A 57,671-nucleotide genomic window follows, 5' to 3' on the forward strand; every position below is an offset into this window, starting at 1 on the left:
CGTTGCCTTTATTATCGCTGTTGTCGCTCTCGTTATTTTTATCGTTGCCTTTATTATCGCTGTTGTCGCTCTCGTTATTTTTATCGTTGCCTTTATTATCGCTGTTGTCGCTCTCGTTATTTTTATCGTTGCCTTTATTATCGCTGTTGTCGCTCTCGTTATTCTCATTGTTGCCATTGTCATCGTTGTTGTCACTCTCGTTATCATCATTATGACCTTTGCCGTTGTCGCCCTCATTGTCCTTGCCTTCGTGTATGCACTCGTGTTTGCCATCGTGATTTTCTTCTTCCTTTTCACCGTGTATATCATCATGTTTCCCATCGTGTTTGTCATCTTCACAACCGTCATTTTCTTGTATTTCATCCACTTCTTCCATTTTTTCTGGTTTATCAATGGTTAAAATTACATCTGATATAATAGTAGCTTTACCATCAGACCATTCAGCCTTAAAAGGGAGCTCTATCGAAAGTTCTTGACCATGTTGAACAAGGTCTTTAAATGTAACAGAAATTACTATATTTTCATTATCTCCCTCAACTATTTCTATTTCGTCCAATTCTACTTCTAAATCACTATCACTATAATCAACGTTTAAAAAAATACTCTTCTCTGTATTATTTTTGATTTCAACATCGAATTCATAGTTGGTATTTTCTTCATCATCTGGATCAATCTTTATCTTTTTATTTATTGAGCTGGGTACTGCAATTAAACTATCACTTGATTTAGTAATTGTGAAAGAAGATTGATTATCGAGTGTTACTTTTGTATAACTAGAAACTATTGAAATGATTGGAATAGTCACGAAAACTATTAGTATAAAGATAAATGCTTTTTTTAACATTAAAAATAAACTCTCCTTTACATCAAATCTAAAATTGAAAACCTATGAAGTGGTTTGTCTAAGTTAGTATAAAAGATCGTAGGAATAAAAGTCTGTCGTTTTATAATATACAAATAAAAAAAATTAATTGTTTTTTTATATTGTTTTGACGAACAGTGCTATCATTTCGATTTTTATAATACAAATTTTATATTTTACAAAATTTGTAAGATATTTTTTACCAGAAAATACATAATAAATCATAGATACAGAATTTTCGGTTCTATTTGAGTAGATTGTTAATTATTATGGTCAATTTCAGCTGATGTCATACCTAAACTTGACATAATAAGCATGTAAAAGAAGCTGGAAATAGTATCAAAGAAATGATAATCATATAACGAGGAATAAATACAAATAAACTGAAGTTATGTTTGTACATAAACTTCAGTTTATTTTAATAATATAGATATTATTGAGAATTTTCAGGTTTTAATATACAGCATAATTCTTCTGACAAAATATGATTTACTTCTTTCATGTTGATTTTATAGTAACTCCAAGTTCCTTTTGTTTCTTTTATAATAATGTCTGCATCTAATAGAATTTTTAAATGATAAGATAATTTTGATTGCGGCATCCCAATGATTGGAACCAAATCGCACACGCAAGTTGAACCTTGTTTCGTAAGAATATTCATAATTTGAAGTCTTTTTTTGTCTGCTAAGGCTTTAAATTTTTTCTCATAATTTTCAAAAGACTTGTCTAGTTCATTTTCTAATAAAGGAATTTCTTTTAACATGTTGATTCACCTCTTAAATCAATTATACTTGATGAAGTGAAAAATAGAAAGGGAACTTAGGTATGGCTATAGATGCATATGGAAATGCTGTGTTTTAATGAGGTGATCCATAAATGAGTTTATTATTCAAGAGGAGTATTTTTGTATTAACTGGGATATTAATTATCATAATTTTTACCATTTGGTATATTTATGAATATAAAATTTTAAGTGTGAATAATTTAAATGAAACTGAAACTCTAACTATTGAATTTTTCAATAAGGAGGGAGAGGACATAGGTAATGCACATTTAATAGAGGATAGGGGCGGAGTTCGATTACAATTAAACTTTCATGATTTAGCACCCGGGCAGCATGGATTTCATGTACATGAAATTGGTGAATGTAAAAAACCTGATTTTAAATCTGCTGGAGGGCATTTTAATCCAACGGAAAAGCAACATGGGTTTGAAAACCCTTTAGGTTATCATTTGGGAGATTTGGAAAATATAATAGCTGACCAAGATGGTAAGGTGAATACTGAGGTTGAATTGAGAAATGTTACCCTTAAAGGAGAGGGAGCACATTCTCTACTTGATCATGATGGTTCTTCCATTGTTATTCACCAGCACATGGATGATTACATATCTGATCCTTCAGGGAATTCTGGCTCTAGAATTGGTTGTGGAGTTATAAATGATTAGGTGATATCCCTAGTATCAGCTTTGTTTTAGAGATTTAGAAAAAATGAAGCAGTACACTGCTTCATAGTAAGTATAATAGAAAAATTCCACTACATATTTGAAAGGAGAAATGTCATCGCCTTCTTAGGGCTCCAATCGGTGAGTTCCCTTTATTGTATAACCAAAGTGCGTATTCCAGCGGTCTAACAATTGCTTTAGTGTAAGTTTTTTCCTCACCAATTTTTAAAAATACCTTTCTCGCAGGTTTAGGGTTTACTTCCAGAAGCCATATTTTACCTGAACGATCAACGGCAATATCTAAAGCAAGTTCACATAGTTCATAGTTTTGGGATTCTAACTCTGTTACAACTGCATAACTCAATTGTTCCATATTTTGTTTGATGGATTTAATTTGATGTTCCTTAAACCAATATTTTAATAAGCGATCAGCAGGAACAGCGGAACCTCCGCCATGAAGATTGGAAGTAACACTTCTTTTAGCTCCTATTCTTCCAGCGCAACCAGTAACAACCCATTCACCTATATGGTTTTTTTGAATTAATAACCGATAATCATGCACACGTCCATTATCTAATTTGATATCAATACCTTGTTGTGCCATATATGGTTTTTTTGCATTCAAATTTTTGCATAATCCAAGAAGTTGAGACTTATTTATAAGTTGTTTAGGAATGATTTTACGATTATGTTTTCTCCCTTGAATCAAATATTTATGATCTTCAACTTTTTTTATTTTGAGAATACCCGTTCCTCCTGTACCATTTATCGGTTTAAAAAAAGTCACCTTTGAATGTTTTAGAAATTGTAATAAATCATCAAGTTTTGATATAAATGTACTGTTAGGTAAAAATTCTTTTACAGCATTATTGTCAGATAATTTTTCGTGTATAATCCATTTGTTGGATAGAGGGCGATTTAAATATATAATATGGGGATTTTTCTCTCTAAATTTTTTAAGTTGTTTAAATCGAGATGTGGCTTGATATCTGCATCTATCAAAAATAATATCTGGGAAATCGGTCCATTTTCTAACCCACATTGATTTTGCTTTATTAAAAAAATAGGCATAAATTTTTTTGTTTTTCTCATCTACATTCTCTGGTGAAAAAAGGAATATTTTCATCCCCATTTTTTCACCTTGAATCATGAGTTTTTTTAAATAACTTCTTTCATCAAATTGTTTTTTAGAATTTATATATAAAGCCATAACACCTAGAATGGGTTTTGTTGTCAATTTTTCTCCCTCCTCTTTATTTTATAAGTTCTTTTTTGAGTGTTCATTAAAAATTGACTATATTTTATGATATTCGTAAGAGATTGGTTTCGAATATGAGGTTCATCAAACTTCATTGGTCTTGAGTTCGCCTCAAAAAACCATATCTTCCCTTTTTCATCAATACCTAGATCCATGGACATTTCTCCTAATGGATATGCGGATGCCTTTTCAATTTGATGACAAATTTTTATTGTCACATTTCTCACATCTTCTATTAATTGATCTGCTTTTTCCTTTCCAAAATATGAAGTTAACAGTATATTGGGCTCATCAATTTTCCCGCCTCTCGGCACATGTGTTGTGATGCTATTTGCACCTGCGACCCTAGCACCAATACCTGTAATATTCCACAATCCACTTCCATTCTTTTGAATAAGCACACGTAAATCAAAAGGATTTTCATAATTTTTTGCTAGTTGAATACCTTGTTGAATAATATATTTTCCATGACCTGTATTTTTTTTGATTGTTTTATGCAAGGATTGGATCGTATTAAATTGATAGGTGCCTATTGACTTCTTCCTTTGTATTTTTAATTCATACGGAAGTTCTCCCAGTTCTTCCACACCTGTCATTTTTCGAACTCTCATAATGCCACTACCAGCTTTGCCTTTTATAGGTTTTATATATAACGTGTCAAATTGTTTTATTAAGGTATTCATTTCTTTCCAACCTTTTAATCTTTGTGTAATAGGGATATAGTTTTTTGTTGTATTAGATTTTTTTAGCCATTGAAATAAGCTCCACTTGTTAAAAAAAAATGGGTTAAATAAATGGATGTTTTGATTTTTTAAACATCTTAAAATTAAACGTTTTGTTTTTGGAAGAGCCTCGTATTTGCGGTAAGAGATTCGATTATATAAAACTTTAGGTAAAGGGATTTTTTTTCTTCTCCATTTATTAAAAGTAGCATCATAATAATAGCCATATATTTGTTGTTGATTTATCCTTAAATCTGCTGTCGTTACAACATATACATTTTGATTGTATTGTTGACCATTGGTAATAATATCAATAAAATTTTGTTTATTTCCGAGGAAATCATTTTTTTTATTAGCTAAAGTAAGTATACCGATGATAGGTGCTGCTTCTACTTTGCTTTTAACCTTTTTGGTGGTTTTTCTTTTTGTTTCTTTCATTTTTAAACTTCCCTTCCTGTACTTCGATGCTTGCTTAAATAGACACAGTAATCAAAAATATATTTAAGCTGACTTGAACTACGTGCTTTTAATGAAGGATGTTTAAAAATAGAACGACCAGGGATAGAATTGGCTTCAAACATCCAAACTCTACCATCTTTATCAATTCCAATATCAAATCCAAGCTCTCCTATTAAATGTGGATGTTTACGTTCAATCGTATTTGCCAATCGAGTGGTTACACGTTTTGCCTCTTCATAAATTTCATTGCTGCGTGAGTCATTAAATACTTGTTTGAGTGTTTCTAGTGTTTCCATGACTTGCCCACCCGATTTAACATGAGTAGTGACACTTCCACGACCAGCTTTTTTTGCAGCGATTCCTGCAACAGCCCAATCATTATTTCCATCTTTATTTAGATGAAAACGAAAATCAATCGGACGATTATCAATTTCAATTAAGCGGATACCTTGTTGTAAAATGTAATTTTTAAAGCTTTTTCTTTTAAAGAATTTCATTAGGCTTGAAAAACTTGAAAAACGTAACAATTGATTTTTTTTGTTTTTTCTAAATCTGACAAAATACCCATTGTTAGGATGGTAAGTGATTCTGAATATACCAATGCCCAAACTTCCTTTTGTTGGTTTTAGGTATATAAATCGATGTTTATCCAGCATGTCTTTGATCTCTTGAGAAGAAGGGTTGATAGTGGTTTCAGGAACATGCCGCTGACCTTCAATCGTACCTTGAAAAAGGTGATATATGTCCCACTTATCAAAGAAATCCCAGTTGAATATCGGTATGTCGTGCTTTTTGAAACGATCTCTTAAAGTTTGCATAGATTGTGATTTCTGCACTACTCGGCTAGTTAATCGATTATAAACTACATCGGGTAAAGGGACAGTTTTCTTTTTCCATCGATTATTGGAATCGATAAAAAACGCTGTGACTGTCTCATCCTTCCAATTGACGTCCGAAAGTGAAAATGCAAAATAAAATGCTTGTTTTGAACCTATCTTTAAATATTGTTTTGCAGCATAGGATCTATCTCCAAATGGTAATTGAATCGTACGATTAGAAGTATGACATAAAATTCCTATTAATGGTCCAAGCTGTATCTCATCTTGTTGATTTTGAATAATATAGCTCTTTCCTTTTCTTGGCAAATGAATAGCATTTCGAATGGAGTTTGGTATATATAAATGCTTCCCTCTCCTTTTTATTCTTTTAATATGAATATTTACTTTTTTTTCACCTAGCTTTAATTTTATGGGTCTTTTTCTGTCTAATCTTAAGCTATGCATTAAAGCATTAGACACATAAATAATGTTATCTTTTTTATCTGTAAAATGAATCATACTTGTCGTCGTCACACTCATTAATTACCCTCCTAGTTGTCGGTAAAGCAAATAGTTAGCATAATATATTGGAAGCTGAATCGATGTGTTTTTTAGGTTTTCATCTTTTAAGTGATTGAAAATGGATCTACCAGGTTTTGAATTGGCTTCTAGTAACCAGACTTTAGCTAATGAATCAACACCCAAATCAATCCCAAGTTCACTTAAACGTCCAGAGTGAGCTTCTAGTACGGTGGGTAGTTGTTCTACGATTTCTTGAATGCTGTTCATGATGTCCACTGCTTTTGTTTCTCCGAATTCATTGATAAGAAAAGGACGGACTTCTTTAACAAATCCTCCACCGTGAAGATTGGATGTTAGGCTGCCTGGTTGGCCACACCTAACAGCCATTCCAGTAAACTGCCATTGACCACTTCCGTTTTTCTGAACTAATGCTCTAATATCAAATGAAGTATTTGATTTTGTTTTTAAATGTAAATATTGTTGAATAATATATTTTCGATTTTGAATAAATTGTTGTATTCTATTAGCCAGAGAAGCGTAGTTTTCGTAAGTGACATCAATCGGAACATTTTTTTTATCACGACCTTGAATGATATAATGATTATTTTTTTTAATATGAAGAATCCCTTTTCCATGACTTCCACTAATGGGTTTTAGAATGAATTGATTTTGATGTTTCAACCATTGATTTAAAGTTCCGGTGTTTTTATATAGTTCGGTTTCTGGCAAAACATTTTTTATAAGGGAATCTGATTTTAGTACATGATATACACTCCATTTATCCATTAATCGATTTCCTAAAAATTGGACCTCTTTGATATTTTTAAGCATCGATAATTGTTTACGATATAGTAAAAATTGTTCTCGGCTTTTTATGAAACAACGATCATAAATCAGAGTAGGTATAGGGAAAGTTTTTGGAATCCACTGATTGGTTTTCTTTTTATATATAACTCCTGTCAGTTGATTTTGCTCCCATTTAATTTGATTGAGTGCAAATATAAAAACTATGATTTTTAGTTTTAGACCAAATATACATAAACGTTTATAGAAGTTTTGGTCACTTGTGGATAGAGCTGTATTCAAATCACTGACCATGATACCCATATTGTTAAAGTTCATTTTTTCACCTCATTCAAAAGTCAAATAACGTGCATATTGAATGATTTTTTTTACAGATGGTCGAATCTTATTTTCGTTCAGTGAAGTATTATCGTTTTTGGAGGGTTTTGAATTGACTTCAATCATCCATACTTTCCCATTCACATCAATGGATAAATCAACCCCTAGTTCAGCAAAATGATTTGAAATCTGATCTTCTAATCCCTCTGCAATTTTTAAAGCAGATAAATGGAGTCGTCTGATCGTATTTTTCACTTCATGTTTTGGTAAATTAGATTTCATCAAGGCTTCTTTAACAGAGCTTAATGTACCGCCTCGAGCTAAATTGGAGACAAAGTGATTATTGCTCGCAATACGTCCTACAATGGAAGTGATCTCCCATTCTCCATGTAAATTTTTTTGTACTAAAGCACGAAAATCTATAGGACGTTGGTTCACTTTTATTAAAGGGATCCCCTGTTGAATTTGGTATCTCTTCGTTTTTAATTTTCCAGATATTTTTGCATATACTTTTCTCAAGTTACTAAACTTCTCTGAATGTGAACCATTTACATTTGTAAAGTGGCAGCGATAAGCACCATTAGATTGCCTTGTGACTCGGATGATGCCTCTTCCCAAGCTACCTTGTGACGGTTTCAAAAATACTGTATGATATTTGCTGCACATCATTTTCAACATGGAATAGTTTTTTAACGAATAAGACTCAGGTAAATATTTTTGCAGGTTTATATTTTTAGATAAGGCATCATAAACTTCTGTTTTATCTAAAAATTTTTCATTAAATATTTGAGCATGATGTTTGGATTTTACTTCTTTCATAAAATGTTGTACGCTTGATTTGTTCTCTTGTTTGCGAGTGCTTAAACGATTATAAATGGCATTTGGAATAGGTAAACTTTTTTTATTCCAAGTACCGCCGTAATAAGTCCATCCATATATTTTGTTAGAATCCATGTGAATATCGTTTGGAGTAAAAAAGCAAATAAACGCACCTTGAAGTTTACTAGCATCAGAAAGTTCTTGACAAAAAACTGTATTAGATCCAAATGGTTTTGATGGTGATTGTTTTGTGCGATGGCTAAGTAAAACACCAATGAAAGGACCTATGGTAAGTGTCGAAGAACTGTACCTGACTCTTAATTTAGATTTATGATGCAGACCTAAATTTTTAGCTAGAAGTTCATTGATAATTAATGCATTAGTTCTTTTTGATGGCAGGACTTTTACATATATACTTTTTGTGCCAAATTTTAGATTAATGGGTTGGTTTGCAGGTATCTTTCCTTTTTTCATCATAGATTCACTGAGCAAAATTAAATATTGGTCATGAAACAATGAAGTTTTCTTTTGTATATAAATTGTGATAATTTTATCAATCATGATCAATCCCCTTCCGACACCAATGATTCGTTGCAGGAATATAAGTTATCATATGAGGACATAAAACCCTTGGTGATTGAATGTAGTTAGGTTTATGCTGATTTGTAGAAAAATGGGGGGAATAACTATGAATACATTCGTGATGTTATTTGCAAGTATTATTATTGGAGCTTGTATTGGTGGATTAACAAATTACTTAGCGATAAAGATGTTATTTTATCCACGAAAAGCACTTTATCTGTTCAAAAAAAAGATTCCCTTCACTCCTGGGTTGATTCCTAAACGAAAAGATGAAATAGCCGTCTCACTTGGTAGAGTGGTTGGTGATTATCTTGTGACCTCAGAAGGTTTAAGTCAAATGGTAAGCAGTCCTGAGTTTAAAAGAAAAGTAGAATCAAAGTGTAATCAATGGTTTGATGATTTGTTAAAGCAGGAGGTAAATTTAGAGGATTTAGTTCTGCGATACTGGACCAAAGAGCAGGTGGAAGAATGGAAGGGGAAAAGTTCGGAATGGGCTTATTCTTTAACGAATAAAGGAATTGAATGGTTATGGGTAGAGAAAAATTGGTCTTCAAAGACATTTGTAGATTTGATTCCAAATTGGAATGACCAGCAAAAGGAGAAGTGGGCACAAACTGCTACAGATTATATATTGTTTGAAATTGGAAAGGAACTACAGACGGAACGTGGAGATAGGATGTTACAAAATTTAACGGGTCAGTTTATGGAACAAGCAGGTGGACTGATGGGAACATTAGCGGGACTTTTTATGGATGGGCAAAAAATAACAACAAAGGTAAAGGCAGTTGTAATAGAGCAACTTGATTCACCAACGGTAAACAATACATTATATCAGTTTTTTTATCATAAAATTAGTGACTGGGAGAAAAAAGGTCTTTCAGAGTGGATGGATCAATTTTCAGATCGCGAAGATCATTTAAGTTGGTTAAGAGAAAAAACCAGCGAGGTTTTGAAGTGGGAGGAATGGTTGAATAGGCTATTGGAAAAACCATTACAGCCCATTTTACAAAATAATAAACAATCGATTAATAAACAAATTCCGGTTGTGTTAAACTTTTTGTTGGGTCAACTTAGTAAAAACGTAGAACAAATTGTTTCAGCGATTGAACTGCCACAATTAGTACAGTCAGAAGTTAATAAATTTCCTACGGAACGAGTAGAAGAAATTGTTTTAAGTGTTTCTGGGAAAGAGTTTAGAGCAATTACATGGTTAGGTGCAGTATTAGGTGGATTGATTGGATTAGTACAATTTGTATTGATCATATCTTATACTTAGACGATATTAAATTAGAGGAGAGATGAATGAAGATGAATATTTATGATAAAGCTCATGAATTAGCAAAAGCGTTAAAAGAAAGTGATGAAGTAAAACAGTTAGATGAAGTTAGAGCAGAAATTGAAAAAAATGAGGAAGCAAGTAAGATGCTGCAAGATTTTACAAACATTCAGAACGAATTACAACAAAAAATGATGATAGGTGAACAGCCATCTGAGGAAGAGATGGGAAAAATTCAAAAATTATATGAAGTACTACAACTAAACCCACTTCTATCTAAATTGTTCGAAACAGAACAGCGAGTAAGTGTGATCATTCAAGATGTTCATAAGATTATTAATGAACCGTTACAAGGATCAGGGTCATAATCTAGCTGCTCCGTTTTCGTTAGAATAATATTTAAATCAATATCGGGGTCTAATTATCCCTTTCTTTCATAAAATCTTAATATAGGTTGTACGAATATTAAGGAGCTGGTTCGCTTGAAAGGGATCAAACCGATATTAAGTTTGAGTCTAGCAGTAGGGTTATTAATTTATGCGATTCCTAAACTAGAGGTAGGTCAAGGTTGGACTTTACCAACGATTTTTGCAGTAGTTTGGATTGGGATGGTACTGTTAATTATTGCTGCACATTTGCATGAAGTACTGGGTGTTGACGAGGAAACGAAAAAAGAGTTGAGAAGAGTGAAACAATATCAACGTTGGAAAAGAGAACAGTTGGTTTACGGGAATAAACGAAAAATGATGAGATAATATATATGCAAGTTTTTCTTGGAAGCTTAACAAAAAGAGAAGTATCTGAAGAAAGTCTCTTATTCTGTGACATGGAATAAGAGATTTTTTAGGCTTTGCACCACTATGAAAAGATGACCAACTGGGGATTTTTATATATACTATATGTAAAGCTTCGTTTTAGTTAAATACATAGTAAAAATGAATTGATTCTGAGGTGTGATGATTATTGAAAAATATAGAGAATTCAAGTAAAACAAAACATGAACAAATTTTAGAACACATAGAGAGTCTGGAAATAGGAGCAAAGATATCTGTCAGACAGATCGCAAAAGATTTAGAAGTCAGTGAAGGGACGGCATATCGAGCCATTAAAGATGCAGAGATACAGGGCTTAGTAAGTACTAAAGAACGGATAGGTACCATTAGGATAGAAAAAAAGAATCGAATGAACATTGATCAACTTACCTTTGCTGATGTTGTAAGCATTGTAGATGGTAGTGTACTCGGAGGCGCTAAAGGATTAGATAAGCCCTTGAATAAATTTGTGATAGGTGCCATGAAATTGGAAGCGATGATGAGGTATGTTGATCCAGATAGTTTATTAATTGTGGGTAATCGAGATCAAGTACATAAAATTGCATTGGAGCATGGTGCAGGTGTTTTAATAACTGGTGGATTTGATGCAAAAAGTGATGTGAAAAAACTTGCAGATCAAATGGAACTACCTTTAATTTCATCTAGTTATGATTCCTTTACAGTAGCTTCTATGATTAATCGAGCTATTTATGATCGATTAATCAAAAAGAAAATCATGTTAGTTGAAGATATGATTTATGTAAAAAAATCGGATGTTTTTGTTTTGAAAAGTAATCATACAGTAAAGGATATGCAAGAAATTGCTGAAAAATCTGGACATAGTAGATTTCCAATTGTGGATGAATGGAATCGAGTAATAGGTATGATTACTTCTAAAGATATGATTGGTGCTCAAAGAAATCAAACCTTAGATAAATATATGACTAGGAATCCAATTACCGTAAATCTTCAAACCTCTATCACTTCTGCTGCTCATATGATGGTTTGGGAAGGAATTGAACTATTACCAGTTGTAGATCACCATCGAAAATTACTTGGAGTAATTAGTAGGAAAGATGTTTTACATGCGTTACAGCACCTTCAAAAACAACCTCAAATGGGAGAAACATTTGAAAATCTCATATGGTCAGGTTTTGAGCAAGAACGTAACGGTGATGGTGTTTTACAGTTTCATGGTGAGGTTACCCCTCAGATGACAAGTCAACTAGGAACCGTATCTGAAGGTGTATTAACCACTTTAATGACAAAATCAGCTTATCAGGCCATCAGTGATGTTAAAAAAGGAGATTATGTATTAGATAATATCTCCACTTATTTTGTAAGACCTTTGCAAATTGATAGTCATATAAAAATATGTCCTGGAATTATAGAAGTCAGTAGAAAGTTTGCAAAAGTGGAAGTTCAGATATTTCACGAATTGGATTTAATTTGTAAAGCGATGTTAACTGCTCAAATTATTGATTCGTAAACTTCATAATGTGTACATGATTGCGGATGCCACCGTATATATTAGCTAAACCTAACAACAAGAATAGAATACCCACAATGAAGCGGGGCCAAGTGAACTCAAATAGAAATAACTGTATACTAGCAATGGTTATTAATACTACTCCTATACTCATGTTCATGCGTGATCTCATCAGTCCTTGTTGTTTGGCATCCTTTGTACGCCTTGCCCTCATACTGAAATAAAAGGAAAGCCATGCTGATACTAATACAATAATGTAAGGTATGTAATTGAGAAAATTCATTTGTTCATCTCCATATTCTGTTTTGAAGAACTTTTATTACTATATGACAACTATTGTATCAAAAAAAGCAGGCACAACTCAATTCAAAACATATACTTGCTTTCTCTTTAAGACTCTGGATTAAACTCTTCAACAGTAATCCAAAAGGTTACCTCTCCGTAAACAATGAACATATACTGTATTTCAACAACATAATCCTTTTTATGAACATTAAGATAGGTTTTTCGACCATATAACTGTCTGACATAATCGGGGTCTTTATAGATGATCGAAACTTGCTTCCCTTTTAATACTTTTAAGTCATCACTTACTTCATCTTTTATATCATTTTTTATAAGATCATCAAGTGGTTCTCTTTCTATATTTTCTTGAATTTTAATAATAATAGAATGAATCACTGCGTTTGAATTTTTATATTTCTCTAACCCTTCAATTTTTGACAATAAATCTTTATTTTCTTGTCGGATCGTTTCGTTGATTTTAAACATCTCTTGCATATTGTGCTGGTATATAATCATATAAGCAGCTGCCCCAATGATCATACCTGATACAATGAGAGCAAAGGCTTGCATATATTTTAAAAATCTTGTGATCGACGGAACTCTCAAGAGGAATTTCCCCCATTACTTAACCACAGCATGAGCGTTGTACCTGATTGAGCACCTATAAAGGCACTGATAATTTGTAATATTTGTTTAATTGCAGGTGAAAGATGGCCATCCACGACATTACTTTCTATTAGACGGAGTGGATCAATCGTTCCTCCTATGGCCACAACAACTGCCCATATTTTCACGTTTTTTGCTACTTCTTGCATCGTAAATGAAGGTGGCTGTAAAGTGAGTGTAGCAGCTATTCCTGCTAATAAACTAGCACCAAGCACAACGCCAAAAGCAATCATATAATCTGTAATCATTTTAGTTAATAAATTCCCCATTGTGATACTTCCTTTCTATTCATAAAGGAAAGCACAACTTTCCATTTAATTTTGGATGATGTTATACAAGCCCTCCTATATTAATGTATGGGGTGAGTTAAATGAATTATGCTAAAATAGGTTGAAGAGATTTAAGAAATGTTAAACATTTTTTTTTAATGAAGGTATTTATTCGCCTTTTTTCGAACATATGTTTTATGTAAGGTGCTTTGTTATGTTAAAATGAAGATAAACAACTAGATTTGAGATGCATTAAAATGCAAGTTCAAGAAGTTCAGTTTTCAGCACTGAGAAGTTTGTACGACATAGAAGCCAGTCTTTTTCGGGGTCCCCGAAAAGTGTTAGGACTACACTACAAAGATCTTCTTCACTTTTTGGGGTGTAGCAAGTGTAGTGATTGGTTACATGAGCACCGGACTTCAAATGTGAGTGCAAGATTCGATGTCGAAGTCGCCCCCTTTAGCCACTTCGTGATCACTACTTAAAACCAGTCACTTCCATGTGACAAATATAGTACCAGCACGTCCTGTGCTGGCAAAAGGGGACTTTTTGAACAACCTCTATTAAGGAGCGTTAGAAAAATGGAAAGGTTTACTCACCTACACGTACATAGTGAATATAGTTTATTGGATGGAGCAGCTCGAATCGAGCACTTAACAAAAAGAGCGTCCGAATTATCCATGAACGCACTTGCATTAACTGATCATGGCGTGATGTATGGAGCACTCCCATTTTATAAATCATGTCTAAAAAATAATATAAAACCCATCATTGGTTGTGAGGTGTATTTCACGGCTGAATCTTTGCATGAAAAAAAATCTAGAAAAGAGAGTCCGATATATCATCTGATTCTGTTATGCAAAAATGAAAAGGGTTATCAAAACCTAATGAAAATTTGTTCGATTGCACATCTCAAAGGGCATCATTATAAACCTAGAATTGATGAGCAACATTTAAAAAAGCATGCAGAGGGACTCATTTGTTTGAGCGCTTGTTTAGGAGGAGAAGTTTCACAACATTTACTTCATGAAGAGTGGGGTAAAGCTAAAAAGGCAGCCGACCGTTATCATCGTATATTTGGAGAGGATTTTTACCTAGAGATCCAGGACCATGGGATTTTTGAACAGAAAAAAGTGATGAATAACATGATCAAACTGAGTCGTGACACGGGTATTCAATTAGTAGCAACAAATGATGTCCACTACATTCAACAAGAGGACTATTCTGTACAGGATGTTCTAATTTGTATTGGTACTGGTAAAACATTAGAAGATTCACACAGAATGAAGTTTCAAACAGATCAATTATATCTTAAAAGTCAATCTGAGATGAATGATTTATTTTCATTTGTTCCTGAAGCGATCCATAATACAAAAGTAATAGAAAATAAATGTAATCTGCAGTTAAATTTAGGAGCGTCTATTTTACCCCAATATGCACCAATACCCGAGGGATTTAACTCACATACTTATTTGAACCATCTTTGTGAAGAAGGTTTACTAAAAAGATATCAAGGGTTACTGGAATGGGAGGATCCATCCTTTCAGGCAGAAGTTAAAGAAAGACTGGACTATGAACTTCGTGTCATTCAAAACATGGGGTATTCGGATTATTTTTTAATCGTTTGGGATTTTATTCGTTTCGCACATGAAAAAAATATCATGACTGGGCCTGGAAGAGGTTCTTCTGCGGGCAGCTTAGTCGCCTATGTTTTAAACATAACGAATGTAGATCCAATACGTTATGAGCTATTATTTGAACGATTTTTAAATCCAGAAAGAATTTCTATGCCAGATATTGATATTGATTTTAGCGATGAACGACGGGAAGAAGTCATTGATTATGTTGTACAAAAATATGGTTCAGAACATGTAGCCCAAATTATCACTTTCGGTACAATGGCGGCAAAAGCCGCTGTAAGAGACGTTGGTAGAGTACTAAACTTTCCTTATCAAGAAGTGGATAAAACAGCAAAAATGATTCCAAATCAGCTTGGAATCACTATTGATAAAGCAATTTCTTATAATCCTGATCTAAAAAGCGCCTATGAAAAAAACGAGAAAATTTACGAACTTTTAAATATGGCATCTAAAGTAGAAGGATTTCCTAGACATGCATCTACACACGCAGCGGGTGTTGTCATATCTAAAGAACCTTTAACAAATTACGCTCCTCTACAGGATGGAACGGATCAAATCCCTCTAACTCAATATCCTATGGAGCAGCTTGAATCTATTGGATTGTTAAAGATGGATTTTTTAGGTCTGCGTACATTATCTATTATTGAAAGAACGCTGGATTGGATCAAAAAACAGGTTAATGTTGATATAGATCTACAAAAATTAAATGTAAATGATGCAACAACATATGAGATGTTAAGCAAAGGGGAAACAACAGGTATCTTTCAATTAGAATCATCGGGTGTACGTCGTGTTCTAAAAGATTTAAAACCTTCAGAATTTGAGGATATTATTTCTGTTCTAGCCTTGTATCGTCCAGGACCAATGGAGTTTATCCCTAAATATATTCAAGGTAAACATAAAAAAATCAAGGTAGAATACCCACACTCCTCTCTCAAAACTATATTATCTGACACGTATGGCATTATCGTGTATCAAGAGCAGATTATGCAAATTGCATCAAAGATGGCAGGTTTTAGTCTGGGAGAAGCGGATCTTCTTAGACGAGCTGTATCTAAAAAGAAAAGGGAAGAGTTAGTTAAGCAACGAGAGGCCTTTGTAACAGGATCTATAAATCAAGGGTATGCTGAAACAGATGCGAATAAAGTCTATGATATGATCGTTCGATTTGCAGATTATGGATTTCCAAGGGCTCATGCAACTGCTTACGGAGTATTAGCATTTCAAACGGCTTATTTAAAGGCTCATTATCCAGTACAGTTTATGTCTGCTATGTTAACTTCTGTAATTGGAAATCAGGGGAAATTAGCTGAATATATTGATGAATGTCGAAGAATGAAAATTAAAGTATTACCTCCAGATGTAAATGAAAGTGATATTTTGTTTACACCAGTTAAGGATCAAAACTCCAATGATCAATGGAAGGGTGCTATTCGATTTGGATTGGCCGCGATTAAAAATGTAGGAACAACAGCAATGAAATCTATAATTAATGAAAGACAAAGTTCGCCGTTTGAAGACTTGTTGGATTTTTGTCAGAAAGTGGACTCAAAGGCATGTAATACAAGGGTAGTAGAATCGCTCATTTTAAGTGGAGCTTTTGATTTTCTTCCAGGTCATCGTGCTCAATTGTTAGCCATGTTAGATGAAACGATGGATGCTGCAGTGAAATGGAAAAAAGAAAGAGAAGATCTACAAATTCATCTATTTGGATTAACTGAGGAAATGAACTGGACCATAGATTATCCAGAGGTTTTGGCCTTTACAGAAACACAAAGGCTAGAACAAGAAAAAGAAATGTTAGGTTTATTCGTTTCCGGACATCCACTTGATGCATATCAAGGAAAAATAGCCAATTTAAATACAAATGAGATACATCTAATGGGTGAGTTGAAGGAAAATACCATTGCTCGAGTTGTAGGTATGATTATATCATCTAGAATGATATTAACAAAAAAAGGTCAACAGATGGCCTTTATGGAATTAGAGGATCGTATCACTAAATTAGAAGCAATTATTTTTCCTGAAACTTGGAAAAAATATGGGGAAAACATTGAAAAAGGGAAAATTGTGTATTTAGAAGGAAAAATACAACATCAAGATGAAGGGATAAAACTATTAGTACATCGTGTTGTTCCAATAGATGACATCAGCGAAAAGTTTTTTGTCAAAGAAAGTCCTAAACAGGACTACTCTGAGAAAAGGGAAAAAAATAAACTGAATAATAAACAGCATGTATACATTAAGATTATGGAAATGAATCAAAGTGCCGAAAAACTAGTGAAATTAAAAAAAATGCTGAAAAAACATACAGGCCCTCTTGAAGTCATATTATTTTATGAACAAACCCATAAGATCGTAGCATTAAATGAATCATTTAATATAAAACCTTCACAAGAGCTTTTTACAGCTATTGAAGCATTCTTAGGGAAAGGAACAGTAAAAGTGAGATAATTGGGTATCATAAAACAAATCACATATTGATCATTTTTCATCTCTTTACAATTCGTAAAATCTAGGATAAGCTTTGTTATGGGGAAGGATAAGGTTAATCGTGATACTTTAATCAATAACAAACATTACAAACAAATTCAGGAGGTTTCATTCATGTGGACAGTAATTTATATTGTACCTACTGAAAAAAAGGCTGAACGATTAAAGGATAACCTGACTACCGAAGGTTTTTTTGTGAAAATTAAATCAAGCGGATTATCCAAAAATCAATTTGAAATATTGGTCCCTGAGGGAGAAGTGGAAGAAGTGCAGGAGGTACTGAGTACCCTGCTTCACAAATAACCACAATACATACATGTTTGTTTAACCTTATAAAAATGAGCGCTAAAAAATAAAACGCCTTGTGAGGTGTAATAAGTGTTTAAAGAACTATTTAATAAAAAAAGAAAATATGCAACAATCCCTTCTGAAAACTCTAAGCGAGACAATATTCCAGAGGGATTGATGAACAAGTGTCCAAAATGTGGAACGATTCAATTTAATAAAGAGTTAGAAAAAAATTTAAAGGTTTGTTCAGGCTGTGGTCATCATTTTAGATTAAACGCAAAAGAAAGATTTCAAATCACATTAGATGATGGAAGATTATTTGAATATGACAGTGATATGATATCTGAAGATCCATTAGATTTTCCAGGTTATAAAGAGAAAATAACAAAACATCAAGAAAAAACAGGTTCAAAGGATGCAGTTATCACAGGAGAAGGAACACTAGGAGGATTTCCTGTGGTAGTGGCAGGGATGAGTTTTGAATTTTTTGGCGGTAGCATGGGATCTGTTGTAGGTGAAAAAGTAACTAGAGCCATTGAAACAGCAATGAATAAAAACTATCCATTGCTTATTTTTTCTACATCCGGTGGAGCTAGAATGGAAGAAAGTATCCTAAGTTTAATGCAAATGGCTAAAACAAGTGCAGCAATCCAAAAATTTAGTGATCAAGGTGGATTATATATTTCCATTATTACTGATCCGACTTTTGGAGGTGTCCCTGCCAGTTTTGCCATGTTAGGAGATTATATTATCGCAGAACCAGGTGCTGCTTTTGGATTTACTGGTAGACGAGTGATTGAGCAAACCATTAGACAAAAATTGCCAGAAACATTCCAAACGGCGGAATTTAATTTAAAACATGGGCAACTGGACAAAGTTGTTCCACGCGATCAAATGAAAAACACTTTAATTAAATTATTAGATTTACATTTAACAAAGGAGGAAACCGAATATGGCGAATGAACTGCCATTTGAAAAACCTCTTATAGATTTACGTGCGAAAATTAATGAAATACGCAAATTTGGGATTGAAAAAGAAATTGATATATCTGAAGAAATTAATCGCCTCGAACAAAGATATGTGGATTTGGAAGAAGAAATTTTTTCTAATTTAACAGTCTCGCAAAAGATACAAATAGCTAGGCATCCTATGCGTCCTACTACATTAGATTATGTTCAACATATATTTGATGATTTTATTGAATTACATGGAGATCGTTCTTATGGGGATGATTTAGCGATTGTTGGTGGCATAGCCAAGTTGAATGGTCAATCAGTAACGATTGTTGGTCATCAAAAAGGAAAAGACACGAAGGATAATATTGCACGTAATTTTGGTATGCCTCATCCTGAAGGATTCCGTAAAGGATTACGTTTAATGAAACAAGCAAATAAATTTAAAAGACCCATTATTACATTTATTGATACCCCTGGTGCTTATCCAGGTGGTGCTGCAGAAGAAAGAGGTCAGGCTGAAGCTATTGCTAAGAATTTATTGGAAATGGCTGGTTTTGAAGTGCCTATTATTTGTATCGTTATTGGTGAAGGTGGAAGTGGAGGGGCTCTGGCTTTAGGTGTAGGAAATAGAGTGCTTATGTTAGAAAATGCCATTTATTCTGTGAGTAGCCCAGAAGCTGCTGCTTCTATCCTTTATAAAGATGCTTCCAAATCCCTTCTTGCTGCAGAATCCATGAGAATAACTGCAAATCATATTCATAACTTTGGAGTAGCTGATGAAATCATTCCAGAACCAAAAGGTGGAGCTCATCAGAACGTAAAAGAACAAGCTGAGATGATAAAAGAAACTATACTGAAACATCTCGTACAACTTAATGGGTTGGATGAATTTGAGATAAAAGAAGATAGATACAAAAAATTTAGGAAAATTGGGAGTTTTACTGTGCTTGAAAATGTATATTAGTTTGGACTAGGAGGAGTAGAAACATGCGTAAAACAAAAATTGTATGTACTTTAGGACCAGCAAGTGAAACATTGGAAAAAACAAAAGAGTTAATCCAAGCAGGTTTGAATGTAGGAAGATTAAATTTTTCTCATGGTGATTTTGAAGAACATGGAAATCGTATCGTAAACATTAGAAAAGCTAGTGAGGAATTAGGTAAAACAGTTGCTATTTTATTAGATACTAAAGGACCTGAAATTAGAACAGGGAAATTAAAAGAAGATAAGGTTCAACTTGTTGCCAACGAATATATTACTTTGACCACAGAAGAAATTCAAGGTGGTCAAAGTCGTGTTGCAATTACTTATGATGAGCTTCCTAAAGAAGTTCATATCGGATCTACGATATTAATTGATGACGGATTAATTGGTTTGGAAGTTGTGGAAGTCCAAGATACTGAAATTAAGTGTAAAATTGTGAATGGTGGTTTGCTTGGTAGTAGAAAAGGTGTAAATGTACCTGGAGTAAAGATATCATTACCAGGTATTACTGAAAAGGATACCAATGATATTATTTTTGGAATCGAACAAGGTGTTGACTTTATTGCAGCTTCATTTGTGCGAAAAGCAAGTGATGTACTAGAGATTAGAGATTTATTACAACGTTATAATGCACAACATATACATATTATTTCAAAAATTGAGAATCAAGAAGGTGTGGACAATCTTGATGAAATTTTAGAAGTATCTGATGGATTAATGGTTGCACGTGGGGATCTAGGTGTTGAAATCCCAGCAGAAGAAGTACCATTAGTTCAAAAACGAATGATTGAGAAATGCAACCAAGCGGGTAAACCAGTTATTACAGCTACACAAATGCTTGATTCTATGCAACGTAATCCTCGCCCAACTAGAGCGGAAGCGAGTGATGTTGCCAATGCGATTTTTGATGGAACTGATGCGATCATGTTATCTGGAGAAACTGCACAAGGGAAATATCCTTTGGAATCAGTGAAAACAATGGCTCGTATTGCAGAAAAAGCAGAATCTGCACTTGAATACCGTGAAATCTTCTTAAAACAAACGAGTATTCAACAAATTACTGTGACGGAATCCATAAGTCAATCTGTTGCGAATTCTGCTTTAGATTTAAATGCAAAAGCCATTTTCACATCCACCCAAAGTGGTTATACAGCACGTATGGTATCCAAATATCGTCCTAAGTCTCCTATCATTGCAGTAACTCCAGATAAACAGGTTATGCGTCGTTTATCCTTAGTATGGGGAGTAAATCCAGTTAAAGGAGAACAGGCAGATTCTACAGATGAAATGTTTGAACTTGCAGTAAATAGTGGGTTAAGAGCAGGATATGTTCAATTCGGAGATTTAGTAGTAATCACTGCTGGAGTACCAATTGGGCGTTCTGGAACAACAAACTTAATTAAGATCCATCACATTGGTGAAATGATTGCTAAAGGTCAAGGAATTGGTAGTTATAGTGTGACAGGAAGGGTTGTTGCAGCTCGTACACCAGAAGAAGCGAATGAGAAGGTTTCAGAAGGATGTATATTAGTTACCGTTGGAACTGATAAGGATTATATTTCAGCCATGCAAAAAGCATCAGCAATTATAACTGAGACAGGTGGCCTTACTTCACATGCAGCAGTAGTTGGGGTTGAATTAGGTATTCCTGTTATTGTTAGTGTAGATAATGCCTTAAATATATTAAAAGATGGCATGGATGTTTCTGTATATAGTGAACAAGGTTTCATTTATTCTGGAAAATCAGAAACCTTATAATAGAGGTTGTTTTAAAAGTCCCCTTTTGATCACGAAGTGGCTCAGTGGAGTGATTTCGACATCGAATTTTGCACTCATATTTGAAGTCCGGTGCTCATGTAACAAATCACTACACTCCGCTCCAGCTTCTGCATATTCGTACAAACTTCTCGGTGCTTAAAACTGAACTTTTAAACACGAACCAATAGATTTAACTTAACGTTAGAGGAGCTTAGTTAGATAATCCAAATCTGACTGGCTCTTTTTATTATGTTAAAATAAAAATATTGGATAAAGTAGGAGGGGTACTAGTGGAAACGGCAGAATGGCAAAAACATCAAGTAAGGGTAAGATATCAAGAAACAGATCAAATGGGTGTAGTGCACCATGGGAATTATTTGAATTGGTTTGAAATAGGAAGGACAGAATATGTAAGAGAGATGGGTAATAGTTATAGAGATATTGAAAAATTAGGGCTATACCTTCCCGTTGTTGATGTACAAATGAGCTTTAGAAAACCAGCTAGATACGATGATGTTATTGATATTTATACAAAAGTGGCTGAGTTTACGAATAAAAAAATTATATTTGAAGTCGAAATCCGAAAGGGAGACGATCTTTTAGTTACTGGAAAAACAGTACATGTATGGTTAAACTCACAATGGAAGACGGTTCGTTTGGACGAAGAAGCACCTGAGTTATATGAACGTTTAACAATAGGATAGATGTAAAGTGACAAAGTAAAATGAAGGGAGTGTTATTATGTTTCGTTTACTCGTTGTCATTATGATCGTTGTACCTGCAATAGAAATTTTTGGATTAATAACGGTTGGAGGATTAATTGGTGGCTTTGAAACTTTTATATTAATTTTACTTACTGGATTTATAGGTGCTTTTTTAGCAAAAAGTGAAGGGGCTAAGGTCATGAATCAGGCTAGATTTGAAATGTCTTCAGGTCGGGTTCCAGCAGGTTCTATTTTAGATGGTATATGTATTTTTTCAGGTGGACTACTTTTACTTACTCCTGGGTTTTTAACAGATACTGTTGGTTTTATGCTTGTTTTGCCTATGACAAGAGGTTTTTTTAAGGGATGGATTTTGTATTTTATAAAAAAACTAATGTCCAAAGGAACCATTATCCGTTTTTAGGATGTATGAGAATTCCATAGGATTAAAATAATCTTTATAATAATGATAATGAAGTTTTATGTCCAGATGAGTTCACAATTTGTATGAAATCCTTTATCATTAATATGAATGATTATTAAATGACCAGAGTAAATATTTGGATGTTCAATTCAAGTAAATTATATCTTTAAATAAAGGAGAGTATATAATGACAGCACCTACAAAAGGTTTAGAAGGTATCGTGGCGACTACTTCTTCCGTTAGCTCCATTATTGATGGAGTATTAACATATCGTGGTATTAACATTGATGATTTAGCTGAAAAAAGTACTTTTGAAGAAGTTGTTTATTTATTATGGTTTGGTAAATTGCCAAATCAAACAGATTTAGCAGAATTTAATAAACAGTTAGTTGAAAACATGGTAATTCCAAATGAAGTTCTAGAACAAATCAAACTTTTTCCTAAAGACTCAAATGCGATGGCTGCACTTCGTACAACCGTTTCAAGTTTAGCATTATATGATGAAGAAGCAGAGGATATGAGTAAAGAAGCGAATGTAAGAAAAGCAATTCGTCTTCAAGCAAAAATTCCAACAATCATTTCTGCTTTTGCAAGAATTCGTGAAGGAAAAGAACCTATTCAACCTAAAAAAGATGCATCTCTTTGTTATAACTTCTTGTACACACTTACAGGTGAAGAGCCAGATCCTGTTGCGATTGAAGCTTTAGATAAAGCTTTAATTTTACATGCAGACCATGAATTAAACGCTTCAACATTTGCTTCTCGTGTAACCGTTGCAACATTATCAGATGTTTATTCAGGTGTTACATCTGCTATTGGTACATTAAAAGGACCTCTTCATGGTGGAGCAAATGAAGCAGTAATGGTGATGTTAGAAGAAATAGAGACCATTGAAAATGCGGAGCCATACATTGAAAAGAAATTAGAAAATAAAGAAAAAATCATGGGATTTGGACATCGTGTTTATAAAACAGGTGATCCTCGAGCAAAACACTTACAAAAAATGTCCTATGAATTAGGTAAAATCACTGGTGAGATGAAGTGGTATGATATGTCCACTATTATTGACAAAATAATCACAGAGAAAAAAGGATTAAAACCAAATACTGATTTTTATTCAGCTTCTGTTTATACATCCTTACAGATTCCACGTGATTTATTTACACCTATTTTTGCATTTAGTCGTGTATCGGGATGGTCTGCTCATATTCTAGAGCAATTAGACAATAATCGTTTAATTCGTCCTCGTGCAGAATATATTGGACCTTCTAGCCAACCCTATGTCGATATAGAAAACAGATAATATAAGTTGTTCAAAAAGTCCCCCACTTTGTCAGCACAGGAAGTGCTGATCCTACATTAGTCACATGGATGTGACTGATTTTAAGTAGGGATCACGATGTATCACTAGGAGGTTTACTCGACATCGAATCTGACCCTCACCTTTGAAGTCCGGTGCTCATGTAGAAATGCCCTACACTTGCTTCACCCCAAAAAGTGAAGAAATGCGTTGAAGTGTAGTCATAATACTTTTACGGGGACCCCGATAAAATGGCTTCTACAGGTTCAAGTCACCTTCTCGGTGCTGAAAACTTAACTTTGTGAACTTAGTACTAAAACTTAAGCATAATGAAGGAGGTACCAATTCAATGGTACAATTCAAAAATTACGATCAACCAACAAACGGAGAAAAAATCACAATCGAAAATGGAAAATTACAGGTTCCTAATAAACCAATCATTCCTTTTATTGAAGGAGATGGAACTGGTCCTGATATTTGGGCGGCTTCAAAACGTGTTTTAGACGCTGCTGTAGAAAAAGCTTACAATGGCGAAAAAGAAATTGCTTGGTATGAGGTTTTTGCTGGTCAAAAATCTTTTGATAAATATAATGAATGGTTGCCAGAGGATACTTTAACTGCAATTAGAGAATATTTTGTTGCAATTAAAGGACCTTTAACCACACCAATTGGTGGAGGAATTCGTTCTTTAAACGTTGCTCTTCGTCAAGAATTAGATTTATACACATGTCTACGTCCAGTTAGATACTTTGATGGTGTTCCTTCACCTGTCAAACGTCCTGAATTAGTTGATATGGCTATTTTCCGTGAGAATACTGAGGATATTTATGCGGGAATCGAATATGAACAAGGTTCTGACGAAGTGAAAAAGGTCATTGATTTCTTACAAAATGAAATGGGAGTGAACAAAATTCGTTTCCCTGAAACTTCAGGGATTGGAATTAAACCAGTTTCTTCTGAAGGAACAAAACGTCTTGTGAAAGGCGCAATCGAATATGCGATTAAACATGAACGTAAAAGTGTAACTTTAGTACATAAAGGGAATATTATGAAATTCACTGAAGGTGCATTTAAAAACTGGGGTTATGAAATAGCGGAAGAAGAATACGGTGACAAAGTATTCACTTGGGGACAATATGATCGTATTGAAGAAGCTGAAGGGAAAGAGGCAGCGGATAAAGCACAAGATGAGGCTCTTGCTGCAGGTAAGATTCTTGTGAAGGATGCAATTGCAGATATTGCACTACAACAAGTACTTACTCGTCCGAAAGATTTTGATGTGATCGCTACATTGAATTTAAATGGAGACTATTTATCTGATGCTTTAGCTGCTCAAGTAGGTGGTATTGGTATTGCTCCTGGAGCGAATATTAACTATGTTACTGGACATGCAATCTTTGAAGCTACTCATGGAACAGCTCCAAAATATGCTGGTTTAGACGTAGTTAATCCTGGTTCTGTCATTTTATCAGGTGTATTAATGCTTGAACATTTAGGTTGGAAAGAAGCTGCTGATTTAATTTACAAAGGAATGGAAACAGCAATTTCTAATAAAACAGTAACTTATGATTTTGAAAGATTAATGGAAAATGCTACAAAGGTTAAATGTTCAGAATTTGCAGATGAAATTATTAAACACATGGCTTAAATAAAAATAAAATAAATTTAATTAATCTCCCCTCACTGATTGAAGTGAGGGGACTTTAAAGAGTAGAGAAGTAAAAAAAAATTACATAAAAGAGGAGAATCTTAAATGGCAATTCAAAGAAAAAAAATTGCAGTGGTAGGGGCAGGATTTACTGGAGCAACTACCGCACTAATGCTAGCTCAAAAAGAATTGGGTGACGTTGTATTAATTGATATTCCACAATTAGAGAATCCTACAAAAGGTAAAGCGCTTGATATGTTAGAAGCTAGCCCAGTACAAGGTTTTGATAGTAATATCATTGGTACCTCTAGTTATGAGGATGCTGAGGGTGCGGATGTAGTCATTATTACTGCAGGTATTGCACGTAAACCTGGCATGAGCAGAGATGATTTAGTAAATACGAATGCAGGTATCATGAAATCAGTATGTGAGAATGTAAAAAAATATTGTCCAGATTCATATGTAATCATTTTAAGTAATCCAGTGGATGCTATGACTTATGTTGCATTTAATACTCTTGGATTCCCTAAAAATCGTGTCATTGGTCAGTCAGGTGTATTGGATGCAGCTCGTTACTTTACATTTATTTCTCAAGAATTAAATGTTTCTGTTGAGGACGTTCACGGATTTGTATTGGGAGGTCATGGGGATGACATGGTACCTCTTGTACGTTACACGAATGTAGCAGGTATTCCAATTGATAAATTAATTCCAGCTGATCGTATTGAAGCCATTGTAAAACGTACTCGTACAGGTGGAGGAGAGATCGTAGGTTTACTTGGAAACGGAAGTGCGTACTATGCACCAGCAGCTTCCCTAGTTCAAATGACAGAAGCAATTTTAAAAGATAAAAAACGTGTAATACCTTCCATTGCATTTTTAGAAGGCGAATATGGGTATGATAACTTATTTATCGGTGTTCCGACGATCCTTGGTGGAGATGGAATTGAAAAGATCATAGAATTAGAATTAACGGATGAAGAAAGAACAGCGCTAGATAAGTCAGCAGATTCTGTACGAAAAGTGATAAGTGTTGTAGACAAAGGTTAAACATGATAGGATAAAAAGAGTGTGGATTATAATCCATACTCTTTTTATGTCTAGGGTCGCCAACATGTTATTGTGATTTTTTATCAAAATGATGGAGGGTTATTAAAATGGAAACTGGTTTTTTACATCTTCATACAACAGTAGGTTTATTATTAATTGCTTACATTTTACTTCCGTTTCTTATATTAACTTTAAAAAATGGAAATGAAGGAATGGCAAAAGTATCTGTTTTTATTAATCGTGTAGGGATGTACATATTAATCATAGCATTTTTAACAGGTGGATATTTAATTAGTCAATATGAAGGATATTCCATCGCTTGGATGATTGTAGTAGTGTTATTGCTACTAGTAATGTTTGCAATGACTGGAATGATTTCAAAACCATTGAAACGTGTAAGAGATGGAAGTGCAATTGATGAAGATCACAAAAAAGCAAAAATGTTTAGCTTTATTAATGCAATTGCTGTACTATTAATTCTTGTTTTAATGTATAACCCTACGTTATTGTAAATGGAATAAGAAGGTAGAAAGCATTAAGCGTACTTTATTAAGTACGCTTAATGCTTTTTTATTACTTTAATTTTATCGAAAAAATGTGTACTTGTCTAAGGATACTTGTCTATACCAAATGAAGTGTTTGAACATAGTATATATCATCTCTTATTACAGGAGGTGAAATCAATGGGGGGATCTATAGGTATTGTACTAGTGTTATTTATTTTATTAGTAATTATTTTAATTGCAGCAGTAAGATATTGATAAAGTAATGAGAAGGTTTAATGATATTCTACCACCAATGCGCTCTTTAATATACCTCTAATGAAAGCCTCACTATTATGAAAGTGAGGCTTTTATGTCTTTTCTATATTAAAAACTATTAAAATGTGTACTTGTCTAAGGATACTTGTCTATACCAAATGAAGTGTTTGAACATAGTATATATCATCTCTTATTACAGGAGGTGAAATCAATGGGAGGATCTATAGTTATTGTACTAGTGTTATTTATTTTATTAGTGATTATTTTAATTGCAGCAGCAAGAAAATGTTATTGATGAAGTAAAGAGAAGGTTTAATGATATTCTACCACCGATGCGTTCTTTAATATACCTCTAATGAAAGCCTCACTATTATTTTATAAAAGTGAGGTCTTTCTATGTCTTTTCTATATAAAAAACTATTAAAATGTGTACTTGTCTAAGGATACTTGTCTATACCAAATGAAGTGTTTGAACATAGTATATATTATCTCACTGCTATAGTGGTGAGGTAGTTGCGGCGTAGAAGTTCTCCTTTTTATAAATGAATAGGATCATGTTACTCGGAAAAAACTAATCCCTTTCAATTCATAGATGAAAGGGATTAGTTATTTAAATGTATAAATCTCGACTAAATTATTTTCTAAGAATTATATTCACTATTTTGGATTCCTTTATTTCTGCTGAATAGACTTAATTCATCTAATGTTTTTTCGAAACTTGGAGCAAGTGAGTTTAAAAAGAAATCAACTTCAGGCATATTTGTGTTTTTCAGGCTTAATTCAATATCTTTTTTTGCTGTTGCAAATTCCCTGTTACCAGCAGAGAATTCTGAAATGCATTTTAAATAAGCATCTATCTCATCAGCCGCTTTTACATACTTCATTAATTCTTGATCAGATTCACTGGTTTGTATTAAAGTTTCATACTTGGGCTTTAATACATCTGGAATAGTGTTCATAAGTCGATCTGATGCTAATTCTTCAATTTCTCTAAAACTATTTAAGATTTGGTCATTATGATGTTTGACGGGGGTTGGTATGTCCCCAGTAAAAACTTCAGTTGCATCATGGAACAAAGCTATACAAACAGCTTTTTCTGTATTTATGTTTTTATCAAATACTTCATTTGCAATAGAACATAATACATGTGTGATAAGTGAAACATGATAGGAGTGCTCAGCAACATTTTCATTTACAACATTTCGCATTAAGCTCCACCTTTTAATGTATCGTAGCCGATATAAATAAGCTAAAAAATGGCTGTTTTCCATCATATAAATTACCCAACTTTCTATTCTGATCTTATAGGATATGAAATAAGAACCATATTTGTTAGCAGTATTATATCACATAAGTATTGAGTTGATAAAACAAATGTTCGTAAATTAGATATTTAAAATAGTCATATACATAGGGGGATTAGTCCAATCTAATTGCTGTATAAGACATATACTGTAATAGTTAATGGTTGGGGAGGTGAGTGTATATCATGTTTTTCATCATAGGTATTGCTGTTGTAGTACTGGTTTTATTTATACTGTTGGTGATTATTCTAGCCCTCTTAATACCAATAAAGCGATGCTTCCCACATAAAGTATATTAAATTGGAAATAACCATACAAATATTTGTATGGTTATTTTTAAAATTAAACTGATATTAAAAAAATTAATTATTTACATATGAAAAGACAATTACCTTAACATGTGATTTTACATTCTGTTAACTTTATGATGATGTGCAAAAGAATATTTAGAACAAGGGGTTACACCTAACCTTCTTGAGGCAGGAAAATGTGGATTTCATAAAATGATTAAATCAGCAGTTCCTTCTGTGACAAATGTAAATCACTATCAAAATAAATATTTATTAATGAATCCTCTAACTTATTATAGAATAGCTTCAGGCTAATTGATCTGGGATACTCCTCTTGTATGAGTTATAAAGAACGATACACTTTATGATATAATATTGAAAGTGAATTTTGTGTAAATTGATATGCAATAGCTCACTCCAATTATGGATGTGAAGGTGCATATTCAAATAAACATGGCTATATACGAGGGGAGCAATCATTACCATGAAACATTTTGAAGAGAGCGTTTATCAATTAATAGTAGAGACATCTACCAACTTACCATCAGATGTGAGAAAAGCAATCAAAAAAGCAAAGTCTAAAGAAAATCAAGGTACGAGAGCAGCATTATCTCTTTCTACAATTTCGAATAACATTAGTATGGCCGAATCAAATGTTTCACCGATATGTCAGGATACTGGGATGCCTACTTTTATTGTGCATACACCTGTTGGGGTCAATCAAATAGAAATGAAAAAAGACATCCTTTCTGCTATAAAGAAAGCAACACAAGACAGTAAACTACGTCCAAATTCTGTAGATTCTCTTACTGGGGAAAATAGTGGAGATAATATCGGAGAAGGAACGCCAGTAATACATTTTGAACAATGGGAAAAAGATGACATTGATATTCGCTTAATATTAAAAGGCGGAGGTTGTGAGAATAAAAATATTCAATACAGTTTACCAATGGAGCTTGAAGGAATAGGTAAAGCTGGACGTGATCTTGATGGTATTCGAAAGTGTATTATGCATTCTGTGTACCAAGCGCAAGGACAAGGATGTAGTGCTGGATTCATTGGAGTAGGTATTGGTGGTGATCGTACAACTGGTTATGAACTTGCAAAGAAACAACTTTTACGTGAAGTAGATGATATAAATCCTAATTCTGATTTGCAAAAGCTAGAAGAATACGTAATGGATAATGCAAATAAATTAGGAATCGGAACGATGGGATTTGGAGGGGAAGTGACTCTACTTGGTTGTAAGGTAGGGGTAATGAATCGTTTACCTGCTAGTTTTTTTGTATCCGTAGCTTATAATTGCTGGGCATTTCGCCGTTTAGGTGTTTTGATAGATTCTACTTCTGGGGAAATTAATGAATGGATTTATGATAAGGGTAGTGATAATCAAGCACATGATGAGAACCAACATGAAGTAACATCTGACAAAGGAAATCATTCATCAGATCAAAAAGAAGTCGTTCTACAAGCTCCCATTACTGAGGAACAAATTCGTGACTTAAAAGTTGGTGATGTTGTTATTATTAATGGAGCTATGCATACAGGGCGAGATGCATTGCACAAGTATTTAATGGAGAACGAATCTCCTGTAGATCTTAATGGCGGTATTATTTATCATTGTGGTCCTGTGATGGCTAAAATAAATGATGAATACGTTGTAAAAGCAGCAGGTCCAACAACTAGTATTCGTGAAGAACCTTATCAAGGTGATATCATTAAAAAATTTGGTATCCGTGCGGTGATAGGAAAAGGCGGCATGGGAGCAAAAACGTTATCAGCTTTAAAGGAGCATGGTGGAGTTTACTTAAATGCGATCGGTGGTGCTGCTCAATATTATGCGGAATCCATTAAAAAAGTGGAAAGTGTTGACTTTTTAGAATTTGGGATTCCAGAAGCGATGTGGCATTTAAAAGTAGAAGGGTTTGCAGCAATTGTGACAATGGATGCACATGGGAAAAGCTTACATGCTGACGTAGAAAAATCATCACTTGAAAAATTAGCTCAATTTAAAGAATCAGTATTTTAACATAAAATTGGTTTATGATGAAAAGAATATCCGAGTATCTAATGATACAAGGATTTCTTTTTTTGATGTTACAACGCGACTTGTCACTTTTAAGGTATATAGAAGGATAGGGGTTTCTAATGGTTAAATTACGCGTAAGATTAACACTAATTATTATTGCTTTATTGGCAGTAACAGCACTTGGAGCAGGTTTTTTTACAGTTGATAAATTAAAGGATTCTCAGCTGCAATTTTTGAAAGATCAATTACTCCAGGAGATTAAAGTAATACAAAACACTTTGACCTGGAGAAATACTGTAGATGATCAAGAAATTGTTGCTTATTTTAGTGAAGGTGCTGAAGAACTCAGCAAGTCAACTCAAGCTAGAATTACATTTATTGACTTGGAAGGAAACGTAGTAGGAGAGTCAGATTTTGACCCTGAACAAATGGACAATCATTTATTTAGGGAAGAAATACTCTCCATTATCGATAATGGAGAGTATGGGACTGCCATTAGATACAGTAATACAATCAACCATAATATGTTGTATGTTGCTGCCCCTTTTAATAATAATAATAACCCTATCGGATACTTGCGTTTGGCAATAAATTTAGATGAAGTGGAATACAAAACAAATGAATTATGGACTTATTACATCATTGGAATTTTATTTTTATTAATAATAACTGCAGTGATCAGTTTTTTAATTACTCGAGGATTAACAAAACCACTGGAAAACATTATGATGGTAGCACAGCAAATCACTCGTGGAAATTATCAGTCTAAAGTAAAAATATATAACAAAGACGAAATAGGTCAGTTAGGAAAAGCCATTAATAAAATGGCTTCAAGTTTACAGTATCAAATGAACCGAATATCAGAAAATGAAATCAGACTCAAAACCGTTCTAGAACACTTAATAAGTGGCGTTATTATGATCGATCGTCATGGAAAAATTGTATTATTGAATCGTGCATCTGAAAATATCCTAGGTATAAAGGAGAACGAAATATTAGGGAAACGCTACAATGATACAAAACAAAATCAGGAGCTCATTACATTGATACAAACCTGCCTTCAGAAAAAGCAACATATTCGTGAAGAGTTAACTTTTTATTACCCAGAGCAACGAACACTAGAAATGAATCTAGTTCCATTGCACCAAGATCATAGACAATGGTCAGGAATATTAATTGTAATGCATGATATTACAGCGATTCGTAAATTAGAAAAAATGAGAAGTGATTTTGCCGCAAATGTCTCACATGAGTTGAAAACACCAATTGCAGCTGTTAAAGGATTTTCAGAAACTCTTTTATCCGGTGCTTTAGATGACAGAGAGACTGCAAAATCATTTTTGCAAATCATATATGATGAAAGTGATCGATTAAATCGATTAATTAGTGATATATTAGAGCTATCTAAAATTGAATCAAAAGCAATTCCGCTTAATTATTCTCCACTTGCTATGCATCCATTTGTTCAGAAGACGGTACAAATGTTAGAGTCGCAATCAAACGAAAAACAAATCCATATCGCTCTAAATGTAAATCAAGATTTGTATATGGAAGCAGATGAGGATCGCCTGAGACAAGTATTTATTAATTTATTATCCAATGCCATTAACTATACTCCAGAAAGCGGGCATATCGAGGTTCAAGTAGAGTATTTGAATTTATCTGAAGATGTAAATGATGAAAAAGTCCGTATTAAAATCTCAGATACTGGAATTGGCATACCGAAAAAAGATTTACCAAGAATATTTGAACGTTTTTATAGAGTGGATAAAGCTCGTTCTCGCAGCTCTGGGGGAACTGGACTTGGGTTATCTATTGTAAAACATATCGTTGAATTGCATAAAGGTGAAATCAAGGTGGAGAGCGATGTTGGGAGCGGAACTACTTTTATCATTGATTTACCACTTGTTCAATAATTTACCTATAGTTTACATAGATTTAATAATTGGATGATAAACTAATATAATTAGTAGAGGTTGTTCAAATACGCACTAAAAATAACCAGGGGGACAATTAGCATGTCAAAAAAAGTATTAGTCATTGAAGACGAACCTACATTATCCAGATTATTATCCTATAATCTCTCTCAAGCAGGATATGAAACGAAGGTTGCAGAGGATGGAAGAGTTGGATTACAACATGCACTTCAGCAATATTTTGACTTAATCATCCTAGATATTATGTTGCCTGGTTTAAATGGCTTTGAGATACTCACAAAATTAAGAGAACAAAAAGTGAAAACCCCCATTATTTTTTTAACAGCAAAAACAGCTGAAGATGAAATTGTTCAAGGGCTCAAACTTGGTGCGGATGATTATATTACAAAACCATTTGGGGTAGCTGAATTATTGGCAAGGGTATCGGCTGTTTTAAGAAGGTCTCTATCAGAGGAAATACAGACTGATGAGACAACTGATGAAAAAGTAATTATGCTCGGAGATTTAAAAATATACCCTGATCAATATGAAGTTTTATTAAATGAAGAAAGTATTTCTTTACGTCCGAAGGAATTTGAAGTATTGCTGCATATGGTAGAAAGACAAGGTAAAGTGATAACAAGAGATGACCTAATGAACATTGTTTGGGGGTTTGATTACATAGGAGGACAACGAACGGTTGATGTTCATGTGAGTTCACTCCGTAAAAAGCTTGAATTAGGTCAAAATTCAGTCAAAATTGAATCTATTCGTGGTGTTGGTTATAAACTAGTTGTAAAAAAAATCAGTAAAATATAACTTATTCATATGGTTTCCAATTCAGCATTTTTTTACGGAATTCATTAGGTGAACATTGATTATACTTTTTGAAAATTTTATAAAAATGAGCCATGTTATTCATATTGATGCTCTCACCAATTTGTGTGATACTGTCTTCTCTGGTTAATAACATTCTCTCTGCTTTTTTTATTTTTTTGTAATTGACGTATTCTATAAATGTCATTTGAATTGTATTTTTAAAAAATTTCACAAAGTGGTAATAACTCATATTTACGATCTGAGCAGCAGTTCCGATGCTGATTTTTTCCATCAAATGAGAATCAACATAATCTAGTACTGGTTTGAGGCGAAGAAAATCTGCATTGTGTTGAACACTGAGTGTTTTGTTTGTATCATTTCGCAATAATACCAACATAATTTTATGGATAAAAAGAGTTACTGCAATCTCATATCCTGTTCTTTTAGTTTGAGATTCATGATATATTTCTGATACAGTTTCAAATACTTCTTTTTTAGCTTGTACATTATTTTTGAAAATATAATTGAGATGACTTAACGGATCATTCGTTCCTGCAAAATATTTGATATATGGCATAATGCTATAATCGAAATACTGCTCAATTTCAAACTGTAATACGATATATTCTAAACCTTCTTGAACCATCCGATCTCGGTGAAGCTCATTTGAACCAATTAAGATAACATCACCAGATTCCAACAAATATACATCTTCTCCAACATGAACTTCTAGCTGTCCGCTTAACACTGCTAATATTTCCATTTCTTTATGATAGTGCCAGGTAATCATGTTATGATTAACTCTCTTACTTTGAAATATTTTTAAAGATAATAAAGGGTTCTCAAATGATATTTTTTCATTTATTATCATAAACTTCATACCTCCAATATCCCAAAATAGCATAAAAGTAAAACTATTATGGTAATATTATTTTATCATTTCATTGTGTATAATTTTGTTAGAATCTAAATTGAAAATTGTTTAGGTTTAGGAATGAAAAAGACATACTTTTAATAATATAACACAAAATTGAATAAAGTGAACCTTACTAAATTGGAGGGAAATTGGATGAATAAGAAAGTAAAAGTTGGGATTATTGGATGTGGAGGGATAGCAACTGGAAAACATTTACCTTCACTCTCCAAATTGGAAACGGTTGAATTAGTAGCTTTTTGCGATATTAATATCTCTAATGCTGAACAAGTTGCTAAAGAATACGGTATTGAAGGGGCAAGGGTGTTTTCTGATTACATTGAATTATTAAATGAACCATCCATTGAAGTTGTTCACGTTTGTACTCCAAATGATTCCCATGCAGATATAGCAATTGCAGCTCTTGAAGCGGGTAAACATGTAAATTGTGAGAAACCAATGGCTAAAACAGCTGCTGATGCTAGACGAATGTATGAGGCTTCTAAATTATCAGATAAAAAGCTTACAATCAGTTATCAGAATCGATTCAGAGCAGATAGTCAATATTTGAATCAAACTTGTAGAGAAGGAGAATTAGGTGAAATTTATTTTGCCAAAGCTCATGCCATTCGTCGACGCGCGGTACCTACTTGGGGTGTATTTTTAGATGAAGAAAAACAAGGAGGAGGTCCATTAATAGATATTGGTACACATGCATTGGATTTAACGCTATGGATGATGGATAATTACAAACCAAAAGTGGTATTAGGAACAGCTTTTCATAAATTATCTAAAAGGGAGAATGCAGCTAATGCATGGGGACCTTGGGACCCAAATGAATTTACAGTAGAAGATTCCGCTTTTGGAATGATAAAAATGGAGAATGGAGCAACAATTATATTAGAATCTAGCTGGGCATTAAATTCACTAGATGAAGACGAAGCAAAATGTACACTTGCTGGAACTGAAGGTGGGGCTGATATGAAGGATGGACTTCGCATTAATGGAGAAAGTCGTGGGAAGTTATTTACAAATCAGATCCAAACGAATGTTGGTGGAGTAGCATTTTATGATGGAAAAGTAGAAAGTGATGCAGACTTAGAAATGAGATTGTGGATAGAAAATATTCTTCATGATACAGAACCTATAGTTAAACCTGAACAAGCACTTGTTGTATCAGAAATTTTAGAAGCGATTTATGAATCTTCAAAAACAGGGAAAGCTGTTTATTTTGAATAGGATGTGATTGCTCCTATTCGTTCCACTTGCAGAAACCGCAAAAGAAGCAGTCACATCCTATTTAGAGGTTAGAGATAGAAAAATGAAGGAGAGTGAGATATATGAAATTGGGTGTGTTTTCAGTATTGTTTGCTCAAAAATCTCTTGAAGAAACCTTAGATTATATTCAAGCAAAAGGGCTTGAAGCAATTGAAATTGGAACTGGAGGATATCCTGGGAAGGCTCATTGTGATCCTGATGTTTTACTTGAAGACGAAAAAAAATTGAATGATTTTAAACAACTTGTTTCATCTAGAGGGATTGAAATTTCAGCACTAAGTGTTCATGGTAATACACTTCATCCACAGAAAGACATTGCTAAAGGCTATCATGATGATCTAATAAAAACAATTGATTTAGCTCATAAATTACAAGTTAAAGTAGTAAATACATTTTCAGGTTGCCCTGGTGATCATGAGGGTGCGAAATATCCTAATTGGCCAGTAGCACCGTGGCCTAATGATTTTCAAGATATTTTGAAATGGCAATGGGAAGAAAAAATCATACCTTATTGGAAAAAAATAGGGCAATATGCAAATGAGCGGAATGTGAAAATTGGTTTAGAACTTCATGGCGGATTTTCAGTTCATACACCTGCCACGTTGCTTCGATTAAGAGAAGCAGTGGGTGAAGTGATTGGAGCAAACTTAGATCCAAGTCATATGTGGTGGCAAGGCATAGATCCAGTGGAGTCTATAAAAATTCTAGGAAAAAATAATGCGATACATCATTTCCATGCAAAAGATACAACGATAGATCAAAATAATGTGAATCGTTATGGATTAACGGATATGCAATCCTATGCAAACATGCTTGAACGAGCTTGGCAGTTTAGAACAGTTGGATTTGGGCATGATCTAAAAACATGGGCGGATATTATAAGCTCATTACGTTTAGTTGGTTATGATTATGTAGTGAGCATTGAACATGAAGATGGTTTAATGTCTATTGATGAAGGGTTTAGTAAAGCTGTTATGAATTTACAGCAAGTATTATTAAAAGAACCTTTAGGTGATATGTGGTGGGTGTAGAAAAACAAGTCATCATAGAGATGGCATCACAATATGCAAAAGATATGATGGGAAATGATGCAAGTGGGCATGATTGGTGGCATATTTATCGAGTTACTGAACTAGCAAAAAGAATTGCCAAAGAAGAAGGTGCCGATATTTTTATCTGCACCTTGGCTGCTTTGTTGCATGATATAGCGGACGGAAAACTAAATGAATCCGAAGAATTAGGATTGAAAAAAGTGAAGGATTGGTTACATATACAATCTGTTGATGATGATGATATTTCTCATGTGATGGAAATCATCTCAACGATGTCCTTTAAGGGGGGAGGTCAACCTCCAATGACTACTTTGGAAGGAAAAGTCGTACAAGATGCTGATCGTTTGGATGCAATTGGGGCGATTGGAATTGCTAGAACATTTGCTTATTCTGGGGCAAAGGGAAGCATCATGCATGATCCTGATCTTAAACCAAGAACGAACATGAATCAAACGGATTATCGAAAAACACAAGCAACCCCTATTAACCACTTATATGAAAAGTTATTTAAGCTGAAGGGTTTAATGAATACGAAAACAGCTAGGAATATAGCAGAAGAACGCCATCAGTTTATGGAGGAGTATGTTGAGCGTTTTTATCTGGAGTGGGACGGGAAGAAATAGAAAAAAATAAACTGTCTAGAAATTGACAGTTTATTTTTTAGTATCTATTTAGATATTTCATTGTCCATCTCTTCCACATCCGTATTCCCTTTTGCTCCCCACCAAAACCCTAAAAATAAACAAGCTGCTACAACAAGTGGTGGCGCATATGTGATTAAAAATTGATCCATTATTATCATCCTTTCTTAAATGTCAGGAAAGTATAACTTTCACTTTTGTGGGTTTTTATTTCCTTGCACATATTTTATATCGAATAAGAATAAACGCATTAACAAATATAATGAAGGTACTAGCAACAACAAACCTAGAATAAATACAGTTACGAGCGCAATAGCCATTGTTTGATTCGTGAAATGCTCATGAATATTAATATAGGGATATAGAATATAAGGAAGATGGGAAGCTCCATACCCAAAAAATGCAAAAGCAAATTGGAACATCACAAAAACAAAAGCCCAGCCTAATTTTTTTCTTTTCCAAACGAAATATACGGCAACTATGAAACAAATGAAGGAAATAACAAACATCCAAGATAAATCCACCATTTTTTCAAAGTGTTCAACATTGTGATTCCTTATGGAGAAAAAGACAAGAAAACTAGCAACAATAGTTGGAAGACTCCATGCAAGAGCGTACTTACGAACAATTTCAAATGCTTTATGGTCTTTTGCCTTATAAGCGTAATAAGACAAAAACATAGAGGAAATGTATAAAACACTAATTAAAGCTAATCCAACGACTGTCCAAGCATAAGAGCTTGTGAAAAGCTCCATATATTGAAATTGTACATCTCCATTGATGACCTTAATAAATCCGCCCTCAGAAATAATTAATACTGTAGATAATGCAGCAGGGATCAACCAACCACTCGCCCCATATAAAAACAAATAAAATCGGTTATTTTTTGCACCATACGTACTAAACGCATAATACGAACCACGAATAGCTAATAATATGACAGCAATACTTCCTGGTATAAGCAAAGATGTCCCATAATAGTAAGCTGTATCTGGAAAGAATCCGATTAATCCCACCATGAAAAAGATTAGAAATACATTTGTAACTTCCCATACAGGAGAAAGGTATCTTTCAATCATGGGCTGAATTAACTGTTTATTGCCGGTGATTTCACTGTAGTAACTGAAAAAACCAGCTCCAAAATCAACAGAAGCGACAATTAAATAACCGTAAAGGAAAATCCAAAGCACAATAATTCCTAATAGTTCATAACTCATTTAACTTCTCCTCCCTTCGAAGCGATTTCTTCTTCAGCAGGATAATTTTTAAACATTTTTCGAATGACTTTGACACATGTAAATCCTAATACAATATATAACAAAGCGAAGACTATAAGCATTATATCTACATGTCCCGAAGTTGTAGCAGCATCTGTTGTTTTCATATAACCTCTCAAAATCCATGGTTGTCTTCCTACTTCAGCGAAGATCCAACCAAACTCAATGGCCAACATAGCAAGTGGTCCACCCAAAACAATCAGTTTTAATAAACCCTTGTTGTGAACATTCCATCTTCCAAATCTTTGTCCAACTACGTAAGTTAAAGCAATGAGCATCAGAGTAACTCCTATGATGGCCATTAAATCAAACATATAATGTATCCATAAAGGAGGAATTTCATCCTTTGGAAGATCATTGATTCCTGTAACTTCAGCATCTGGAGAACCATGAGCCAATATACTTAACGCAAGTGGTATTTTAAGTCCATATTTAACTTCATTATTCTCTGTAAGGATTCCTCCAATAACGAGTGGGGCTTGATCTGTTGTTTCAAAATGCCACTCCGCTGCGGCTAATTTTTCAGGTTGATATTCAGCTAAATATTTACCAGATAAATCTCCAATAATCGCTGTTCCAATGGAAAAGATAAGAGCAGATACCATCGTTAATTTGAGTGCTTTTTTATAATAAACATGTTTTCTTCCTCGCAGTATGGATATTGCTGCAACGCCAGCCAAAACAAAAGCAGATGTTAAATAAGCAGATATAAGAACGTGTGCTACTTTTGTAGGTGTAGCTGGATTAAACATAGCTACAAGTGGTTGTACATTTATAATTTTTCCAGTTAAAACATCAACATCAAACCCTTGTGGAGCATTCATAAACGCATTCACAATTGTAATGAAAAAGGCTGAAGCAGATGAACCGATGACAACTGGAATTAGTAAATAAAAGTGTGTCATTCTATTTTTGAAACGATCCCAAGTATATAAATAGATACCTAAAAAGATAGCTTCAAAGAAGAATGCGAAAGTTTCCATAAATAAAGGTAGTGCAATAGATTGCCCAGCTACTTGCATGAACTTTGGCCACAATAAACTTAGCTGCAAACCTATAGCAGTCCCTGTTACAACTCCTACTGCAACTGTAATTGTGAAACCTCTAGCCCATCGACGAGCAAGTAATAAATAATGTGAATCATTTCGTTTAATCCCTATCCACTCAGCTAATGCAATCATGACAGGGACCCCAACACCGATGGTGGCAAATATAATATGGAATGCTAAAGTTAAAGAAGTTAATAGTCTACTAAAAATGACTGGATCGTATGTTGAAAACAATAAAACCACTCCCTTACAAGTACGATGTATATCTTTTGTGATGAATCTAAATTTTATTCTATTCCTTTATTAATGAGCAGAATAAGCTTAGAAGAAACGTCTAATTATGGATAGTGACATAATAATGGCTACTACTACACATAGAATAATTAAATTTTTTTCTTGTTTATAAGATTTATTTACTTTTGTTTTGTTGTTGTGCATTTGTTCTCACCCTATTCAAGAAAGTTTTATTTTATAACATCAGATTTTATGTTCAATCAGAACATTGATAAATGTGATGAATATTGAAGGTTAAATATATTGTACGACATAATATGTGAAATAAATCACATAATTGTGATCAACGTATGAACGAAATTTGTCAAAAATAAGTACAGATGTTACAGGAAAATCTTAAAATTTACATTCCTTTTACAAAACAATAAAATAGCGAAAACATTCTCTTTGTAATATATCCATTGTGAGAGACAAAATTATAATAGTACGATTTAAAATTTAAGGAGTGGTCAGATTTGGTTAATTCTATGTTACGCAAGGGGTCAATTATTTTAGCAGCATTTGTATTGTTATTTTCATTAGCAGCATGTGGTTCTGAATCAGAGGAAACATCAGAAACATCAGCTACTGAAGGAGCTAATGAACAAGAAGAAACTACAAAGGCATTATCTGGAGAAATCAATCTTGATGGATCATCAACAGTATTTCCAATTTCACAAGCTGTAGCTGAAGAGTTTATGGCAATACACGATGATGTAAATGTTACAGTTAACTTATCTGGAAGTTCAAATGGTTTTAAAGCTTTAATCGCTGGAGAAATTCAAATTACTGATGCTTCTCGCCAAATTAAGGATAAAGAAGTTGATGCTCTTAAAGAAGCTGGACAAGAAGCTGTTGAGATGCCTGTTGCATTTGATGGAATCACAGTTGTTATTAACCCGGAAAATGATTGGGCTACAGAAATGACAGTAGATGAATTAAAACAAATTTGGGAAGTTGATAGTACAGTAACGAAGTGGAGTGATGTAAACCCTGAGTGGCCAAATGAACCAATTAAACTTTATGGTCCAGGTCCTGCTTCAGGAACATTTGAATACTTTACAGGAGCAATTAATGGAACAAAAAATGAATCTAATAAAAATTATACACCATCTGAAGATGATAACGTATTAGTAACGGGTGTATCTGGTGATAAATATGCGATGGGGTATTTTGGTTTTTCATACTATATAGAGAATCAAAATAAATTAACTGCGGTTTCTATTAAAGTTGATGAAAGTGCAGCAGCAGTTGCTCCATCTGTAGATACAATCAAAGACGGAACTTATAAACCATTATCTCGTCCAATTTACATCTATCCTGTAAAAAGTGTTTTAGAGCAACCTGAAATTCAAGAATTCATTAAATTCTACATGAGTGAAGAAGGTCAAGCATTAGCTGAAGAAGTAGGATATGTAGCATTACCTGCTGAAATGTACGAAGAAAATTTAAATCTTCTTCCTTAATATATTGAATTAATATTTTATAAGATTTATCTATCATATCATTGTATTTCTGTGAAACCGTGGCGTATCTTAAATAAAAATTGGGATACGTCACGGTTATGAATATTTTTTTAAAGAAATTTGATTTAGGGGGAAGTAACGCATATGGCAACAATGAAGCAATCAAAACAAGACAAAACACACAACAGCTTTATGCAACGGAAAAAAGGCTTCAATTCATTGGATCGTCTGATGCCCATTATTTTAGCTATCATTGCAGGTATTTCTGTTTTAACCACCATTGGAATCATCGTCATACTAATTACTGAATCAGCAGGATTTTTTCAGGCAGTTTCTATCACTGAATTTTTATTTGGTACCGAATGGACTCCATTATTTGCAGATCCTAGATTTGGTGTTTTACCATTAATTATGGGTACATTTATGATTACGTTAGTTGCTAGTATAGTAGCTTTACCTATTGGATTTGGAAGTGCAATATACTTGAGTGAATACGCACCTAAGAAAGTCCGAAATTTTTTAAAACCTATTTTAGAAATTTTAGCAGGAATTCCGACCATTGTTTATGGATTTTTTGCTTTAACATTTATAACACCAATTATTAAATTAGTCATACCTCAGACGGATTTATTTAATGCACTTAGTGCAGGTATTGTAGTTGGTATTATGATTATTCCGATGATTTCTTCTTTAAGCGAAGATGCGATGAATGCAGTTCCCAATTCATTACGTTATGCAGCATACGCAATGGGTTCAACAAAACTAGAAGTAGCATTAAAAGTTGTAGTTCCTGCTGCATTTTCAGGTATAGTTGCTTCCTTCGTATTGGGACTTTCTAGAGCAATTGGTGAAACGATGATTGTTACTTTAGCCGCTGGTGCTTTACCGAATATGGATTTTGATTTTCTAAAAAGTATTCAAACCATGACAGCGTATATCGTAACAACAAGCCAAGGTGATACTGCATATGGAAGTGTTGAATATAGAACGATATATGCCGTTGGTATTACTTTGTTTGTCATTACATTGCTTATGAATATCCTTGCAGGGTATATCTCTAGAAAGTTTAGGGAGGAATACGAATGAAGCAATTAGATGCTGAGAGACAAATGAAAAGACGGAAAAGAAAAAATACAATTTTTCATGTTTTATTTTTATCCTCTACATTGTTTGGTATTGTTGCACTTGGAATGTTATTAATACAAATTTTATCTGATGGACTTGGATGGTTAGATTGGGATTTCCTTACGAATAATGCATCTAGAAAGGCAGAGAGATCCGGTATTAAAGCAGCGATTGCTGGTACACTTTGGATGATGAGTATCACAGCACCCTTAAGTTTTATTATTGGTGTTTCAACTGCCATTTATTTAGAGGAATATGCTAAAAAAAATTGGTTTAACCGTTTCATTCAAACAAATATTGCAAATTTGGCAGGAGTTCCATCTATTGTATATGGATTATTAGGTTTAACCATTTTTGTTCGAGTTTTTGGATTTGGGAAAAGTGTACTTGCAGGTTCATTGACCATGACGTTGCTTATTCTACCTATCATCATCGTTGCATCACAGGAAGCCATTAAAGCCGTTCCAGTGACGCAAAGAAATGCTTCTTTTGCATTAGGTGCAAATCGGTGGCAAACGATCATTCGAGTGGTATTACCTTCAGCTTTACCTGGGATTTTAACAGGTTCCATTTTATCATTTTCAAGAGCTGTAGGTGAAACGGCACCCCTTATCGTTGTGGGAGCAGTTGCGTATATAACCACATTACCTAGTGGTGTGTTTGACAAGTTTACGGTCATGCCCATACAAATATATACTTGGGCTAATTTACCTCAAGAAGAATTTCATCATGTTGCAGCGGCAGGTATTATTGTGTTGCTATTCATGTTACTAACTATGAACGCAATAGCAATCTTTTTAAGAAATAAGTATCAAAAGAAGAATTAGGGGGAACTGTTCATGTCAATCGTAGAAATAAAAGGTCTTGACTTATACTATGGAGAATTTCACGCATTAAAAAATGTGTCTATGAATATAAATGAAAAGTCCATCACTGCGTTTATCGGTCCTTCAGGCTGCGGTAAATCTACACTGCTTCGAACGTTGAACCGTATGAATGATATGATTGATTCAGTAAAGATTTCTGGAGCTGTTTCCATCAATGGAAGTAATATTTATAATCCGACAGTGAATGTTGAATTGTTGAGAAAAGAAATAGGAATGGTGTTCCAACAACCTAATCCTTTTCCAAAGTCTATCTTTGAAAATGTTGCTTATGGACCTAAGATTCATGGAATACGTAATAAAAAAGAGTTAGATGAGATAGTGGAAAATAGTTTACGTGGAGCTGCACTTTGGGATGAGGTAAAAGATGATTTGAAAAAATCTGCTTACGGATTATCAGGAGGACAACAGCAACGTTTGTGCATTGCACGTGCATTAGCGATCAATCCTCGAATCTTATTAATGGATGAACCAACTTCGGCTTTAGATCCAATCTCAACATTAAAAATAGAAGAACTAATTCAAGAGCTTAAAGGAGACTACACAATCATCATCGTCACACATAATATGCAGCAAGCGGCAAGGGTATCAGATCAAACAGCGTTTTTCTTAAATGGTGAAGTCATTGAGTTTTCGAATACATCTTTGCTGTTCTCAAATCCTTCCGAGAAGAAGACAGAGGATTATATCACAGGGAGATTTGGATAAACAATAAGAATAATAGGCTCAGGAAATCAAAATATGAAGTGGGAGGGATATTAATGTTAGCAAACCGACAGCAATTTGATGCTGAGTTACAACAATTGAGACAAGTATTAATTGAGATGGGGGATTTAGTAAAAAAAGCCATATTGGATTCCGTAAATTCCCTAAAAGAATGCGATCTAGAATTAGCTAAAAAAGTCATTGATTCTGATAAAGAAGTGAATAAAATGGAAGAAAAAGTAGACGATATCGGATCACGTTTAATTGCTACACAACAGCCAGTCGCAACAGATTTAAGAAGAATACTAACTGCGTTTAAAATGGCTGCGGATTTAGAGAGAATGGCTGATCTAGCAGTTGATATTGCAAAAATTACAGTTAGAAATGGTAAACAGCAATTTATCAAACCACTCGTTGATATTCCTAGAATGGCAGAAGTAGTTCAACTAATGACAAAAGATAGTATTACTGCTTATATAGAAGAAAATGTTGACTTGTCTTACAAAATGGCGAAAATGGATGATGAGGTTGATCAATTGCATAGTGAAATATTACGAGAACTATTTGTAATCATGGCAGATGACCCTAAAAACGTAAATCAAGTGCTGAATTTATGTTTCGTAAGCAGATATTTGGAACGCATGGCAGATCACGCCACAAATATTGGTGAAAGTGTCGTGTACTTAGTAAAAGGAACAAGACCAGATTTGAATTAAATTAAAAATGAAAGAAAAGCATGAAGCAAAGTATGATACGACTTGCTTTATGCTTTTTGTTTTGTGAACATGTTAGTTCATAGTTCATCATTGTTAATTCATCACTTTTTGTGGAAGTTTTTTTGTTTTGTGGGTCCCGAAAAAGTAATCGGATTAAGCTTTTTTGGAGTAAGTTCACTTTTTTGGGTATTCTTATACTTCAAATACGGAAACCAGTTGCTTTAAACTTTGAATATAAGTCACACCATTTTTGTCAGCTCTTCTGCGACTCCCTTTTCTTGGTTTTCTTACAATCCATATGGCATCCATTCCTATATCTATAGCACCGCACACATCGTTTTTCCAAGAGTTCCCCACCATCACACTTTGTTCAGGACTAAAATCCATTTTTTTAAGTGCATTTTTAAAAATAGTTGGGTGTGGTTTATGATGACCAAACATTTTAGAGGTAAATACTCGGTCTTCAGGAATAAATTCTTTAATATTGAGATGATCATAGTCATTTTTTCTCCCATTGCTAATAATGGCTAATTTATATTTATTAGATAAAGTTGCTAAGGGTTGTAATACATCCGGAAATAATTGAACGTGCTGAGGTCTACTTTCCTGTATCGTGTTAAAAAAATGTTCCGAAAAACTTAAATTAACATCTAAAGGATAAGGTTTTAATGCTTGCTGAAGGCAATGATGCTGCAACTTGTTCCTGGGTAAATAGTATTTTCTCTTATCTTGTTTTGCAATCTTGAGTTCTTTCATGTAGTTTGTATACACCTTATTTGGTTCCCAATTATTTGATTGTGGATCCCATCGAGAGGTAAACTCATCTAGAGCTTCTAAAAAACTAACCTTAAAAGACCTGTGGTGATCAATGAGAGTATTATTCAAATCAAAAAAGATTACTTTCTTATTTTTAGGTGAGAAGGATCTATTCATTTTTATCGCCCCTAATTACCCGTTTATTTTACATTATGCTATGATAGTAATAAAAATGAGGAGAGCTCGTGATGGATAAGTTAATTTTAATTGATGGAAACAGTATCGCAAATCGCGCTTTTTATGCATTACCTTTATTGAACAACTCAAAAGGGATGCACACAAATGCAGTTTATGGCGTGACAACGATGTTGCTTCGTTTAATAGAGGAAGAAAAACCGACACATTTTCTTGTTGCTTTTGATGCTGGGAAAGTAACATTTAGACATAAAGAATACAAAGATTATAAAGGTGGTAGAGCTAAGACACCTCCAGAGCTTTCCGAGCAGTTCCCACTCATGAAGGAATTACTTCAAGCTTTTAAAATCGATCAATTTGAACTCGAAGGTTATGAAGCAGATGATATTATTGGTACTATAACGAAATTAGCGGATGAAAACAACAATCAAGTCCTTGTTGTTACAGGAGACAAGGATTTACTTCAGCTCGCTTCAAATAACGTAACCATTGCACTAACTAGGAAAGGAATCAGTGAAGTGGATCGTTTTGATCCTGAGAAAATAAGAGAAAAATATAATCTAACACCCCTACAAATTATTGATATGAAGGGGTTAATGGGTGATTCTTCAGATAATATTCCAGGTGTTCCTGGTGTAGGTGAGAAAACGGCATTAAAGCTGCTTCATCAATATGGCAGTGTAGAGGAAGTACTAGCACATTCAGATGAATTAAAAGGGAAAATGAAGGAAAAAATTCAAATGAATGCAGATCAGGCAAAAATGAGCAAAGAATTGGCTACGATATTTAGAAAAGTACCATTAGAAAAAACGATAGAGCAACTAAAATTTGATGGTTTTGATCAAGAGGCTGTAACCTCAATGTTTCAAAAGTTAGAGTTTAAGTCTCTTTTGGAAAAGATGGATGGATCAGACGGATTAAATGTTGAAGAGGAACAAGAAGAAATAAATTTTCAACTCGTTGATCAACAAAATTTATCATCTTTAGTAGACAAGCTATCAACATTTAAATCCATACATTTTGAAATCATCGGTGAAAACCCACATCAAGCAGAAGTTTTAGGATTGTCTTTATATACAGATGAAGAGTCCTATTATGTACCATTTGAGCTTTTAAAAACTAAAGAGGGAACTAGATTAAGAGAATGGTTAGCTGACGAAAAACATGAGAAGTGGGTATATGATTATCATAAAACAAAAGTCGCATTGTTTTGGCAGGATATAGAGCTAAAAGGAGTTTCCTTTGATATTTATTTAACTGCATATTTGTTAGATCCAACAGAAACTAAAAACCACACGATTAGTGGATTATCACAAAAATATGGACTATCTGCAATAAAAAATGACGAGAGCTTTTATGGAAAAGGAGTGAAGTTCCGAGTCCCAGAGGTAACAAGTCTAAGTGAATTTTTATGTCGTAAAGTTACTCTTATACATAAACTCACACCATTAATGAAAGCGAACCTAGAAGAAAATGATTTGGTTGAATTATTTTACAAAATGGAACTACCAGTTGCAGAAGTATTAGCACATATGGAAATTCAAGGTGTGAAAATTGACAGCAATGGTTTAAAAATACATGGTGAGGAAATCCAAATTAAACTGGATAAAATTATAAAACAAATTTATGATATGGCTGGAATTGAATTTAACATTAATTCGCCAAAGCAATTAGGAGAAGTATTATTTGATAAACTCCAACTTCCAGTTATCAAAAAAACAAAAACAGGTTATTCTACGGATGCTGAAGTACTTGATAAGCTTGCGAGCGAACATGAGGTTGTGTCAAAAATATTAGAATATCGTCAACTAGCCAAACTTCAATCTACTTATATTGAAGGGTTGCTGAAGGAAGTTCGTCAAGAAACACAAAAGGTTCATACCTATTTTAGACAAACGATTGCTGCAACAGGAAGATTAAGCAGTCAATTTCCAAATTTGCAAAACATTCCAATTCGTTTAGAAGAAGGACGTAAAATTAGAAAAGTATTTGTCCCCTCTCAAGAGAATTCATATATGTTGGCTGCGGATTATTCACAAATTGAACTACGTATCTTGGCGCATATTTCGGAAGATGAAAGACTAATTGAAGCTTTTCAAAATAATATGGATATTCACACAAAAACAGCAATGGATGTCTTTGGAGTTTCAGAAGAAGAGGTTGACGCTGAAAAAAGAAGGCAGGCCAAAGCAGTTAACTTTGGAATTGTTTATGGGATTAGTGATTATGGATTATCACAAAATCTTAATATTACCCGTAAAGAAGCGGCACAATTTATAGAGCAATATTTAGCAGTATTTAAAGGTGTAAAGCAATTTATGGATAGTATTAAACAACAAGCAAAACAGGACGGATATGTGACTACTTTGCTACAACGAAGGCGTTACTTACCAGAAATCAATTCTAGGAACTTTAATTTAAGATCATTTGCGGAAAGAACAGCATTAAATACCCCTATTCAAGGAAGTAATGCAGATATTATAAAACTTGCTATGATTCGAATTGAAGAACGTATTCATTCAGAGAATTTAAAAAGTAAAATGTTACTTCAGGTTCATGATGAATTAGTTTTTGAAGTGCCGGAAGCTGAATTGGAAATGATGAATAAGCTTGTTCCAGAAATCATGGAGTCAGTTATTTCTTTAAAAGTACCTCTTAAAGTAGATGTGAGCTATGGTAAAAATTGGTTTGAAGCAAAATAGAGACAAAGACCAGAATCATGTAACCTAGCGATGGAGGTGAAACATTGATGCCAGAATTACCAGAAGTAGAAACAGTCAGAAGAACATTAAGTCAATTAATTTTAAATAAAACAATCGATCATGTAACAGTTCAATTGCCAAGAATTATCCAAAGACCTGATGATGTGGTACAGTTTTGTGCTTTACTTGAAAATCAAACCTTTAAGAAAGTGGAACGAAGGGGTAAATTTCTGCGTTTCATTCTAGATGATCTTGTTCTGTTATCACATTTAAGAATGGAAGGTCGATATGGATTATTTCAAAAGGGTGATCCAGTGGAAAAACATACCCATGTGACTTTTCATTTTACAGATGATACTGAGTTACGTTATAAAGATGTTCGCCAATTTGGTACGATGCATTTATTTGAACCAGGGGAAGAGTTTTTAAAACCTCCATTATACAAGCTTGGGCTAGAACCGCTTGAATCTAATTTTACTTTTGAGATTTTTAAAGAGAAACTTAAATATAGGAAAACAAAAATTAAACCATTATTGTTAAATCAAGAGGTTGTAGTAGGTTTAGGGAATATTTATGTAGATGAAGCACTGTTTTTAGCAGGAATTCATCCAGAACAAACAGTAGATCAGTTGAAAGATATAGTACTTAAAAAGCTGTATGATGCTATTATTACTACCTTACAAAATGCGGTTGAAGCTGGTGGTTCATCAATCAAATCTTATGTTAATGGACAGGGTGAGATGGGTATGTTTCAACAACAATTAAAAATTTATGGTCGTAAATCAGAGCCCTGTTACAACTGTGGGACTTTAGTAGAAAGAATTGTTGTTGGAGGCAGAGGCACACACTTTTGTCCAAATTGTCAGCTTGTAAACTAGTCATGCACCTATTTTTTCTCCTCTCCATATGATGTGAGAGGAGGGGATGATTACATGATTACTGCTATATCCATGTTTATTCTTGCATTAGCAGTTAGCTTAGATGGTTTTGGAGTAGGCATAATGTATGGTTTAAGAAAAATAAAAATTCCGTTGATCTCCATTATTATTATAGCGATATGCTCTGGTGCCATTATTTTTATTTCAATGCAAATGGGTGTTTTGTTGTTAAAGTTTTTGCCTCCTTTTCTTGCAAAAATAATTGGTTCCCTTATCCTTGTATCCATAGGGATTTGGGCCATTATCCAAATGAAAATCCAGCGAAAGAATGATAATGAAAGGGAGCCTATCGCCGTTGTTTCCGATGAGAAAAAAACAATCGTTCACATTGAATTAAAGAGAATTGGGTTAGTTATTGATATTTTAAAAAAACCTGTAAAAGCGGATGTAGATCGTTCAGGAGTTATTTCAGCAAGTGAAGCATCATTTTTAGGTATTGCTTTATCTTTAGATGCTTTTGGAGCGGGAATCGGAGCTGCACTGATTGGTTTTTCCCCATTGTTAACATCTATAGTGATAGCATTTTCATCTGGATGTTTTATTTTATTAGGATTACGTACTGGATATTTTTTTTCTGAAACGAGATGGATTCGTAGACTTACTGTGCTGCCTGGTATTATACTAATAGTAATGGGACTAATAAAACTACTTTAGGTACCCACAAAAGTGATGTGAAGCTTTGTAGATTGATCCTATTACTTTTGCGGGGCCCTGAACACAAAACTATTACAGGAAGTGCTGGTCCTAATTTGGAGCATATATTAAATTATTATAAAAGGTGAATAAACCATGAATGTAGGATTAACAGGTGGCATAGCTACAGGAAAAAGTACAGTATCAAATATGCTTGTGCAACGTGGAGCCAGATTAATAGATGCGGACGTGATTGCCAGGGAAGTCGTTCTCCCTGGTCACCCTGTTTTGCAAGAAGTTGCGCAACATTTTGGACAAGATATTTTGTTAGAAGATGGATCTTTAAATCGTGCTAAATTAGGTGAAATCATTTTTAATGATGCTTCCGCTCGTAAAGATCTTGAAGGCTTGTTACATCCTCAAATTCGTTCACTAATGAAAGAGAGAATGGCTCAGTTTGAATTGGAAGATCCAGAGCGTTTAGTTGTTGTAGATATACCGTTATTATTTGAATCGAATCTTCAGGAGCTTTTTTCTTCAGTTGTATTAGTGTATGTACCAGAGTCCATTCAATTGGAGCGATTAATGAAGCGGAATCAGCTTAGTTTAGAGGAAGCAAAAAAAAGAATGGAAGCTCAAATGCCTATTGAATCTAAAAAAAAGCTTGCTGATTTTATTATTGATAATAGTAAAAGTATGCAGCATACAGAAATTGAAGTGGAAAAATTTATGGAGGATATATTTATGAAATGATTATCATTCGAAAAAAGCGTTATTTTCTCATTTTATTTTTATTATGTATTGGCATTTTATTTTATAATACAAACTGGTTAGGTAAATTAATTTATCCTATAAAATATAAAGAAGAGATACAGGATGTATCAAAGGAGTATAATATTGATCCATTATTTGTGGCAGCCATTATACGAGTAGAGAGTAATTATAAATCAGATTTAGTCTCCACAAAAAATGCAATGGGTGTCATGCAAATTATGCCTGAAACAGCAGAATGGATTATTCAAATGGCACGTTCACCAAATCTTAGTAAGGACAAGATGTTGGATGTTCGTGTTAATATTCAAATGGGCGTATGGTATTTAAATGCTTTATATGTTGAATTCAAACCTTATTTAATTGATAAACCTATTAAAGATCAAATTTCTTTATTATGTGCTGCATATAATGCTGGACCAGGGAATGTGAAAAAATGGTTAAATGAACAAAGATGGGACGGTAGCTTAAATAATATTGAACAAATACCTTTTGGTGAAACAAGACATTATGTTACAAGAACATTATATTATTATGAAAAGTATAAAAAAATTTATGGTTCTTCATTGAATTTTGAAGATATACAAGAAAAGTAAAAGTGCCAAACTGTTTCAGTAACAGTTTGACACCTTATTCATATTAAGATTTAATTATTGATAGTTTCCTTGTCCTGCTAATTGCTGTTCAGCAATTTGGACTAAACGACGAGTTATGTTACCACCAATAGAACCAGTATCACGAGTAGCCATGTTACCATAGTAACCATCCTGAGGAATCGCAATTCCTAATTCTTGAGCAACTTCATACTTCAGTTGATCTAAAGCTGCATTTGCTTGAGGTACAACAAGTGCGTTATTTGAACGGCTTTGTCCCTGTGCCATGATCATATCACCTCCTTGTCGTTGGTAGTTCTATTATGTGACGATTATCTTATATTCATAACAGGAAACGTATACCAATTATAAGGAGAAACATTTTTATTGTCTAACATAATTAAATGATTGGCGCTATAATGGGCTTTTCACGATTAAATTTGTAGAATACAAAAATAAAATTAGATAGGGGAAAAGTTTATGAGATGTCCATATTGTGATAATGATGGGGCAAAAGTATTGGATTCAAGACCAGCGAATGAAAACAAATCAATTAGACGTCGTAGAGAATGTGAGAAATGCCATAAAAGGTTTACTACGTTTGAAATGGTTGAAGAAACTCCTTTAATTGTCATTAAAAAAGATGGTAGCAGGGAAGAGTTTATGAGGGATAAGATACTAAGAGGTCTTATACGAGCATGTGAAAAAAGACCTGTTTCCGTCGAGCGTTTAGAAAAGATTGTATCTGAGGTAGAGCAGGAGTTGAGGAATACAGCTCATACAGAGGTAAAAAGTATAGAAATTGGAGAATCAGTCATGGAACAATTACATCCAGTGGATGAAGTTGCTTATGTTCGTTTTGCATCAGTATATAGACAATTTAAAGATATCAATATGTTTATGAAGGAATTAAATCATCTCCTACATAAAAGCCCTTTACATATCGATAAAAATGAATAAGTGGAAAACACGATTATTTTGCTAGTTGTTCATTTTTTTGTCACCTTCAATTGATAGTAATTTAACTACAGTTTTACTTGCAGAAACTAGATCATAAAGCTATAATTAGTGGAGTTGAATTACGGGGCCATAGCTCAGCTGGGAGAGCGCTACGCTGGCAGCGTAGAGGTCAGGGGTTCGATCCCCCTTGGCTCCACCATATATGAATCGCGGAATCCTTTGATTTTAAAGGGTTTTTTTAATGTATTTTTTCATTTTTAAAGTATTATATTTACTTGTTCATATGGATTGGGGACGAATTATTTTTGTATTCTTTTTAGTTTACTAAAAGCTTGAGCAGCTTCTTTATCAAGTTCTTCCACGAAATGGGTATAAAGGTTTGCTCTAGTGCGAATATCGGCGTGCCCTAATCGTTCTTGAATTTCTTTTAAAGATTTTCCCCTAGCTAATAAATAAGTTGCAGAAGAATGGCGTAAACTATGTATAGATATTCTTTTATTATTCAAACCATGACGTTTTAAGAATCTATTGAACCATTGAGTAGGTGAAGTATGATACATCGGGAACCCGTTGTCTCTACAAAATAGAAGCATTCTGTTTCCTCCTATCCATTTGTTACCTAGTTTAAATTTTAGTTTTTTTACCTCGGTTGATAATTTTTTAATAAGAGGAATTAATTCTGGAGTCAAAGCTATTTTTCTTTGTGATTTCTTTGTTTTAGGACTCTTAAAAAGTGGTTTTCCATCAACGTATGTCAATGATTCATTCACTTCGATGTGAGCTGACTTTTCATCTTTATCTATGTGTATGTGTTTATTAATATCTAGAGCCAGTATCTCACCTCTTCTCATGCCGGTCGTTGTTGCTAGTTCTACAAACACTTTCCATTTTAAAGGTTCTTGTTCAAGTTTTTCAAACATTAAGACTAGCTCATCCTCGAAGAAAACATCTTTTTCTTTAGTATCTATTTTTGGATGTTTTACTTCCGAAACAGGATTATATTCAATTATTTTCCACTCAACAGCCCGTTCTAAAATATCTTTTATTATTCGATGTGTATATATCTCCTACTTGTTCCAGAAAGTCCAACCTTTTTGTTATCTTTACGCATTCCAGGTTGAGCAAGTTTATCTAGAAAAGTAAGAATGTGCATTGGCTTTATTTGATTTAATTTCATGTGTCCAAATTCAGGTATAATGTGGTTTTTTAAATGCCTCTCATAAGTATTTATTGTTGTCGGTTCTAAATGCTTAGTAGCATATTTTTCTTTCCATTCTCTTACAAAAGATTCAAACAGCATTTTTTCTGGTGCTATATATTCACCAGCTTCAACTTCAATTTTGAATTTAACTAATTCTTCATTTAGATAGTCTCTAATTTTCTTAGTTGTTCTTAGTAGCGATTCATCTTCTATACGGATTGTCTTGCTTTTTTTAATGCGCTTATTGTTAGCACCATATCCAGCTTCAACTACAAGACGAAATGAATTTTTTCCTCGTTTTTCAATAGATGCCATTATATAAACCTCCTCAATATTTTTTTATAGTTTAAATTTAACTTCAACAACTTTCCCAATAATTTTTACATCTTCACATGGTACAAGTTCAGGTTGTATCTGAGAATTTGAAGGTATAAGCATGTAAGTTTCACCTATTTGCTTAACACGTCTTAATACTACTTGTTCGTTATTTATAGAAACTAAAGCAATGTCATTTTCTGTAATTTCATTTTGCATAGAAATTATAGCGGTGTCACTTTCATAATTCTATCCTCCAGACATATCATCATTTTCGATATACAATTCATTTTGAGAATTATACTCAGCGAGACTTTCAGCTACTTTGTATATATCTAGTTCTTTAATTGTATTTTTGTATAAAACATTTACTTTCTTTATCGCTTCTTTATCAGACTGTATACCGCCAAATTGTTCAAATTTTTTATAATCTTCCTCGGTCATTTCAAGTTTCTCAGCCATTTGTGTTATTGAAATACCTCTTGATTCTCGTATATTTTTTAGTTTGTCTAATTCTTCTTCGCTGTTGTTGAATTTACTAAAAGTGTTAGTAGATTTATAAATGTTCAATAGGCTGTCTGGATCAATACTATTCATTCTTTTAGTTATCATTATAGTTGGTTCAAGAACGGGTTCTTATGGCTTATTCGGAAGGGTAGCAGAGCCCAGATCTAACTTTATACAACCAGAAGCCATGTTCTGATAGGTAGCTATTTTACGTTTACGTAGTTAACGGCTAGCATAGTCTACCAACTGTGACAAATAGTTATTTTTTTAGTACTTTAATTTTTATATAAATATTGAATAGTTCCCATCAGTATTACAATCAAAAGTATTTTATCAACTATGAATAGATAAAGTTATATAGTAAAAAATCCCTGCTTATTTTAACTGCAGGGTTCTTTAATGTTAAGGAGGGTGGATAGATTGGAATTAAATATCATTCAATATTTTTTAACACAAGGACCCTTTGCAGTCCTTTTTGTATGGTTACTTATATATGTGATGAAAAATGGAAAGGAACGAGTTGGTTACTTATTTATACCTTTTTTAGGGGGTAGGAAGATTGGAAGAGATTAAGAGACAAGTCAATCGTTTGGATACTGAGCAAGTAGAAATTAAACGTCGTCTCGACAAATTGGAAATTAATGATGAAAGACATGAGGAAGATATAAGGCACTTATACGCACATCAAGAAGGAACAAAAGCTTATGTAAATCAGATCCTGCAAAAGTTAGATAGTTTAGAAACAAAATTATTCAATGCTTTATCAAACTCCACCGCAAACAATCTTAAAGAACGTCAAGGGTGGATGGAGCTTTTTAAATATGTGATCACTGCCACGATTGGTGCGGTGATCTTCTATTTATTTCAGTGAATTTAGAAAGGAAGTGAAAACGTGATAGATCCTAATAACTGATCTAAGAGGAAAACTACCAGAACATAAGATAAAGAAATATAAAAAACGTAGATTAGAAGATATTCGATCCATCGGGATTCATCATTCGCTAACCCTCACTGGAAGTGCTGAAGCTTTTGCAAGGTATCATGTAGGTAATAACAATTGGCCAGGGATTGCCTACACTTACGTCATTGATCATGACGGTAGAATCTATTGGTGTTGGGACCACGATGTACTTTCCTATCATGTTGGGAATTCTAACAAACATGCTTTAGGAATATGCATGGTTGGTGACTTTAGAAAACAATTACCTACTAAAAATCAATATCAATCATCATTATGGTTAGTAGATTATTTAAAAAGGCAACTTCCAAATGTTACACAGATTAAAGGACATTCTGAGTATCCAGGATATAGTTGGAAGTCTTGTCCTGTAATAGATATGAATAAGTTTAGGAGTGATGTAGAAATGAGTAATCAAGGAAAAACAAAATTCAAAGACGTACCTAATAACTATTGGGCTGTTACGGCTATAGAAAATATAGCTGAACAAGGATTAATGATAGGTTTTGAAGATGATACATTCAGACCAACAGAGCCAGTCACACGTGAGCAGTTAGCGGTTATATTAACTAGATTGAAAGGGTAAAGTTAATATGGATTTTCAAGTTTATGATATTGCAATCGTACCGATTATAGTCGCTTTAGTTCAGTTAGCAAAACAAATAGGGTTAAGTGCTAAGTATCAACCAGTTTTATCTCTAGCTTTAGGGGTAGCAAGTGGTATTTTTTATGTCGCACCTGGTGATCCAAAGCAAGCTATATTAGTTGGTATTGTTATGGGACTTGCTGCTAGTGGATTATGGAGTGGTGCAAAGAATATAGTACAGAAGTAATCCAATTCCCACTGGCTTTAGGTAGCTGGTGGGGAGAATCCACACTGGCTTGTATTAGGTAGTTGGTGTGTGCAGTTGAATGGTAAACTAACTAGGAGGTCCTATGGCGTCTAACAAGCATGTAGAAGTTATACCAAAAGGTGTTATTGGCATGCCGCCGCCCATATTTATATTTTCCAATAAAACAATGCCTTCTCCAACATCCTTTACACCTGCTGATATAATGCCGCTAGGTCCTCCACCGGAAGGTATAGATATTTGCTGTCCAATCTTAGATTTTAATAAATTCGTCATTGGATCCTCACAACATGCGCATTCTCCAACGACGTCCTTTCGAACGGGCTTTAACTTAAAATCAGTTGGAAGAGTTTGAAAACCGACTGTAATGATTTGACAGATTGCGATGTCTATTTCCAGACTCGTCGTTGCAATAAAATCTTTAACTTCTGTTAACGTAAAAGTCCCGAGGAAGATAGTTATAGCACCACGTGTAGTGACTATGACATTTATTTGTGTTTGCGATTCGACCAACTGCTCTAAAGCACACTGCATCGGACAAACACAACAGTCACATTTGGGTTTATCGAATACGCCCATATTAACACGTCCTTTCGGTTTTTAATAGTGTATTCAATTTGGTATTGCGATGATTGGACGCGTGTACTATACAATATAATTGTGCTCTTGCATATTCTCTCGTACCTCTTATATAATAAGAACAGATGTTCTATAAGAGGTGAATAAAATGAAAGAGAATAAACTAACACCTGGTTCAAATATGATGTGGGAAGCAAGCAGAATGATACTACCTGAACATAAAGAACGCATAAATGATTATCAATATGAGAGAGACAGAAAAAATAAACCTGAACTTGCGGAAGAAGAGGTAAATATTATATCTCAGCAATTATCAGATTCCATGTTAAGTAAATTAGAAGTTACAATTGAGTTGTTCAGAGCTTTTGGTCAGAATGAGTTAAAAACTGGAATTATCTCTAAATTTGACACTCAATTAAGTCAAATAAAACTACAAAATGAGGATGAATATGAATGGATCAAGTTTGATGACATTGTAGGTGTTTCGTGATATTACTTCATTTATATAAATATAATGAAAAAAATGAAGGACTATCTTCAGTAGGAAAATCTACTTTTTAATAG

58 protein-coding genes, 1 tRNA gene and 2 pseudogenes are annotated in these 57,671 nt (G+C 33.7%); 39 read left to right on the forward strand and 22 right to left on the reverse strand.

Annotated features, from left to right (window positions below):
• Together EPK97_RS16215 and EPK97_RS16220 are read right to left on the reverse strand one after the other, a co-directional pair.
• A pseudogene (locus tag EPK97_RS16215) lies at window positions 1-844 on the reverse strand (hypothetical protein); the annotation flags it as partial.
• A gap of 451 nt (window positions 845-1,295) precedes the next feature.
• Window positions 1,296-1,625 carry an ArsR/SmtB family transcription factor gene (locus tag EPK97_RS16220; protein WP_162037680.1) on the reverse strand — a complete coding sequence of 110 codons (330 nt, stop codon included), beginning with the start codon at window positions 1,623-1,625 and terminating at the stop codon, window positions 1,296-1,298.
• A gap of 113 nt (window positions 1,626-1,738) precedes the next feature.
• Here EPK97_RS16220 and EPK97_RS16225 point away from each other — a divergent pair, with 113 nt between their 5' ends.
• Window positions 1,739-2,308: a superoxide dismutase family protein gene (locus EPK97_RS16225; RefSeq protein WP_162037681.1), complete on the forward strand. Its 570-nt coding sequence runs from the start codon at window positions 1,739-1,741 to the stop codon at window positions 2,306-2,308.
• Window positions 2,309-2,420: 112 nt separating this feature from the next.
• Here the strand turns inward: EPK97_RS16225 and EPK97_RS16230 are convergent, their stop codons facing one another.
• Genes EPK97_RS16230 through EPK97_RS16250 form a run of 5 tightly spaced genes read right to left on the reverse strand, consistent with a single transcriptional unit; the run spans window position 2,421 to window position 8,586 of the window.
• Window positions 2,421-3,542, reverse strand: a complete 1,122-nt coding sequence (locus EPK97_RS16230) for a YheC/YheD family endospore coat-associated protein (protein WP_162037682.1) — start codon at window positions 3,540-3,542, stop codon at window positions 2,421-2,423.
• Window positions 3,539-4,723, reverse strand: a complete 1,185-nt coding sequence (locus EPK97_RS16235; RefSeq protein WP_162037683.1) for a YheC/YheD family endospore coat-associated protein — start codon at window positions 4,721-4,723, stop codon at window positions 3,539-3,541. Before EPK97_RS16235 ends, EPK97_RS16230 begins: the two co-directional genes overlap by 4 nt.
• 2 nt (window positions 4,724-4,725) lie before the next feature.
• Entirely contained in the window at window positions 4,726-6,102 is a 1,377-nt protein-coding gene (locus EPK97_RS16240; RefSeq protein ID WP_162037684.1) for a YheC/YheD family endospore coat-associated protein, read from the reverse strand.
• 3 nt (window positions 6,103-6,105) lie between these two features.
• Window positions 6,106-7,206, reverse strand: coding sequence for a YheC/YheD family endospore coat-associated protein (locus tag EPK97_RS16245; RefSeq protein ID WP_162037685.1), 1,101 nt, complete (start codon window positions 7,204-7,206; stop codon window positions 6,106-6,108).
• Window positions 7,207-7,215: 9 nt separating this feature from the next.
• Window positions 7,216-8,586 carry a YheC/YheD family endospore coat-associated protein gene (locus EPK97_RS16250; protein WP_162037686.1) on the reverse strand — a complete coding sequence of 457 codons (1,371 nt, stop codon included), beginning with the start codon at window positions 8,584-8,586 and terminating at the stop codon, window positions 7,216-7,218.
• A gap of 127 nt (window positions 8,587-8,713) precedes the next feature.
• Between EPK97_RS16250 and EPK97_RS16255 the strand changes: the two genes are divergently transcribed.
• The 4 genes from EPK97_RS16255 to EPK97_RS16270 all read left to right on the forward strand — a co-directional run bounded on the left by EPK97_RS16255 (window position 8,714) and on the right by EPK97_RS16270 (window position 12,184).
• Window positions 8,714-9,883, forward strand: a complete 1,170-nt coding sequence (locus tag EPK97_RS16255) for a DUF445 domain-containing protein (protein WP_162037687.1) — start codon at window positions 8,714-8,716, stop codon at window positions 9,881-9,883.
• 32 nt (window positions 9,884-9,915) lie between these two features.
• Window positions 9,916-10,251 (forward strand): YlbF/YmcA family competence regulator, encoded by a 336-nt coding sequence (locus EPK97_RS16260; RefSeq protein ID WP_162037839.1) that lies wholly within the window; start codon window positions 9,916-9,918, stop codon window positions 10,249-10,251.
• A 114-nt stretch (window positions 10,252-10,365) separates the two neighbouring features.
• On the forward strand, window positions 10,366-10,638 hold the full coding sequence (locus tag EPK97_RS16265) for a hypothetical protein (protein WP_162037688.1): 273 nt from the start codon (window positions 10,366-10,368) through the stop codon (window positions 10,636-10,638).
• 208 nt (window positions 10,639-10,846) lie between these two features.
• Window positions 10,847-12,184, forward strand: a complete 1,338-nt coding sequence (locus tag EPK97_RS16270; RefSeq protein WP_162037689.1) for a DRTGG domain-containing protein — start codon at window positions 10,847-10,849, stop codon at window positions 12,182-12,184.
• On the opposite strand, the gene EPK97_RS16275 is transcribed toward EPK97_RS16270, so the two are convergent.
• From EPK97_RS16275 to EPK97_RS16285, 3 genes are all read right to left on the reverse strand, one after another.
• Window positions 12,171-12,467, reverse strand: a complete 297-nt coding sequence (locus tag EPK97_RS16275; RefSeq protein ID WP_162037690.1) for a YtpI family protein — start codon at window positions 12,465-12,467, stop codon at window positions 12,171-12,173. The two genes, EPK97_RS16270 and EPK97_RS16275, sit on opposite strands and share 14 nt — an antisense overlap.
• Before the next feature lie 107 nt (window positions 12,468-12,574).
• Entirely contained in the window at window positions 12,575-13,075 is a 501-nt protein-coding gene (locus EPK97_RS16280; RefSeq protein WP_162037691.1) for a sporulation membrane protein YtrI, read from the reverse strand.
• Window positions 13,072-13,404 carry a YtrH family sporulation protein gene (locus tag EPK97_RS16285; protein WP_160645056.1) on the reverse strand — a complete coding sequence of 111 codons (333 nt, stop codon included), beginning with the start codon at window positions 13,402-13,404 and terminating at the stop codon, window positions 13,072-13,074. Before EPK97_RS16285 ends, EPK97_RS16280 begins: the two co-directional genes overlap by 4 nt.
• Window positions 13,405-13,985: 581 nt before the next feature.
• On the opposite strand from EPK97_RS16285, the gene EPK97_RS16290 reads away from it, so the two are divergent.
• The 11 genes from EPK97_RS16290 to EPK97_RS16340 all read left to right on the forward strand — a co-directional run bounded on the left by EPK97_RS16290 (window position 13,986) and on the right by EPK97_RS16340 (window position 27,162).
• Window positions 13,986-17,498 carry a DNA polymerase III subunit alpha gene (locus tag EPK97_RS16290; RefSeq protein ID WP_162037692.1) on the forward strand — a complete coding sequence of 1,171 codons (3,513 nt, stop codon included), beginning with the start codon at window positions 13,986-13,988 and terminating at the stop codon, window positions 17,496-17,498.
• A 153-nt stretch (window positions 17,499-17,651) separates the two neighbouring features.
• The gene (locus tag EPK97_RS16295) at window positions 17,652-17,840 is read left to right on the forward strand and encodes a glutamate decarboxylase (protein WP_162037693.1); all 189 of its coding nucleotides are present in this window, start codon (window positions 17,652-17,654) and stop codon (window positions 17,838-17,840) included.
• A 75-nt stretch (window positions 17,841-17,915) separates the two neighbouring features.
• Complete coding sequence (gene accD / locus EPK97_RS16300; protein ID WP_162037694.1) at window positions 17,916-18,788, forward strand: acetyl-CoA carboxylase, carboxyltransferase subunit beta; 873 nt, start codon at window positions 17,916-17,918, stop codon at window positions 18,786-18,788.
• A complete protein-coding gene (gene accA / locus EPK97_RS16305; protein ID WP_162037695.1) occupies window positions 18,778-19,746 on the forward strand; it encodes an acetyl-CoA carboxylase carboxyl transferase subunit alpha in 969 nt (322 codons plus the stop codon). Before accD ends, accA begins: the two co-directional genes overlap by 11 nt.
• Before the next feature lie 23 nt (window positions 19,747-19,769).
• On the forward strand, window positions 19,770-21,524 hold the full coding sequence (pyk, locus tag EPK97_RS16310) for a pyruvate kinase (RefSeq protein ID WP_162037696.1): 1,755 nt from the start codon (window positions 19,770-19,772) through the stop codon (window positions 21,522-21,524).
• Window positions 21,525-21,874: 350 nt separating this feature from the next.
• Entirely contained in the window at window positions 21,875-22,228 is a 354-nt protein-coding gene (locus EPK97_RS16315) for an acyl-CoA thioesterase (RefSeq protein WP_162037840.1), read from the forward strand.
• 37 nt (window positions 22,229-22,265) lie between these two features.
• Entirely contained in the window at window positions 22,266-22,652 is a 387-nt protein-coding gene (locus tag EPK97_RS16320; protein ID WP_162037697.1) for an FxsA family protein, read from the forward strand.
• Window positions 22,653-22,839: 187 nt separating this feature from the next.
• Window positions 22,840-23,955 (forward strand): citrate synthase, encoded by a 1,116-nt coding sequence (gene citZ, locus EPK97_RS16325; protein ID WP_162037698.1) that lies wholly within the window; start codon window positions 22,840-22,842, stop codon window positions 23,953-23,955.
• 346 nt (window positions 23,956-24,301) lie between these two features.
• Window positions 24,302-25,600, forward strand: coding sequence for an NADP-dependent isocitrate dehydrogenase (gene icd, locus EPK97_RS16330; protein ID WP_162037699.1), 1,299 nt, complete (start codon window positions 24,302-24,304; stop codon window positions 25,598-25,600).
• 105 nt (window positions 25,601-25,705) lie between these two features.
• A complete protein-coding gene (gene mdh, locus EPK97_RS16335; protein WP_162037700.1) occupies window positions 25,706-26,650 on the forward strand; it encodes a malate dehydrogenase in 945 nt (314 codons plus the stop codon).
• A gap of 107 nt (window positions 26,651-26,757) precedes the next feature.
• Window positions 26,758-27,162, forward strand: coding sequence for a hypothetical protein (locus EPK97_RS16340; RefSeq protein ID WP_162037701.1), 405 nt, complete (start codon window positions 26,758-26,760; stop codon window positions 27,160-27,162).
• A gap of 890 nt (window positions 27,163-28,052) precedes the next feature.
• Here the strand turns inward: EPK97_RS16340 and yfbR are convergent.
• Window positions 28,053-28,682 carry a 5'-deoxynucleotidase gene (gene yfbR, locus EPK97_RS16345; RefSeq protein WP_162037841.1) on the reverse strand — a complete coding sequence of 210 codons (630 nt, stop codon included), beginning with the start codon at window positions 28,680-28,682 and terminating at the stop codon, window positions 28,053-28,055.
• A gap of 807 nt (window positions 28,683-29,489) precedes the next feature.
• Between yfbR and EPK97_RS16350 the strand changes: the two genes are divergently transcribed.
• The 3 genes from EPK97_RS16350 (at window position 29,490) to EPK97_RS16360 (ending at window position 33,769) form a co-directional block, all read left to right on the forward strand.
• Window positions 29,490-31,034, forward strand: a complete 1,545-nt coding sequence (locus EPK97_RS16350; protein WP_162037702.1) for a fumarate hydratase — start codon at window positions 29,490-29,492, stop codon at window positions 31,032-31,034.
• A gap of 119 nt (window positions 31,035-31,153) precedes the next feature.
• Window positions 31,154-32,950, forward strand: coding sequence for a two-component system histidine kinase PnpS (pnpS, locus tag EPK97_RS16355; protein ID WP_162037703.1), 1,797 nt, complete (start codon window positions 31,154-31,156; stop codon window positions 32,948-32,950).
• A 102-nt stretch (window positions 32,951-33,052) separates the two neighbouring features.
• Window positions 33,053-33,769: a response regulator transcription factor gene (locus EPK97_RS16360; RefSeq protein ID WP_162037704.1), complete on the forward strand. Its 717-nt coding sequence runs from the start codon at window positions 33,053-33,055 to the stop codon at window positions 33,767-33,769.
• Window position 33,770: 1 nt separating this feature from the next.
• On the opposite strand, the gene EPK97_RS16365 is transcribed toward EPK97_RS16360, so the two are convergent.
• Window positions 33,771-34,640 (reverse strand): helix-turn-helix domain-containing protein, encoded by an 870-nt coding sequence (locus tag EPK97_RS16365; protein WP_162037705.1) that lies wholly within the window; start codon window positions 34,638-34,640, stop codon window positions 33,771-33,773.
• A gap of 198 nt (window positions 34,641-34,838) precedes the next feature.
• Between EPK97_RS16365 and EPK97_RS16370 the strand changes: the two genes are divergently transcribed.
• The 3 genes from EPK97_RS16370 (at window position 34,839) to EPK97_RS16380 (ending at window position 37,635) form a co-directional block, all read left to right on the forward strand.
• On the forward strand, window positions 34,839-35,921 hold the full coding sequence (locus tag EPK97_RS16370) for a Gfo/Idh/MocA family protein (protein ID WP_162037706.1): 1,083 nt from the start codon (window positions 34,839-34,841) through the stop codon (window positions 35,919-35,921).
• Between the two features lie 101 nt (window positions 35,922-36,022).
• Window positions 36,023-36,991 (forward strand): sugar phosphate isomerase/epimerase family protein, encoded by a 969-nt coding sequence (locus EPK97_RS16375; RefSeq protein ID WP_162037707.1) that lies wholly within the window; start codon window positions 36,023-36,025, stop codon window positions 36,989-36,991.
• A gap of 20 nt (window positions 36,992-37,011) precedes the next feature.
• Window positions 37,012-37,635 (forward strand): HD domain-containing protein, encoded by a 624-nt coding sequence (locus EPK97_RS16380; protein ID WP_162037842.1) that lies wholly within the window; start codon window positions 37,012-37,014, stop codon window positions 37,633-37,635.
• 44 nt (window positions 37,636-37,679) lie between these two features.
• Here EPK97_RS16380 and cydS read toward each other — a convergent pair whose 3' ends face one another.
• From cydS to EPK97_RS16390, 3 genes are read right to left on the reverse strand one after another with little or no spacing between them, the layout of a single operon-like run.
• Entirely contained in the window at window positions 37,680-37,805 is a 126-nt protein-coding gene (gene cydS / locus EPK97_RS22250; RefSeq protein WP_276609513.1) for a cytochrome bd oxidase small subunit CydS family protein, read from the reverse strand.
• 39 nt (window positions 37,806-37,844) lie between these two features.
• On the reverse strand, window positions 37,845-38,870 hold the full coding sequence (locus EPK97_RS16385) for a cytochrome d ubiquinol oxidase subunit II (protein ID WP_162037708.1): 1,026 nt from the start codon (window positions 38,868-38,870) through the stop codon (window positions 37,845-37,847).
• A complete protein-coding gene (locus EPK97_RS16390) occupies window positions 38,867-40,213 on the reverse strand; it encodes a cytochrome ubiquinol oxidase subunit I (protein WP_162037709.1) in 1,347 nt (448 codons plus the stop codon). Before EPK97_RS16390 ends, EPK97_RS16385 begins: the two co-directional genes overlap by 4 nt.
• A gap of 515 nt (window positions 40,214-40,728) precedes the next feature.
• Here EPK97_RS16390 and EPK97_RS16395 point away from each other — a divergent pair.
• From EPK97_RS16395 to phoU, 5 genes are all read left to right on the forward strand, one after another.
• Window positions 40,729-41,718 carry a PstS family phosphate ABC transporter substrate-binding protein gene (locus EPK97_RS16395; RefSeq protein ID WP_240903855.1) on the forward strand — a complete coding sequence of 330 codons (990 nt, stop codon included), beginning with the start codon at window positions 40,729-40,731 and terminating at the stop codon, window positions 41,716-41,718.
• A 153-nt stretch (window positions 41,719-41,871) separates the two neighbouring features.
• Window positions 41,872-42,804 carry a phosphate ABC transporter permease subunit PstC gene (gene pstC / locus EPK97_RS16400; RefSeq protein WP_205690281.1) on the forward strand — a complete coding sequence of 311 codons (933 nt, stop codon included), beginning with the start codon at window positions 41,872-41,874 and terminating at the stop codon, window positions 42,802-42,804.
• Window positions 42,801-43,670 carry a phosphate ABC transporter permease PstA gene (pstA, locus tag EPK97_RS16405; RefSeq protein ID WP_162037710.1) on the forward strand — a complete coding sequence of 290 codons (870 nt, stop codon included), beginning with the start codon at window positions 42,801-42,803 and terminating at the stop codon, window positions 43,668-43,670. Before pstC ends, pstA begins: the two co-directional genes overlap by 4 nt.
• Window positions 43,671-43,682: 12 nt before the next feature.
• Entirely contained in the window at window positions 43,683-44,435 is a 753-nt protein-coding gene (gene pstB / locus EPK97_RS16410; RefSeq protein ID WP_162037711.1) for a phosphate ABC transporter ATP-binding protein PstB, read from the forward strand.
• 53 nt (window positions 44,436-44,488) lie between these two features.
• On the forward strand, window positions 44,489-45,148 hold the full coding sequence (phoU, locus tag EPK97_RS16415; protein WP_162037712.1) for a phosphate signaling complex protein PhoU: 660 nt from the start codon (window positions 44,489-44,491) through the stop codon (window positions 45,146-45,148).
• A gap of 192 nt (window positions 45,149-45,340) precedes the next feature.
• Here phoU and EPK97_RS16420 read toward each other — a convergent pair whose 3' ends face one another.
• Window positions 45,341-46,081: an HAD family hydrolase gene (locus tag EPK97_RS16420; protein WP_162037713.1), complete on the reverse strand. Its 741-nt coding sequence runs from the start codon at window positions 46,079-46,081 to the stop codon at window positions 45,341-45,343.
• 71 nt (window positions 46,082-46,152) lie between these two features.
• Here EPK97_RS16420 and polA point away from each other — a divergent pair, with 71 nt between their 5' ends.
• The 5 genes from polA (at window position 46,153) to EPK97_RS16445 (ending at window position 51,739) form a co-directional block, all read left to right on the forward strand.
• Window positions 46,153-48,801 carry a DNA polymerase I gene (gene polA, locus EPK97_RS16425; protein WP_162037714.1) on the forward strand — a complete coding sequence of 883 codons (2,649 nt, stop codon included), beginning with the start codon at window positions 46,153-46,155 and terminating at the stop codon, window positions 48,799-48,801.
• Between the two features lie 47 nt (window positions 48,802-48,848).
• A complete protein-coding gene (gene mutM / locus EPK97_RS16430; RefSeq protein WP_162037845.1) occupies window positions 48,849-49,679 on the forward strand; it encodes a DNA-formamidopyrimidine glycosylase in 831 nt (276 codons plus the stop codon).
• Between the two features lie 54 nt (window positions 49,680-49,733).
• Window positions 49,734-50,393, forward strand: a complete 660-nt coding sequence (ytaF, locus tag EPK97_RS16435) for a sporulation membrane protein YtaF (RefSeq protein ID WP_162037715.1) — start codon at window positions 49,734-49,736, stop codon at window positions 50,391-50,393.
• Between the two features lie 135 nt (window positions 50,394-50,528).
• A complete protein-coding gene (gene coaE / locus EPK97_RS16440) occupies window positions 50,529-51,125 on the forward strand; it encodes a dephospho-CoA kinase (RefSeq protein ID WP_162037716.1) in 597 nt (198 codons plus the stop codon).
• Window positions 51,122-51,739 carry a lytic transglycosylase domain-containing protein gene (locus tag EPK97_RS16445; RefSeq protein WP_162037717.1) on the forward strand — a complete coding sequence of 206 codons (618 nt, stop codon included), beginning with the start codon at window positions 51,122-51,124 and terminating at the stop codon, window positions 51,737-51,739. Before coaE ends, EPK97_RS16445 begins: the two co-directional genes overlap by 4 nt.
• A 54-nt stretch (window positions 51,740-51,793) precedes the next feature.
• Here the strand turns inward: EPK97_RS16445 and EPK97_RS16450 are convergent, their stop codons facing one another.
• On the reverse strand, window positions 51,794-52,024 hold the full coding sequence (locus EPK97_RS16450; protein WP_162037718.1) for an alpha/beta-type small acid-soluble spore protein: 231 nt from the start codon (window positions 52,022-52,024) through the stop codon (window positions 51,794-51,796).
• Window positions 52,025-52,216: 192 nt separating this feature from the next.
• Between EPK97_RS16450 and nrdR the strand changes: the two genes are divergently transcribed.
• Together nrdR and EPK97_RS16460 are read left to right on the forward strand one after the other, a co-directional pair.
• Entirely contained in the window at window positions 52,217-52,696 is a 480-nt protein-coding gene (nrdR, locus tag EPK97_RS16455) for a transcriptional regulator NrdR (RefSeq protein WP_162037719.1), read from the forward strand.
• 123 nt (window positions 52,697-52,819) lie between these two features.
• Window positions 52,820-52,895, forward strand: a tRNA-Ala gene (locus tag EPK97_RS16460).
• A 100-nt stretch (window positions 52,896-52,995) separates the two neighbouring features.
• Here EPK97_RS16460 and EPK97_RS21975 read toward each other — a convergent pair.
• The 4 genes from EPK97_RS21975 to EPK97_RS16470 form a co-directional block, all read right to left on the reverse strand.
• Window positions 52,996-53,616, reverse strand: coding sequence for a site-specific integrase (locus EPK97_RS21975; RefSeq protein WP_240903856.1), 621 nt, complete (start codon window positions 53,614-53,616; stop codon window positions 52,996-52,998).
• A gap of 125 nt (window positions 53,617-53,741) precedes the next feature.
• The gene (locus EPK97_RS21980) at window positions 53,742-54,212 is read right to left on the reverse strand and encodes an N-terminal phage integrase SAM-like domain-containing protein (RefSeq protein ID WP_240903857.1); all 471 of its coding nucleotides are present in this window, start codon (window positions 54,210-54,212) and stop codon (window positions 53,742-53,744) included.
• Window positions 54,213-54,236: 24 nt separating this feature from the next.
• Complete coding sequence (locus EPK97_RS22625; RefSeq protein ID WP_420826804.1) at window positions 54,237-54,440, reverse strand: LexA family protein; 204 nt, start codon at window positions 54,438-54,440, stop codon at window positions 54,237-54,239.
• Window positions 54,441-54,461: 21 nt separating this feature from the next.
• Window positions 54,462-54,809 (reverse strand): helix-turn-helix domain-containing protein, encoded by a 348-nt coding sequence (locus EPK97_RS16470; RefSeq protein WP_162037720.1) that lies wholly within the window; start codon window positions 54,807-54,809, stop codon window positions 54,462-54,464.
• 330 nt (window positions 54,810-55,139) lie between these two features.
• Here EPK97_RS16470 and EPK97_RS21985 point away from each other — a divergent pair.
• The 4 genes and pseudogenes from EPK97_RS21985 to EPK97_RS16490 all read left to right on the forward strand — a co-directional run.
• A pseudogene (locus tag EPK97_RS21985) lies at window positions 55,140-55,253 on the forward strand (BhlA/UviB family holin-like peptide); the annotation flags it as partial.
• Window positions 55,254-55,278: 25 nt separating this feature from the next.
• The gene (locus tag EPK97_RS16480; protein ID WP_162037722.1) at window positions 55,279-55,590 is read left to right on the forward strand and encodes a hypothetical protein; all 312 of its coding nucleotides are present in this window, start codon (window positions 55,279-55,281) and stop codon (window positions 55,588-55,590) included.
• Window positions 55,591-55,702: 112 nt separating this feature from the next.
• Window positions 55,703-56,263 (forward strand): N-acetylmuramoyl-L-alanine amidase, encoded by a 561-nt coding sequence (locus EPK97_RS22445; protein ID WP_338075728.1) that lies wholly within the window; start codon window positions 55,703-55,705, stop codon window positions 56,261-56,263.
• 7 nt (window positions 56,264-56,270) lie between these two features.
• Window positions 56,271-56,510, forward strand: coding sequence for a hypothetical protein (locus tag EPK97_RS16490; protein WP_162037723.1), 240 nt, complete (start codon window positions 56,271-56,273; stop codon window positions 56,508-56,510).
• A gap of 87 nt (window positions 56,511-56,597) precedes the next feature.
• Here the strand turns inward: EPK97_RS16490 and EPK97_RS16495 are convergent, their stop codons facing one another.
• Window positions 56,598-57,107: a hypothetical protein gene (locus EPK97_RS16495; protein WP_162037724.1), complete on the reverse strand. Its 510-nt coding sequence runs from the start codon at window positions 57,105-57,107 to the stop codon at window positions 56,598-56,600.
• 148 nt (window positions 57,108-57,255) lie between these two features.
• On the opposite strand from EPK97_RS16495, the gene EPK97_RS16500 reads away from it, so the two are divergent.
• Window positions 57,256-57,597 (forward strand): YolD-like family protein, encoded by a 342-nt coding sequence (locus tag EPK97_RS16500; protein WP_162037725.1) that lies wholly within the window; start codon window positions 57,256-57,258, stop codon window positions 57,595-57,597.
• Window positions 57,598-57,671: the final 74 nt, after the last annotated feature.

This window comes from Chengkuizengella sediminis (assembly GCF_010078385.1).
GTDB classification, from domain to species: Bacteria; Bacillota; Bacilli; order Paenibacillales; family KCTC-33759; genus Chengkuizengella; species Chengkuizengella sediminis.

What these genes read in the sequence shown, in the direction of transcription:
- EPK97_RS16220 (WP_162037680.1), bottom strand. Translation starts at nt 1,625, where the DNA reads ATGTTAAAAGAAATTCCTTTATTAGAAAATGAACTAGACAAGTCTTTT.
- EPK97_RS16225 (WP_162037681.1), top strand. Translation starts at nt 1,739, where the DNA reads ATGAGTTTATTATTCAAGAGGAGTATTTTTGTATTAACTGGGATATTA.
- EPK97_RS16235 (WP_162037683.1), bottom strand. Translation starts at nt 4,723, where the DNA reads ATGAAAGAAACAAAAAGAAAAACCACCAAAAAGGTTAAAAGCAAAGTA.
- EPK97_RS16240 (WP_162037684.1), bottom strand. Translation starts at nt 6,102, where the DNA reads ATGAGTGTGACGACGACAAGTATGATTCATTTTACAGATAAAAAAGAT.
- EPK97_RS16245 (WP_162037685.1), bottom strand. Translation starts at nt 7,206, where the DNA reads ATGAACTTTAACAATATGGGTATCATGGTCAGTGATTTGAATACAGCT.
- EPK97_RS16250 (WP_162037686.1), bottom strand. Translation starts at nt 8,586, where the DNA reads ATGATTGATAAAATTATCACAATTTATATACAAAAGAAAACTTCATTG.
- EPK97_RS16255 (WP_162037687.1), top strand. Translation starts at nt 8,714, where the DNA reads ATGAATACATTCGTGATGTTATTTGCAAGTATTATTATTGGAGCTTGT.
- EPK97_RS16260 (WP_162037839.1), top strand. Translation starts at nt 9,916, where the DNA reads ATGAATATTTATGATAAAGCTCATGAATTAGCAAAAGCGTTAAAAGAA.
- EPK97_RS16275 (WP_162037690.1), bottom strand. Translation starts at nt 12,467, where the DNA reads ATGAATTTTCTCAATTACATACCTTACATTATTGTATTAGTATCAGCA.
- EPK97_RS16285 (WP_160645056.1), bottom strand. Translation starts at nt 13,404, where the DNA reads ATGGGGAATTTATTAACTAAAATGATTACAGATTATATGATTGCTTTT.
- EPK97_RS16290 (WP_162037692.1), top strand. Translation starts at nt 13,986, where the DNA reads ATGGAAAGGTTTACTCACCTACACGTACATAGTGAATATAGTTTATTG.
- EPK97_RS16295 (WP_162037693.1), top strand. Translation starts at nt 17,652, where the DNA reads ATGTGGACAGTAATTTATATTGTACCTACTGAAAAAAAGGCTGAACGA.
- accA (WP_162037695.1), top strand. Translation starts at nt 18,778, where the DNA reads ATGGCGAATGAACTGCCATTTGAAAAACCTCTTATAGATTTACGTGCG.
- pyk (WP_162037696.1), top strand. Translation starts at nt 19,770, where the DNA reads ATGCGTAAAACAAAAATTGTATGTACTTTAGGACCAGCAAGTGAAACA.
- EPK97_RS16315 (WP_162037840.1), top strand. Translation starts at nt 21,875, where the DNA reads ATGGGTGTAGTGCACCATGGGAATTATTTGAATTGGTTTGAAATAGGA.
- EPK97_RS16320 (WP_162037697.1), top strand. Translation starts at nt 22,266, where the DNA reads ATGTTTCGTTTACTCGTTGTCATTATGATCGTTGTACCTGCAATAGAA.
- citZ (WP_162037698.1), top strand. Translation starts at nt 22,840, where the DNA reads ATGACAGCACCTACAAAAGGTTTAGAAGGTATCGTGGCGACTACTTCT.
- icd (WP_162037699.1), top strand. Translation starts at nt 24,302, where the DNA reads ATGGTACAATTCAAAAATTACGATCAACCAACAAACGGAGAAAAAATC.
- mdh (WP_162037700.1), top strand. Translation starts at nt 25,706, where the DNA reads ATGGCAATTCAAAGAAAAAAAATTGCAGTGGTAGGGGCAGGATTTACT.
- EPK97_RS16340 (WP_162037701.1), top strand. Translation starts at nt 26,758, where the DNA reads ATGGAAACTGGTTTTTTACATCTTCATACAACAGTAGGTTTATTATTA.
- yfbR (WP_162037841.1), bottom strand. Translation starts at nt 28,682, where the DNA reads ATGGAAAACAGCCATTTTTTAGCTTATTTATATCGGCTACGATACATT.
- EPK97_RS16350 (WP_162037702.1), top strand. Translation starts at nt 29,490, where the DNA reads ATGAAACATTTTGAAGAGAGCGTTTATCAATTAATAGTAGAGACATCT.
- pnpS (WP_162037703.1), top strand. Translation starts at nt 31,154, where the DNA reads ATGGTTAAATTACGCGTAAGATTAACACTAATTATTATTGCTTTATTG.
- EPK97_RS16360 (WP_162037704.1), top strand. Translation starts at nt 33,053, where the DNA reads ATGTCAAAAAAAGTATTAGTCATTGAAGACGAACCTACATTATCCAGA.
- EPK97_RS16365 (WP_162037705.1), bottom strand. Translation starts at nt 34,640, where the DNA reads ATGATAATAAATGAAAAAATATCATTTGAGAACCCTTTATTATCTTTA.
- EPK97_RS16370 (WP_162037706.1), top strand. Translation starts at nt 34,839, where the DNA reads ATGAATAAGAAAGTAAAAGTTGGGATTATTGGATGTGGAGGGATAGCA.
- EPK97_RS16375 (WP_162037707.1), top strand. Translation starts at nt 36,023, where the DNA reads ATGAAATTGGGTGTGTTTTCAGTATTGTTTGCTCAAAAATCTCTTGAA.
- EPK97_RS16380 (WP_162037842.1), top strand. Translation starts at nt 37,012, where the DNA reads ATGGCATCACAATATGCAAAAGATATGATGGGAAATGATGCAAGTGGG.
- cydS (WP_276609513.1), bottom strand. Translation starts at nt 37,805, where the DNA reads ATGGATCAATTTTTAATCACATATGCGCCACCACTTGTTGTAGCAGCT.
- EPK97_RS16385 (WP_162037708.1), bottom strand. Translation starts at nt 38,870, where the DNA reads ATGAGTTATGAACTATTAGGAATTATTGTGCTTTGGATTTTCCTTTAC.
- pstC (WP_205690281.1), top strand. Translation starts at nt 41,872, where the DNA reads ATGAAGCAATCAAAACAAGACAAAACACACAACAGCTTTATGCAACGG.
- pstA (WP_162037710.1), top strand. Translation starts at nt 42,801, where the DNA reads ATGAAGCAATTAGATGCTGAGAGACAAATGAAAAGACGGAAAAGAAAA.
- pstB (WP_162037711.1), top strand. Translation starts at nt 43,683, where the DNA reads ATGTCAATCGTAGAAATAAAAGGTCTTGACTTATACTATGGAGAATTT.
- phoU (WP_162037712.1), top strand. Translation starts at nt 44,489, where the DNA reads ATGTTAGCAAACCGACAGCAATTTGATGCTGAGTTACAACAATTGAGA.
- EPK97_RS16420 (WP_162037713.1), bottom strand. Translation starts at nt 46,081, where the DNA reads ATGAATAGATCCTTCTCACCTAAAAATAAGAAAGTAATCTTTTTTGAT.
- polA (WP_162037714.1), top strand. Translation starts at nt 46,153, where the DNA reads ATGGATAAGTTAATTTTAATTGATGGAAACAGTATCGCAAATCGCGCT.
- mutM (WP_162037845.1), top strand. Translation starts at nt 48,849, where the DNA reads ATGCCAGAATTACCAGAAGTAGAAACAGTCAGAAGAACATTAAGTCAA.
- ytaF (WP_162037715.1), top strand. Translation starts at nt 49,734, where the DNA reads ATGATTACTGCTATATCCATGTTTATTCTTGCATTAGCAGTTAGCTTA.
- coaE (WP_162037716.1), top strand. Translation starts at nt 50,529, where the DNA reads ATGAATGTAGGATTAACAGGTGGCATAGCTACAGGAAAAAGTACAGTA.
- EPK97_RS16445 (WP_162037717.1), top strand. Translation starts at nt 51,122, where the DNA reads ATGATTATCATTCGAAAAAAGCGTTATTTTCTCATTTTATTTTTATTA.
- EPK97_RS16450 (WP_162037718.1), bottom strand. Translation starts at nt 52,024, where the DNA reads ATGGCACAGGGACAAAGCCGTTCAAATAACGCACTTGTTGTACCTCAA.
- nrdR (WP_162037719.1), top strand. Translation starts at nt 52,217, where the DNA reads ATGAGATGTCCATATTGTGATAATGATGGGGCAAAAGTATTGGATTCA.
- EPK97_RS21975 (WP_240903856.1), bottom strand. Translation starts at nt 53,616, where the DNA reads ATGTTTGAAAAACTTGAACAAGAACCTTTAAAATGGAAAGTGTTTGTA.
- EPK97_RS21980 (WP_240903857.1), bottom strand. Translation starts at nt 54,212, where the DNA reads ATGGCATCTATTGAAAAACGAGGAAAAAATTCATTTCGTCTTGTAGTT.
- EPK97_RS16470 (WP_162037720.1), bottom strand. Translation starts at nt 54,809, where the DNA reads ATGAATAGTATTGATCCAGACAGCCTATTGAACATTTATAAATCTACT.
- EPK97_RS16490 (WP_162037723.1), top strand. Translation starts at nt 56,271, where the DNA reads ATGGATTTTCAAGTTTATGATATTGCAATCGTACCGATTATAGTCGCT.
- EPK97_RS16495 (WP_162037724.1), bottom strand. Translation starts at nt 57,107, where the DNA reads ATGGGCGTATTCGATAAACCCAAATGTGACTGTTGTGTTTGTCCGATG.
- EPK97_RS16500 (WP_162037725.1), top strand. Translation starts at nt 57,256, where the DNA reads ATGAAAGAGAATAAACTAACACCTGGTTCAAATATGATGTGGGAAGCA.